General features: G+C 71.0%; 46 protein-coding genes (2 of these 46 cut by a window edge). 26 read left to right on the top strand and 20 right to left on the bottom strand.

Translation table 11 applies throughout. The features are described from left to right. Both LZ198_RS20120 and LZ198_RS20115 read right to left on the bottom strand, forming a co-directional pair. Positions 1-858 carry the 5' portion of an alpha/beta fold hydrolase gene (locus LZ198_RS20120; protein WP_253973634.1) on the bottom strand. The gene continues 459 nt to the left of window position 1, outside the view, so 858 of the gene's 1,317 nt are visible here — the first part of the coding sequence; the start codon lies at positions 856-858; its stop codon lies beyond the left edge, outside the window. Positions 859-1,289: 431 nt separating this feature from the next. Continuing rightward, positions 1,290-1,946 (bottom strand): glutathione S-transferase family protein, encoded by a 657-nt coding sequence (locus LZ198_RS20115; protein ID WP_253973633.1) that lies wholly within the window; start codon positions 1,944-1,946, stop codon positions 1,290-1,292. A 516-nt stretch (positions 1,947-2,462) separates the two neighbouring features. On the opposite strand from LZ198_RS20115, the gene LZ198_RS20110 reads away from it, so the two are divergent. From LZ198_RS20110 to LZ198_RS20095, 4 genes are all read left to right on the top strand, one after another. Continuing rightward, positions 2,463-2,657, top strand: coding sequence for a hypothetical protein (locus LZ198_RS20110; RefSeq protein ID WP_253973632.1), 195 nt, complete (start codon positions 2,463-2,465; stop codon positions 2,655-2,657). A gap of 129 nt (positions 2,658-2,786) precedes the next feature. Continuing rightward, positions 2,787-3,644: a bifunctional transcriptional activator/DNA repair enzyme AdaA gene (locus tag LZ198_RS20105; protein WP_253973631.1), complete on the top strand. Its 858-nt coding sequence runs from the start codon at positions 2,787-2,789 to the stop codon at positions 3,642-3,644. 214 nt (positions 3,645-3,858) lie between these two features. Beyond that, a complete protein-coding gene (locus LZ198_RS20100) occupies positions 3,859-5,340 on the top strand; it encodes an FG-GAP repeat domain-containing protein (protein WP_253973630.1) in 1,482 nt (493 codons plus the stop codon). Positions 5,341-5,614: 274 nt separating this feature from the next. Beyond that, positions 5,615-5,794 carry a hypothetical protein gene (locus LZ198_RS20095; RefSeq protein WP_253973629.1) on the top strand — a complete coding sequence of 60 codons (180 nt, stop codon included), beginning with the start codon at positions 5,615-5,617 and terminating at the stop codon, positions 5,792-5,794. A 6-nt stretch (positions 5,795-5,800) separates the two neighbouring features. On the opposite strand, the gene LZ198_RS20090 is transcribed toward LZ198_RS20095, so the two are convergent. Genes LZ198_RS20090 through LZ198_RS20075 form a run of 4 tightly spaced genes read right to left on the bottom strand, consistent with a single transcriptional unit; the run spans position 5,801 to position 9,590 of the window. Continuing rightward, positions 5,801-6,547, bottom strand: a complete 747-nt coding sequence (locus LZ198_RS20090) for an SDR family oxidoreductase (RefSeq protein ID WP_253973628.1) — start codon at positions 6,545-6,547, stop codon at positions 5,801-5,803. A gap of 12 nt (positions 6,548-6,559) precedes the next feature. After that, the gene (locus LZ198_RS20085) at positions 6,560-7,252 is read right to left on the bottom strand and encodes a histidine phosphatase family protein (protein WP_253973627.1); all 693 of its coding nucleotides are present in this window, start codon (positions 7,250-7,252) and stop codon (positions 6,560-6,562) included. Then, positions 7,252-8,343: a phosphotransferase family protein gene (locus LZ198_RS20080; protein ID WP_253973626.1), complete on the bottom strand. Its 1,092-nt coding sequence runs from the start codon at positions 8,341-8,343 to the stop codon at positions 7,252-7,254. The genes LZ198_RS20085 and LZ198_RS20080 overlap by 1 nt, the downstream gene beginning before the upstream one ends. Before the next feature lie 11 nt (positions 8,344-8,354). Next, positions 8,355-9,590 carry an acyl-CoA dehydrogenase family protein gene (locus LZ198_RS20075; RefSeq protein WP_253973625.1) on the bottom strand — a complete coding sequence of 412 codons (1,236 nt, stop codon included), beginning with the start codon at positions 9,588-9,590 and terminating at the stop codon, positions 8,355-8,357. Between the two features lie 80 nt (positions 9,591-9,670). On the opposite strand from LZ198_RS20075, the gene LZ198_RS20070 reads away from it, so the two are divergent. Continuing rightward, complete coding sequence (locus LZ198_RS20070; RefSeq protein ID WP_253973624.1) at positions 9,671-10,588, top strand: LysR family transcriptional regulator; 918 nt, start codon at positions 9,671-9,673, stop codon at positions 10,586-10,588. 1,107 nt (positions 10,589-11,695) lie between these two features. On the opposite strand, the gene LZ198_RS20065 is transcribed toward LZ198_RS20070, so the two are convergent. Beyond that, positions 11,696-12,544 (bottom strand): aldose epimerase family protein, encoded by an 849-nt coding sequence (locus LZ198_RS20065; RefSeq protein WP_253973623.1) that lies wholly within the window; start codon positions 12,542-12,544, stop codon positions 11,696-11,698. A 6-nt stretch (positions 12,545-12,550) separates the two neighbouring features. After that, entirely contained in the window at positions 12,551-14,206 is a 1,656-nt protein-coding gene (gene pruA, locus LZ198_RS20060) for an L-glutamate gamma-semialdehyde dehydrogenase (protein WP_253973622.1), read from the bottom strand. 211 nt (positions 14,207-14,417) lie between these two features. On the opposite strand from pruA, the gene LZ198_RS20055 reads away from it, so the two are divergent. The 5 genes from LZ198_RS20055 to uraH are packed head-to-tail and all read left to right on the top strand — an operon-like array spanning position 14,418 to position 19,127. Beyond that, positions 14,418-15,866 (top strand): FAD/NAD(P)-binding protein, encoded by a 1,449-nt coding sequence (locus tag LZ198_RS20055; RefSeq protein WP_253973621.1) that lies wholly within the window; start codon positions 14,418-14,420, stop codon positions 15,864-15,866. After that, positions 15,863-17,230, top strand: a complete 1,368-nt coding sequence (allB, locus tag LZ198_RS20050) for an allantoinase AllB (protein WP_253973620.1) — start codon at positions 15,863-15,865, stop codon at positions 17,228-17,230. Before LZ198_RS20055 ends, allB begins: the two co-directional genes overlap by 4 nt. A 30-nt stretch (positions 17,231-17,260) precedes the next feature. Beyond that, positions 17,261-18,283 (top strand): allantoicase, encoded by a 1,023-nt coding sequence (alc, locus tag LZ198_RS20045; RefSeq protein ID WP_253973619.1) that lies wholly within the window; start codon positions 17,261-17,263, stop codon positions 18,281-18,283. Further along, positions 18,280-18,786 (top strand): 2-oxo-4-hydroxy-4-carboxy-5-ureidoimidazoline decarboxylase, encoded by a 507-nt coding sequence (uraD, locus tag LZ198_RS20040; protein WP_323382844.1) that lies wholly within the window; start codon positions 18,280-18,282, stop codon positions 18,784-18,786. Before alc ends, uraD begins: the two co-directional genes overlap by 4 nt. Further along, on the top strand, positions 18,783-19,127 hold the full coding sequence (gene uraH / locus LZ198_RS20035; RefSeq protein WP_253973618.1) for a hydroxyisourate hydrolase: 345 nt from the start codon (positions 18,783-18,785) through the stop codon (positions 19,125-19,127). The genes uraD and uraH overlap by 4 nt, the downstream gene beginning before the upstream one ends. A 46-nt stretch (positions 19,128-19,173) precedes the next feature. Here uraH and LZ198_RS20030 read toward each other — a convergent pair whose 3' ends face one another. Beyond that, positions 19,174-19,581 carry a response regulator gene (locus LZ198_RS20030; RefSeq protein WP_253973617.1) on the bottom strand — a complete coding sequence of 136 codons (408 nt, stop codon included), beginning with the start codon at positions 19,579-19,581 and terminating at the stop codon, positions 19,174-19,176. A gap of 503 nt (positions 19,582-20,084) precedes the next feature. Here LZ198_RS20030 and LZ198_RS20025 point away from each other — a divergent pair. The 7 genes from LZ198_RS20025 (at position 20,085) to LZ198_RS19995 (ending at position 28,341) form a co-directional block, all read left to right on the top strand. Next, the gene (locus LZ198_RS20025) at positions 20,085-23,660 is read left to right on the top strand and encodes a protein kinase domain-containing protein (RefSeq protein ID WP_253973673.1); all 3,576 of its coding nucleotides are present in this window, start codon (positions 20,085-20,087) and stop codon (positions 23,658-23,660) included. A gap of 507 nt (positions 23,661-24,167) precedes the next feature. After that, positions 24,168-24,824: a 2-hydroxychromene-2-carboxylate isomerase gene (locus tag LZ198_RS20020; protein ID WP_253973616.1), complete on the top strand. Its 657-nt coding sequence runs from the start codon at positions 24,168-24,170 to the stop codon at positions 24,822-24,824. A gap of 83 nt (positions 24,825-24,907) precedes the next feature. Next, positions 24,908-25,555, top strand: coding sequence for a hypothetical protein (locus LZ198_RS20015; RefSeq protein ID WP_253973615.1), 648 nt, complete (start codon positions 24,908-24,910; stop codon positions 25,553-25,555). Between the two features lie 78 nt (positions 25,556-25,633). Continuing rightward, on the top strand, positions 25,634-26,830 hold the full coding sequence (locus LZ198_RS20010; RefSeq protein WP_253973614.1) for an acetyl-CoA C-acetyltransferase: 1,197 nt from the start codon (positions 25,634-25,636) through the stop codon (positions 26,828-26,830). A gap of 32 nt (positions 26,831-26,862) precedes the next feature. Next, positions 26,863-27,078, top strand: a complete 216-nt coding sequence (locus LZ198_RS20005; protein ID WP_253973672.1) for a hypothetical protein — start codon at positions 26,863-26,865, stop codon at positions 27,076-27,078. Positions 27,079-27,278: 200 nt separating this feature from the next. Further along, positions 27,279-27,479 (top strand): hypothetical protein, encoded by a 201-nt coding sequence (locus LZ198_RS20000; protein WP_253973613.1) that lies wholly within the window; start codon positions 27,279-27,281, stop codon positions 27,477-27,479. Between the two features lie 142 nt (positions 27,480-27,621). Beyond that, positions 27,622-28,341 (top strand): rhomboid family intramembrane serine protease, encoded by a 720-nt coding sequence (locus LZ198_RS19995; protein WP_253973612.1) that lies wholly within the window; start codon positions 27,622-27,624, stop codon positions 28,339-28,341. 27 nt (positions 28,342-28,368) lie between these two features. Here LZ198_RS19995 and LZ198_RS19990 read toward each other — a convergent pair whose 3' ends face one another. Beyond that, on the bottom strand, positions 28,369-30,009 hold the full coding sequence (locus tag LZ198_RS19990) for a sigma 54-interacting transcriptional regulator (RefSeq protein ID WP_253973611.1): 1,641 nt from the start codon (positions 30,007-30,009) through the stop codon (positions 28,369-28,371). Between the two features lie 142 nt (positions 30,010-30,151). On the opposite strand from LZ198_RS19990, the gene LZ198_RS19985 reads away from it, so the two are divergent. Both LZ198_RS19985 and LZ198_RS19980 read left to right on the top strand, forming a co-directional pair. After that, a complete protein-coding gene (locus LZ198_RS19985) occupies positions 30,152-31,021 on the top strand; it encodes a dioxygenase family protein (protein ID WP_253973610.1) in 870 nt (289 codons plus the stop codon). A 33-nt stretch (positions 31,022-31,054) separates the two neighbouring features. After that, positions 31,055-31,672 (top strand): YceI family protein, encoded by a 618-nt coding sequence (locus tag LZ198_RS19980; protein WP_253973609.1) that lies wholly within the window; start codon positions 31,055-31,057, stop codon positions 31,670-31,672. 121 nt (positions 31,673-31,793) lie between these two features. Here LZ198_RS19980 and LZ198_RS19975 read toward each other — a convergent pair whose 3' ends face one another. The 4 genes from LZ198_RS19975 to LZ198_RS19960 all read right to left on the bottom strand — a co-directional run bounded on the left by LZ198_RS19975 (position 31,794) and on the right by LZ198_RS19960 (position 42,064). After that, positions 31,794-37,823 (bottom strand): DUF6982 domain-containing protein, encoded by a 6,030-nt coding sequence (locus LZ198_RS19975; protein WP_253973608.1) that lies wholly within the window; start codon positions 37,821-37,823, stop codon positions 31,794-31,796. Positions 37,824-37,963: 140 nt separating this feature from the next. Continuing rightward, entirely contained in the window at positions 37,964-39,442 is a 1,479-nt protein-coding gene (locus LZ198_RS19970) for a gluzincin family metallopeptidase (protein ID WP_253973607.1), read from the bottom strand. 45 nt (positions 39,443-39,487) lie between these two features. Then, the gene (locus tag LZ198_RS19965) at positions 39,488-40,705 is read right to left on the bottom strand and encodes a threonine ammonia-lyase (RefSeq protein ID WP_253973606.1); all 1,218 of its coding nucleotides are present in this window, start codon (positions 40,703-40,705) and stop codon (positions 39,488-39,490) included. A gap of 129 nt (positions 40,706-40,834) precedes the next feature. Further along, positions 40,835-42,064: a Glu/Leu/Phe/Val dehydrogenase dimerization domain-containing protein gene (locus tag LZ198_RS19960; protein WP_253973605.1), complete on the bottom strand. Its 1,230-nt coding sequence runs from the start codon at positions 42,062-42,064 to the stop codon at positions 40,835-40,837. Between the two features lie 99 nt (positions 42,065-42,163). Between LZ198_RS19960 and LZ198_RS19955 the strand changes: the two genes are divergently transcribed. Then, on the top strand, positions 42,164-42,664 hold the full coding sequence (locus LZ198_RS19955; RefSeq protein ID WP_253973604.1) for a helix-turn-helix domain-containing protein: 501 nt from the start codon (positions 42,164-42,166) through the stop codon (positions 42,662-42,664). A gap of 410 nt (positions 42,665-43,074) precedes the next feature. On the opposite strand, the gene LZ198_RS19950 is transcribed toward LZ198_RS19955, so the two are convergent. Further along, the gene (locus LZ198_RS19950) at positions 43,075-45,498 is read right to left on the bottom strand and encodes a DEAD/DEAH box helicase (RefSeq protein WP_253973603.1); all 2,424 of its coding nucleotides are present in this window, start codon (positions 45,496-45,498) and stop codon (positions 43,075-43,077) included. Positions 45,499-45,614: 116 nt separating this feature from the next. Between LZ198_RS19950 and LZ198_RS19945 the strand changes: the two genes are divergently transcribed. Next, the gene (locus LZ198_RS19945; RefSeq protein WP_407667447.1) at positions 45,615-46,676 is read left to right on the top strand and encodes a sigma-70 family RNA polymerase sigma factor; all 1,062 of its coding nucleotides are present in this window, start codon (positions 45,615-45,617) and stop codon (positions 46,674-46,676) included. Positions 46,677-46,727: 51 nt separating this feature from the next. Continuing rightward, positions 46,728-47,297, top strand: a complete 570-nt coding sequence (locus tag LZ198_RS19940) for a hypothetical protein (protein WP_253973601.1) — start codon at positions 46,728-46,730, stop codon at positions 47,295-47,297. 1 nt (position 47,298) lies between these two features. On the opposite strand, the gene LZ198_RS19935 is transcribed toward LZ198_RS19940, so the two are convergent. The 4 genes from LZ198_RS19935 to LZ198_RS19920 all read right to left on the bottom strand — a co-directional run bounded on the left by LZ198_RS19935 (position 47,299) and on the right by LZ198_RS19920 (position 51,442). Further along, complete coding sequence (locus LZ198_RS19935; protein WP_253973600.1) at positions 47,299-48,870, bottom strand: beta-ketoacyl synthase N-terminal-like domain-containing protein; 1,572 nt, start codon at positions 48,868-48,870, stop codon at positions 47,299-47,301. 20 nt (positions 48,871-48,890) lie between these two features. Next, entirely contained in the window at positions 48,891-50,333 is a 1,443-nt protein-coding gene (locus LZ198_RS19930; RefSeq protein ID WP_253973599.1) for a DUF6250 domain-containing protein, read from the bottom strand. A gap of 93 nt (positions 50,334-50,426) precedes the next feature. After that, positions 50,427-51,137 carry a hypothetical protein gene (locus LZ198_RS19925; protein WP_253973598.1) on the bottom strand — a complete coding sequence of 237 codons (711 nt, stop codon included), beginning with the start codon at positions 51,135-51,137 and terminating at the stop codon, positions 50,427-50,429. Between the two features lie 41 nt (positions 51,138-51,178). Beyond that, positions 51,179-51,442 (bottom strand): molecular chaperone DnaJ, encoded by a 264-nt coding sequence (locus LZ198_RS19920; protein ID WP_253973597.1) that lies wholly within the window; start codon positions 51,440-51,442, stop codon positions 51,179-51,181. A gap of 57 nt (positions 51,443-51,499) precedes the next feature. Here LZ198_RS19920 and LZ198_RS19915 point away from each other — a divergent pair, with 57 nt between their 5' ends. The 4 genes from LZ198_RS19915 (at position 51,500) to LZ198_RS19900 (ending at position 56,933) form a co-directional block, all read left to right on the top strand. Further along, complete coding sequence (locus LZ198_RS19915) at positions 51,500-52,258, top strand: DUF4159 domain-containing protein (RefSeq protein ID WP_253973596.1); 759 nt, start codon at positions 51,500-51,502, stop codon at positions 52,256-52,258. 9 nt (positions 52,259-52,267) lie between these two features. After that, positions 52,268-54,547: a glutamine amidotransferase gene (locus LZ198_RS19910; RefSeq protein ID WP_253973595.1), complete on the top strand. Its 2,280-nt coding sequence runs from the start codon at positions 52,268-52,270 to the stop codon at positions 54,545-54,547. Between the two features lie 96 nt (positions 54,548-54,643). Further along, complete coding sequence (locus LZ198_RS19905) at positions 54,644-56,236, top strand: serine hydrolase (protein WP_253973594.1); 1,593 nt, start codon at positions 54,644-54,646, stop codon at positions 56,234-56,236. A gap of 184 nt (positions 56,237-56,420) precedes the next feature. Continuing rightward, positions 56,421-56,933 (top strand): hypothetical protein, encoded by a 513-nt coding sequence (locus tag LZ198_RS19900; protein WP_253973593.1) that lies wholly within the window; start codon positions 56,421-56,423, stop codon positions 56,931-56,933. Positions 56,934-56,969: 36 nt separating this feature from the next. Here LZ198_RS19900 and LZ198_RS19895 read toward each other — a convergent pair whose 3' ends face one another. Further along, positions 56,970-57,286 carry the 3' portion of a superoxide dismutase family protein gene (locus LZ198_RS19895; protein ID WP_253973592.1) on the bottom strand. It continues 268 nt past the right edge of the window, so 317 of the gene's 585 nt are visible here — the last part of the coding sequence; its start codon lies off the right edge, out of view; the stop codon is at positions 56,970-56,972.

Raw genomic sequence — 57,286 nt, 5'->3', positions numbered from 1 at the left:
CCCGGGCTCCGCGCGGTAGGTGAGCATGGCGAGCTGGCGCGCCAGCTCCAACCCGCGCTCGGGTGCGTGGGGGAAGCCCGGGTCGAGCAGCAGCGCCTGACGGGCGACGTGGTTGAGCCCCACCACCCAGGCGGACGCGGCCTCCGCGGTGGCGATGGGGGCCATGCGCGCGAAGCGCTCCGGCGCGAGGGCCGCGAGGCACAGGACGACCATGCCTCCCAGCGAGCCCCCGGCGACGAGCGCGACGTCGTCCACGCCCAGCGCGTCCAGCGCCAGGAGGATGCTGCGCGCCTGGTCCCAGGGCGTGACGGTGGCGGGCAGGTGCCGCTCGTCCAGGCGCAGGTCCCCCTTCGCCAGGGTGGGGGCGGGGGCGAAGCGCGCGTCGTCGAGCCGGCACGGGAAGCCCTCGTCGGCGGGGCCCGTGGTGCCGTAGCAGGAGCCCAGGTTGTTGAAGCACAGGAGGCGCACGCGCGTGGGGTCCAGCGCGCGCCCCGGTCCGATGACGGGCTCCCACCAGCCGCCGGGGCCTCCCGCGCGCATGTCGCCGGTGAGCGCGTGGACGAGGAGCACGGTGGGGATTCGCGAGGAGGGCCGGAGGGTGCCGTGGCGGCGCGCCTCGTCGACGACCTGCCGCTGCTCGTCGCGCGTGCGGCGGACGACCTGGTAGGCGGCGGAGCGCGCCGCGTCCTCCGTCAGCACGCGCGCGCGGGCGTGCAGCCAGGGCAGGTCCTCGTCGGGGCCCCACCACCAGCCGCGCACGAGGTGGGGGGCGAGGCGGGCGCCCGCCTCCAGGGGCAGGTCCGGCGGGGAGACGTCGAAGAGTCGCGGTGAGGTGGCGCGGGTGGGCGCGGAGGCCATGGGGTGACTCCAGGCAAGACGGGGCCGTCGCGGGCGCGCGAGGCGCACCCGGCGGGAAGGGAAGGCGGGGAGGCGTGGCTCGGGAGAGGCGTGGGGGCGGGCTTCGCTGCGCTCCAGTCAGGGGTGGGCGAGGAAGCGGAAGGGGCCCTGGAACGACGAAGCCCACCGACCCTCGCGGGGTGGTGGGCTCCGGGATTCGCCAGGGTCGGCAGGACGGCGGTCGTCAGCCAACGCTGGCGGGCGGGAGCCCACCGCGCATCGACATTCGACGCATCATCATGGCGAAGAAGGACGTCATCGGCTGTTACGGATAGACGCTCGTCCCGCGCGAGTCAAGCCGACCTCCGTGGGCGCGCCGCGGTGTGAGGGCTTCGTGACACGGCGAGCGCGGCGAGGCGGCCGTGCATCCCGGGTTCGCCGTGAATCCCCTCTCACGACGCCGGAACCATGGCGTTGGCGGCGTAGGGCGCCAGCGGACCGATGTGGCCCGGGAGCGCCTTCACGCGCGCGAGCCACGCGACGACGTGGGGGAAGGGCTCGAGCGAAATCCCCGCGTCGGGCGCGACGTGCACATAGGCATAGAGGCCGATGTCCGCGACGGTGGGACGCTCGCCCACGAGGAACGTGTGGCGCTCGAGGTGGCGCTCCAACGTCGTCAGGGCGCGGCGGCCGGCTTCGACGCGCAGCGCGAACGCCTCGGGGTGCAGGCGCGCGCGGCCGGTCAGCTTCCAGAAGCGCGCGGTGCCCACGTTGGGCTCCACGGTGTTCTGTTCGAAGAAGAGCCACTGGTGCACCCGGGCGCGCTCGAAGGCGTCCTGGGGGAGCAGCGGCGTGCCCTCCGCGAGGAAGAGGAGGATGGCGTTGGACTCCGCGAGGAAGCGGCCCGGTTCGGGCTCCAGCACCGGGATGCGGCCATCGGGGTTCTTGTGTTGGAGGAAGTGCTCGGTGTGGCTCTCGCCCGCGAAGATGTCCACGGGCACGAGGGTGAAGGGCGTGCCCGACCACGACAGCAGGAGCCGGACCTTGTAGCCGTTGGCGGAGGGCGCATGGTCATACAAGCGGGGGAACGTCCCGGAGACGTCTGTCATGGGGCATACCGTAGAAGCCTCGCGTCGCCGGGGCGACCCGCTTCTTGCCGGAAGGTTCGCCGCGGCGCGGTATGTCTGTCCTTCACCCGCGTTGTGGTCTCACCCTCACGGAGCTGTCATCCTGGCCCCGCGCGGAGAGGCCGCGCCCGACAGGGAGATCGACCAGATGATGCGTTCGTTGCTCGTGGGTGTCGCGTTGGTGTTGGGACTCGGAGCCGGTTTCGCGGCGGGGGCACGCCCCGCCCCCACCGAGGCGGGGCCGACGGGCTTCTGCACTCGGAACTCGGACTGTGACCACTTCTGCGGTGAGGGCCTGGGGCACTGTTTCCACAGCATCTGCGCCTGCATGTAGTCCGGAGCCCGCGGCGCCTCGCGCAGTGCTGGCGGGGCGTTGGCGGGCCGCCCACCGTCTGTCATTGAGTCAACGACTGGCGGGGGACGCGGTGGCGTGGCGAGGTGAGCGGGCTGCCATCCTGTCGCCGCGCGGGTGGTCCGCGCCAGAGGGAGGTCCGTCACATGCTGCGTTCGATGCTGGTGGGTGTCGCGCTGGTGCTGGGACTCGGAGCGGGGTTCGTCGCGGGGGCACGACCCGCGCCCGTGTCGCCGGAGGACGTGGGGCCGAAGGGCTTCTGCACCATCAACGAGGATTGCGACGTCAAGTGTGGGGTCGGGCTGGGCCGGTGCGTGAGCGCCATCTGTCGTTGTCTCTAGTCCCGCGCGCGGCTCCCAGGCGCCTCGTCCCGAAAGGGCGGGGCGTTCGCCGCACCGCAAGAACCGGGTTGAAGGACGGGAGGCCGGGCGCCATACCAGGGGCAGACGCAACCCACGGAGCACCCGACCATGGCGACCAGTGACTACGCTCGAATCGAGCAGGCCATCCTCTACCTCGACGCCCATGCGCGCGAGCAGCCGTCCCTGGACGACGCGGCGGCCCACGTGGGCTTGAGCCCCTTCCACTTCCAGCGCCTCTTCACCCGCTGGGCGGGCATCAGCCCGAAGCGCTTCCTCCAGGTCCACACGCTCAGCTCGGCGCGCCGGCTGCTGGCCGAGCGGCGCAGCGTGCTCGACACCTCCTACGCGGTGGGCCTGTCCGGAGGCGGGCGCCTGCACGAGCTGTTCGTCACGTTGACGGCGATGACGCCGGGCGAGTTCAAGCTGGGAGGCGCGGGCCTGACGATTTCGCACGGCGTGCACCCCTCGCCCTTCGGGGACGTGCTCGTCGCCGTCTGCGAGCGGGGCATCTGCGGCCTGCACTTCCTCTCCACCGGCTCGACGCGGGAGGCGTTGGACTCACTCCAGGCCGAGTGGCCCCGCGCCACCTTCGTGGCGTCGCGGGAGGCCACGGCGCCGTGGGCGGCGCGCATCTTCCCGGAGGCCCCGGCCGAGCAGCCCGAATCCCTCTCCGTCCTGGTGAAGGGCACCCCCTTCCAGGTACAGGTGTGGCAGGCCCTGCTGCGCATCGCCCCGGGCGAGGTGGCGACGTACGAGGACATCGCGAAAGCGATTGGCCGGCCCAAGGCCGTGCGCGCGGTGGGCTCCGCGGTGGGTGACAATCCCGTGGCGCTGCTCATCCCCTGCCATCGCGTGCTGCGCAAGACGGGGGTCTTCGGTGACTACCGTTGGGGACCCGAGCGCAAGCAGGTGATGCTCGCGTGGGAGGCATTGCGCCACGGCGCGGAGGACGAGGCACGCGCGTGAGCACGCCGCCGCGGCGGCGTCTTGCGTCATCCGGGTGACGACGGATTGCCTGTAGCGGGCCTCGTCACAGGACGCACGGGCCGTGTAGCCCGGGAGGTGACAGGGGCGCGGGCGCGTGTCTGGGCTTTCGTGCGCGCGCCTCGTGGCACACGTGGTGCTTTGGGGCAGGAAACCCCCGCGCAACCTCGCGCGGGTCGTTCCCCCGAGGCTCTCCATGAAACGGTCTGCCCTGTCGATATTCCGGCTTCCCTCCCTCCTCCTGGCGCTCGCGCTCGCGTTGCCGGGGGTCTCCCTGGCCGCGGCCGTGACGTTCTGCGCGGGGACGCTGGTGGGCTCCGGCCAGAGCTTCGTGAACTACAGCGGGACGTACTCGGGCGCGCTCGCCAGCGGCAACTACCTGATGACGCTGTCGCAGTCCGGCCCGTTCACCATCCAGAACCTCCAGGCGTCCTGGAACGGCATCGCCATCGGCACGTACCAGGCCATCACCGGCTCGTCGCAGGTCACCCTGAGCGGCATCCTCCCCGGGGGCCTCTCGTCGGGGCAGACGGTCACGGTGACGTTCCGCATCTACAACATCCTGGGACAGCTCGTGGACGTGAGCACGACCACCGTCTCCGTCGGCGGGACGAGCCCGGGGTGGACGAAGGTCTGGACGGCGACGAGCCAGTCGGGCGTCGCGGGCTACGCGAAGCACTACATCGGTGACTTCGACGGCGACGGCGCCGAGGACATCCTCGCCGTCGACACCGGCGGCTGGATGACCATGTTCCACTACCGCAACAACGATTGGGAGTGGGGCTGGAGCAACTATGGCTCCACCTCCGCGGGTGGCGGCATCTACGACTACCGCAACAACCTCGTCATCGGGGACTTCGACGGGGACGGGAAGGACGAGGCCCTGGGGCTCGCCTCCTCCTGGGTGACGTTGTTCCACTTCGACAACGGCACGTGGAACTGGGGCTGGAGCAACTACGGCAGCACCTCCGACCAGCTCTACGCGCACTCCACCGCGGGCGGCTACCTCATCTCCGGCAACTTCGACCTGTCGGGCAACAGCGGCTCCTCGCCGTTCAACAAGGATGAGATCGTCGGCGTGAGCAACAGCGGGTGGATCACCCTCTTCCGCCTGAACGCGGCGGGCTCGGGCTGGGACTGGCTCGCGAGCACCAACGGCAGCACGGCGCACGGCATGTATCCCTACCGCTCCAACCTGCGCAACGGCGGCGACACCAACGGCGACGGTCAGGATGAACTGCTGGGCCTCGGCGGCTGGGCGACGACCTTCTACTACCAGGGGGGCAACTTCAACTGGGGCTGGAGCAACTACGGCTCCGGCAACATCGCCGGCGTGGGCTATCCGCAGGCCGCGGGCGACGTGATGCTGGTGGGCAACATCGACTCCGTGGATGCGAAGGACGAGTGGTTCTTCATCCAGAACGGGCCGTCCGCGGGCTGGGCCACCACGTCCGACTGGAACGGCAGCCAGTTCACCTGGAACTGGTCGAACCAGAACTACAGCCCCGCGGCGCTCGCCATCGGCGACTGGCCGCTCGCGAACAACGGCGGGAGCAACGCCAGCTACCAGTTGGTCCGCGCCGTCGCGGGTCAGCCCAAGCACCTGCTCGCGCGCCGCACGTTCTGCGCCAAGGACATGCGCATGTACCGCATCTCGAACACCGGCTCGAACTACTGAGCCAGCCAAGGAGGGACGGCCGGGCCGCTTCCTGGCTCCGGCCTCCCCTCGCCGTCGGCGGGCGGCGCGTGCCCCCCCGCCGCCGCCACGTGGCGCGGCGCGGAGGGGGGGCGCGACGTCATGCCGCCTGCCTGCCCGGGTCGCCTCCAGGGCCTTCTCCGCACTTCGACCGCATCCAGCGCTGGCCTCTTTCGTCCCGGGCTACTGGTTCATCGAGGACCTGTCGGGCGAGCACCAGGGGCTGCCCATCCGGACCACGCCCCACCCGGTGGCGGTGTTGACGCTCAACCTGGGCACGCCGTGTGGGAGCGAGTTCGCGGCCGGGGCTCCGCGCGCCTTCACCTTCGCGGGCTTGGACCGTCCGGAGGCGGGGCTCCAGTACCACCCCGCCGCGGCCCGGCGCTCCTGGGCCGCGATGCGCACCCTCGTCGAGGAGGTCTTCGCGCGGGCGTGAAGCCGCTCAGGACATCCGGGCGACGAGCTTCAGCGGCAGGTTGCGCAGGAGGAAGCCGACGACGCCCCATGGCCACCCGGGGACGTAGGCGGTCTTCGGCTCCTTCTCGATGGCCTTCGCCAGCGCGCGCGAGCCGGTGGCCGAGTCCACGGCGAACGGCAGGTTCTTCGCGCCCGCGTTCAGCTCCGTGTGGATGTAGCCGGGATAGAGGGTCGTGACCCGGATGGGCGTGCCGAGCAGCTCCGCGCGGATGCCCTCGGTCAGCGTGGCCAGCCCCGCCTTCGTCGCCGCGTAGACGGTGAGGTGGCGCGGCAGGCCCCGCATGGCGCTCATGGAGGAGATGGTCACCAGGTGGCCGTGGCCCTGCTTGCGGAGGATTCCCACGGCCGCCTCGCACTGCGCGACGGCGGCGACGAAGTTCGTCTGTGCCGTCTGCGCGTTGAGCGCGAAGTGCCCGGTGCCGATGCGTTTGCCCACGCCGACGCCCGCGTTGATGATGACGCGGTCCAGGCTCCCCAGCTCCTGGGCGAAGGCGTCGAACACCTGGAACACCTGCGCGTGGTCGTTCACGTCCAGGGCCCGGATGGAGACCTGGATGCCTGGGTGCTTCGAGAGCAGCTCGGCGCGCAGCGTCTCCAGCCGGTCGGTGCGGCGGGCGCACAGCGCGAGGTTGCGGCCCCGGGCGGCGAACTCGCGCGCCATGCCCTCGCCCAGGCCGGAGCTGGCGCCGGTGATGAGGATGTTCTTTCGCATGGGGCCGGTGCCTCAGCGGTAGGTGATGAGGTCGCGGTGCGCGCCCTCGAAGTGGCCGTGCTCGTTGAGCGAGGACAGGTAGCGCCCGCGCTCGCTGTAGATGACCTTGGTGATACCGCAGTTGGCCAGCGTCCAGTTGAGCCGGAAGGCGTACTCGCTGGGGATGTGCATGAGGTGCTGGCAGAGGGCGGTGATGGTGCCGCCGGAGGTGAAGACGAGCGCCGTCTTCGACGTGCCCAGCTCCCGGAGGAGCGCGTCGAGCGCGCCCACGCACCGCGCCTGGAACGTGGGCCAGGGCTCCACGTAGTCGGCGTCGTGTTCACCACCCACCCAGCGCGCCACCGCCGCGGTGAACAGCTCCTGGAACGTGCGCCGCGGGTCCGGCGTGGCGGCGAGGTCCTGCACCAGGGCCGCGTGGCTCGCGTAGCGGGGCATGTGCTTGACGACCAGCTCGTTGTGGTCGAACTCGTTGAAGCCCGCCATGCGCCGCGGGGGCAGGTCCAGGCCCAGGCCCGCCAGACAGGACTCCGCCGTCTGCTGGTGCCGGCGCATCGTCCCGGTCACCACCGCGTCCACCTTCGGCAGCCGGGCGCGCAGCGACTCGCCGAGCACGCGCGCCTGGACGAAGCCGCGCTCGGAGAGCTGGTCGTAGTCCTCCGCGCCGAAGGACGCCTGGCCGTGGCGGATGAAGTACAGCGCCCCCATCAGCGCTTCCCCTTGCGGATGATGCGCCGGCAGCGCCAGTCGAAGTACGTCACCAGCGACCAGAAGTTCTTGAACGCCGGGTTGCGCGTCTGCTTGTGGTGATAGCGGTAGTAGATCTGCTGGATGATGCCGGCGAGCCGGAAGATTCCGAAGACCTCGTAGAAGGTCCAGTCGTCGGGCTTCAGGCCGGAGCGCTGGAGGTAGTAGTCCACCACCTCCTGGCGGGTGAGCATGCCCGGCACGTGCGTGGGCTGGCGGCGCGTGGCGCGGAAGAAGAAGTCGTCGTCGGCCTGGACCCAGTAGGCCAGGGCGCTGCCCAGGTCCATGAGCGGGTCGCCGAGCGTGGCCATCTCCCAGTCCAGCACGCCGATGACCTGCGTGGGGTCCTCTGGATCCAACACCACGTTGTCGAAGCGCCAGTCGTTGTGGATGACACACGTGGCGATGTCCTGGGGGATGTGCTCCTGGAGCCAGTCGCGCACGTACCGGAAGCTGGGCACGTTCCACGTGCGCGCCTTCTCGTAGCGGTCCGACCAGCCCTCCACCTGGCGGCGCGGATAGCCCGGGCCCTTGCCCAGCGTGGTGAGCCCCACCTTCGCCGCGTCCACCGCGTGCAGCTCCAGCAGCTTGTCGACGACGTTGACGCACAGCTGGCGCGTGTGGGTGCGGTCCAGGTTCATCCCCTTGGGCATGTTGGCGCGGGGGATGAGGCCGTCGATGCGCTCCATGACGTAGAAGTCGCAGCCGATGACGGCCGGGTCCTGGCAGAGCGCCACCATCTCCGGCACGCGGGGATAGGCGGGCTTGAGCGCCTTCTGCACGCGGTACTCGCGCGCCATGTCGTGGGCGGACTTCGCCTTGGTGCCCGCGGGCGGGCGGCGGAGGATGAGGTCGCGCTTGGGGTACTTGAGGCGGTAGGTCCAGTTGGACGCGCCGCCCGAGTACTGTGTCACCGTGGGCAGTCCCTCCAGCGTGGACACCTGCTGCTTCAGCCAGCGGTCGACGGCGGCGGCGTCCAGCTCCTCGCCGGAGCGGACGGAGCCCGAGGCATCGTGGGCGGGGGACGGCGGCTTGGGGGCGTGGGTGGCCATGGTCGGGGATTTCACCTCTTGGAGAAGCCGCGCTTGCCCAGCTCGATGCGCGCGATGACGCCCTTGTGGACCTCGTCCGGGCCGTCCGCCAGGCGCAGCGTGCGCGCCTGACCGAAGAAGGCCGCCAGCGGGAAGTCGTTGGAGACGCCCGCACCGCCGTGCAACTGGATGGCGTCATCCACGATGCGCTGGAGGACGCTGGGGGCCACGACCTTGATGGCGGAGATCTCGGTCATCGCGCCCAGGGGGCCGACCTCGTCCATCTTCCACGCGGCGAAGAGGGTGAGCAGGCGCGCCTGGTCGATGGCGATGCGGGCCTCGGCCACGCGCTCGCGGTTGCCGCCCAGGTTCATGAGCGGCTTGCCGAAGGCGGTGCGGTTCATGCCGCGGTCGATCATCAGCTCCAGCGCGCGCTCCGACGCGCCGATGCAGCGCATGCAGTGGTGGATGCGGCCGGGGCCCAGGCGGCCCTGGGCGATCTCGAAGCCCATGCCCGGCCCGCCGATGATGTTGGACGTGGGCACGCGCACGTCGGTGAAGTGGACCTCGCCGTGGCCGTGGGGCGCGTCGTACTCGCCGAAGACGGGGAGCATGCGCTTGATGGAGACGCCCGGCGTGTCCAGGGGGACGAGCACCATGGAGTGCTGGTGGTGGCGGTCGGCGCCGGTGTCGGGCGTGCGCGCCATGAAGATGGCGATGCGGGCCTTGGGGTGGCCCAGGCCGGTGGTCCACCACTTGGAGCCGTTGAGCACGACCTCGTTGCCGTCGACGACGGCGGTGGCCTCCATGTTGGTGGCGTCGGAGGACGCGACGCCGGGCTCGGTCATGCAGAAGACGGAGCGGATGTCGCCGGCGAGCAGCGGCTCGAGCCAGCGCTTCTTCTGCGCCTCCGTGCCGTACTTCCAGAGCACCTCCATGTTGCCGGTGTCCGGGGCGTTGCAGTTGAAGACCTCGGGGGCCATGAGGCTGCGCCCCGTCTCCTCGGCGATGGGGGCGTACTCCAGCGTGGACAGGCCCGGGGCCAGCTTCTCGTCGGGGAGGAAGAGGTTCCACAGCCCCTGCGCGCGGGCCTTGGCCTTGAGCTCCTCCATCACGGAGGAGACCGGCCACGTCTTCCAGTCACCGGCGCGGGCGCTCTCGAACACCTCCTGGTGGTAGCGCGCCTCGTTGGGCTCGACGTGCTCGCGCATGAAGCGCTTCACGCGCTCCAGGTAGTCCTTGCTTCTGGCGCTCGGCTCGAAGTCCACGGCTTTTCCTCCTCGGCGTGAGGCCTCATCCTTGGCACCCGCCTGTTGATGAATCCACTGAATGTTGGTCATGTGTCGTCATGAAGCCAGTTCATGATTCGACGCCGAAGCCCGCGCCGGACCTCAACCTCTTCCGGGTGTTCGACGTCGTCTATCGGGAGCGCAACCTCACGCGCGCGGCGGAGGTGTTGTTCCTGAGCCAGTCGGCGGTGAGCCACGCGCTGGCGCGGCTGCGGGAGCAGCTGGGCTCGCCGCTGTTCGTGCGCCGGGGGAGGGGGGTGGCGCCCACGCCGTTGGCGGACCGGCTGGCGCCGGAGATTCGCGAGGCGCTGGCGCTCCTGCAACAGGCGCTGCACCACACGCGCGTCTTCGACCCTGGCAGGGACGTGGGCACCTTCACGGTGGCGATGAACGACGTGCTGGAGCCGTCCGTGTTGTCCCGGCTCGTGCTGCGCTTCCGGGAGACGAGCCCCCAGGCGCGCGTCAGCAGCGTCCGGTTGGACCGGCCGCGGCTGGAGCGGGACCTGGCGTCGGGCCGGCTGGACCTGGCCATCGACGTGGAGCAGCCCACGGGCGCGGCGCTGCGGCACGCGCCGCTCATCCAGGACGGGTTCTGCGTGGTGAGCCGGCGCCGGCGGAAGCTGGACGTGGCCGCGTACATGGCCGCGCGGCACGTCACCGTCTCCTCCCGCCGGACGGGGTTGGCGGTGGAGGACCTGGTGCTCAGCCGCCTGGGCTACCAGCGCGAGGTGGTGGTGCGCTGCCAGCACTATGAAGCCGCGTGCCGCATCGTCTCGGACTCGGACCTGCTGTTGACCATGCCCCGGCGGCGCGCGGAGGAGATCAACGCGGTCCTCGGCAACCACCTGTCCGCCATGCCCCTGGCGCTGCCGCCGCTGGAGCTGCACGTCTACTGGCACCGGGCCGTGGACGCCGAGCCGCGCAGCCAGTGGTTGAGGGCGGAGCTGAAGGCGTTGCTGGAGGCCGGCCAGAGATGAGGTTGTGGGTGGGTAGGAGGCTAGCGAACGGGACCTCAAACGGAAAACATGATCCGACGGTGCATGGAGCGTGCCGTCCTGTTGAGCATCGCGGCTCGAGGCCCACCTGAACAGGGGAAGCGTCGTTCTGGCTGGGGCATCTCCTGGGCATGGCAACAACGATCGGGGCTGTCTGTGCTCGGCTTCGATGCGGCTTGCGGTGACTGGAAGCGTTCTTTTCCGCTCGCGACGGCGTGTCAGGAAAGCAGGCGAGGTTCTGCCGGCTGGGACGATCGGATCCACTCTTTGGAGCCGCGGGGCGGAGCAACTGCTGTCGTTATGCCAGGGCTCGCACCTCAGTTATCTGCCGCTGCGGAAGCGTCAATCCGATTCTCTTGGTTTGCCAATCGATAAGGTTTGGGCGGGCGTGGAGACCTCAGGTCTGGGTGGCACGCAGAGTGAATGCTTGTCTTCGTGCACGGAGCCACGTCAGGCGGAAATGAGGAGAGGCGTCATCAAAAAGGCCCCGGTGATGGTGAAGACTTTAGCGCCTTGTCCTGGGCGGATTTGATGTGCGCGGATTAGTCGAGGTGTGTGGTTTTTTCATATTCTGCTTGGTGTGTTTTGTTTTGAGTGGTATTGAGTTGATGCCTCTTTGATGAGGCCAATGAGAGGAGTCTCGGTGAACAGCTTGAAGAGTGTGCTTGTGTGTATGGCTTTCTCGTTTGGTGTTGTTGCGTGCGGCCCCATGCCAGAGGAGCCGCGAGAGGCGGAGTTGGAGACGGGGGAGTCCACCCTGTGCTCCTACGGCACCCTCAAGTGCGTGTCCCTGAACTACACTTGGACCTATGAGTCGCCGGGATGCAGCGGCGTCTTTCCTCAGCGCGCGGATGCCATCGTCGAGTGTCGCGAGATTTGCCCCGAGACCTGCGTCGACTCTGGTTTCCCCTGATCTCTCGTCATTGAGTCAGGCTCGCTGAGCTTGGGGGATGGCACGACCGTAGGGCCGGGTAAGACACTTGGTCTGACGTGTCGTGCCGTCCTCAGTAGTTCATGCTGAGGAAAGGCGCTGGGCGCCCTGTGTGTCACACCGATACGAGGGCGGGTCCCTCTCCCTTGCCTCGTCGTTCACACCTCGATGTCGAACTCGAGCGACAGCCGCTCGTCGGGAGGCACGTGGAGCAACCCCTCGCCGGTGGCGAGCGCCCCGGCCGCGGCCGTCCACGGCTCCACGCAGACGAAGTCCTTCCCGCGCAGCGTCCACACCACCATCGTCCGGAACTCCGGGCTCCAGGACAGCTTGATGGGGCGCAGCCCCGGTCCGCGGGCCAGGAGCGTCCCCGGCCGCGAGTGGTCCCGCAGGTGCAGGTCCACCTCGGCCTCCGTCAGGTCCAGCCGGGTGACGGGCACCTCGTGCTTCGCCACGTTGTCCCAGGCGTGTGTCGCGTCCGTCTCCACCTTCGATTCGGCCTTCGCGGCGTCGGGGACGCGGAAGTACGGATGGAAGCCCAGGTGGACGGGCACGGGGCGGAAGCCGGGGTTCTGCAGGTCGAACGCGACCGTCAACCGCCGGCCCGCGAGCGAGAAGGTGAGCTGGGCGTCGAACTCGAACGGGAAGACCCGCAGCGTCTCCGGCCGGGACTTCAGCCCCAGCACCAGCAGCGAGTCCTCCGCCTGACGCACGGCCCACGCCATGCGCCGCGCGAAGCCGTGCTGCGGCAGCGTGTAGGACTCACGCTGCGCGACGTAGGTGTCCCCGGGCAGCGGCCCGGCGATGGGGAACAGCACGGGGATGCCCCCGCGCACGTTCTTCGCCGGGTCCGCCACGGTGGCCGCGTCCAGGTAGAGGAGGTCCTCGTCCCCCACCTGGAAGCTCGTGACGAGCGCGCCGCGTGAAGGAATCACCTCCACGCAGCAGTCGTCACCCTTCAGCGAGTACGTCTCCAACCCGGCGATGCCGGGGAATGCTCGGCTCATGCGAGCCTAGATACCCCCATCGTGGGGGTCGCTGTCCATGAACGGGTAGGGCACCTTCACGGGGGGAACGAAGTTCTCCTTGATGGTGCGCGGGCTCGTCCAGCGGATGATGTTGAACAGCGAACCGGCCTTGTCGTTGGTGCCGGACGCTCGCGACCCGCCGAAGGGCTGCTGGCCCACCACCGCGCCGGTGGGCTTGTCGTTGATGTAGATGTTGCCCGCCGCGTGCCGCAGCTCCGTCAGCGCCGTGTCGATGGCCTTGCGGTCGCGGGCGAACACCGCGCCGGTCAGCGCGTACGTCGCGCTCTGGTCCACCTCGCGCAGCGTCTCCACGTACTTCGCATCCGGGTACACGTACGCGCCCACCAGCGGCGCGAAGATCTCCTCGCGCAGGATGCGGTGGCGCGGGTTGGTCACCTGCACCACCGTGGGCTTCACGAACCAGCCCTTGCTGCGGTCCGTGTCGCCGCCGGCGACGATGCTCGCCTCGCCGCCCTGCTTCGCCAGGTCGATGTACGAGGAGACCTTCTTGAAGGACTTCTCGTCGATGACCGCGCCCATGAAGTTGCGGAAGTCCGCCACGTCGCCCATGCGGATGTCCGCGACGAGCGCCTGGACGCGCTCCTTGAGCCGGGGCCACATCGACTCGGGGATGTACACGCGGCTGGCCGCCGAGCACTTCTGGCCCTGGTACTCGAAGCTGCCCCGGACGATGGCCACCGCCAGCGCCTCCAGGTCCTCGGACGCGGAGGGGTGCGCGACGATGAAGTCCTTGCCGCCCGTCTCGCCCACCAGCCGCGGGTACTGCTTGTAGCGGCCGATGTTCTCACCCACCGTCTTCCACATGGTGTTGAAGGTGGGGGTGGAGCCGGTGAAGTGGATGCCGCCCAGGTCCGGGCTGGCCATGGCGGGGTTGCCCACCGTGGGCCCGTCGCCGTTGAGCATGTTGATGACGCCGTCCGGCAGGCCCGCCTCGCGCAGCACCTGCATGACGTACCACGCGCTCAGCGCCGCCGTGGACGACGGCTTGAACACCACCACGTTGCCCATGATGGCGGGCGCGGTGCACAGGTTCATCGCGATGGAGGTGAAGTTGAACGGCGCCACCGCGAGCACGAAGCCGTCCAGCGGGCGGTAGTCCAGCAGGTTCCACGTCTGCGCCGGGGACTCCGGCTGGATGGCGAGGATCTGCTCGGCGTAGTGGACGTTGTAGCGCAGGAAGTCGACGGCCTCGCACACCGCGTCGATCTCCGCCTGGTGGGCCGTCTTCGACTGACCCAGCATGGTGGCGGCGTTGATGATGGGGCGGTAGCGGGTGGCGAGCAGCTCCGCGGCGCGCAGGAAGATGGCCGCGCGCGACGCGAAGGACATGCGCGCCCACTCGTCCTTGACGGACAGGGCGGACTGGATGGCCTGCTCCACGTGGCTGGCGTCCGCCTCGTGCAGCGTGGCCAGCACGTGCGAGTGGTCGTGCGGCATGCGCACGGTGTCCGTCTTGCCCGTGCGCACGTACTTGCCGCCGATGATGAGCGGGATGTCGATCTGCTCGCCGCTCATGCGCTTGAGCGCGGCCTGCAGCTCGCGGCGCTCGGGGGTACCGGGTGCGTAGGAAAGGATGGGCTCGTTCTTCGGAGCCGGGACGCGGGCAGTGGCGTTGATCACGCGAATCACCTCGGGGCGGAGCGGAAAAGGGCGGGGCAGCATAGCCAACCGGCTCCACCGGGGAAGCGTGGAGGCAGGTCGTCGTCGGTCCCCCGACACCTCCTGTCAACCCCCGGCCCCCCTGGGTATTTCCCACCACGACGGCCGCCGACCCATACGACGAGCGGAACCCGGATTGACCGCATGACACAGCGCGCGGTTACGATGGGGCATGCGCATCCCGCCCCCGAGCCCCGTGATGCCGCCTGCTCCTGGCCTGTCCGCCCTGGAGGAGGTGCTCCGGAAGGACCTCGAGCGGTTGGAGTACCCACGCCGCTCCTGGGTGCTTCCCCGCCACACCCGTGCTGGCCAGTCCGTACTCGACGTGCTCGTCATCGGCGGAGGGCAGAGCGGGCTCGCCGCGGCCTTCGGGCTGATGCGCGAGCGCGTCACGAACCTGCTCGTGGTGGATGACTGCGCGCAGGACCTCGCCGGCCCCTGGAAGACGTTCGCGCGCATGCACACGCTGCGCACGCCCAAGTACCTGACGGGGCCGGACCAGAACCTGCCCAACCTGTGCTTCCAGACCTGGTACGAGGCCCAGCACGGCGAGGCCGCGTGGGCGGCGCTGGAGCGCGTGCCCAAGGAGCTGTGGGCGGACTACCTGGGCTGGTACCGGCGCACGCTCGGCATCCCCGTGCGCTGCCACACGCGCGCGGGCGCCCTGTCGTGGAGCGCGGAGGACGCGTGCTTCCTCGTCCCGCTCACCGACACGCGCCCGGGCGGCGGCACGGAGGTGGTCTTCACGCGCAAGGTCGTGCTGGCCACGGGCATCGACGGCTCGGGGCGCTGGGAGGTCCCGGCGGTGGTGGCGGACCTGCCGCGGGAGCTGTACGCCCAGACGCGCGAGGACATCGACTTCGAGGCCCTGCGCGGCAAGCGCCTCGGGGTGCTCGGGGCCGGCGCCTCGGCCTTCGACAACGCCTCCGTCGCGCTGGAGCACGGCGCGGGCGAGGTGCACCTGTTCTACCGCCGCAAGTCGCTGCCCACCGTCAACCCGTACCGCTGGGCGGAGTTCGTCGGCTTCCTCAAGCACCACGCCGACCTGTCGGACGCGGACCGCTGGCGCTTCATCCACCGCATCATCGAGATGGGGCAACTGCCGCCCGCCGACACGTTCCGCCGCGCCAGGGCCCACCCCCAGTTCCACCTGCACGCGGAGAGCCCGTGGCTGGGCGCCGAGGCGGTGGGCGGCCAGGCGCGCGTCACCACGCCGCACGGCACGTTCACCTTCGACAAGCTCATCGTCGGCAGCGGCACGGTGACGGACCTGTCGCTGCGGCCGGAGCTCGCGAACGTGTTCGGGGACATCGCGCTGTGGAGGGACCGCTTCACGCCGCCCGCGGGGCAGTCCCACGCGGACCTCCTGCGCCACCCGTACCTGGGGCCGGGCTTCGAGCTTCAGGAGAAGCAGCCCGGCCGGGCACCCCATGTGTCCTCCATCTTCAACTACACCTTCGGCTGCCTGCTCTCGCTGGGGTTCGGCGGGGCGAGCATCTCCGGGATGAAGTACAGCCTGCCCAAGCTGGTGGCCGGGGTGACGAAGCAGCTCTACCTGGATGACCGGGAGGCGTACTTCGACTCCCTGCTGCGCTACGACGAGAAGGAATTCGAGCCATGAGTGGTGGTGAGTTCGGGCTGCGCAGCCGTCGCGTCCTCGCGGCGGACGGCACGCGCGAGGCGGTGGTGGTGGTGCGCGGCGAGAAGGTGGCCGCCGTGGTGGCGCCGGGCGACGTGCCCGCGGGGCTCGCCGTGACGGACGTGGGCGACCGCGTGGTGATGCCCGGCGTGGTGGACTGCCACGCGCACATCAACGAACCCGGGCGCACGGAGTGGGAGGGCTTCGAGACGGCCACCCGCGCCGCGGCGGCCGGTGGCATCACCACCGTGGTGGACATGCCGCTCAACTCGCTGCCGCCCACCACCACGCTCGCCGCGCTGGAGGTCAAGGCCCGCGCCGCCAGCACCGCGTGCATGGTGGACCATGGCTTCTGGGGTGGCGTCATCCCGGGCAACGCGGCCGAACTGGAGCGGCTCATCGACGCGGGCGTCGCGGGCTTCAAGTGCTTCCTGTGTCCGTCCGGCGTGGACGAGTTCCCTCCAGCCGACCGCGCGGTGCTCGACGTGGCCATGCCCATCCTCGCCCGGCGCGGCGTGCCGCTCATCGTCCACGCGGAGCTGGAGTCGCCGCTGACGGCGGCGAGCGCGGAGGGGCCGCGCACGTACCGGGGCTACCTGGCGTCCCGGCCCCGGAGCTGGGAGCAGGACGCCATCCAGATGATGGTGGAGCTGGCGCGCAAGCACCGCTGCCGCGTGCACATCGTCCACCTGTCCTCCGCGGACGCCCTCCCGCTGCTGGCCGAGGCGCGCCGCGACGGCGTGGACATCTCCGTGGAGACGTGTCCGCACTACCTCTGCTTCACCGCGGAGGAGATCGAGGACGGCGCCACCCACTTCAAGTGCGCGCCCCCCATCCGCGAGGCGGAGAACCGCGAGCGGCTGTGGGCGGGGCTCGGGCGGGGCGACATCCAGCTCGTGGTGTCCGACCACTCTCCCTGCACCCCGGCGCTCAAGCACCTGGAGCGGGGCGACTTCGGCACGGCGTGGGGCGGCATCGCGTCACTCCAGCTCAGCCTGTCCGCGGTCTGGACGGAGGCGCGCCGGCGCGGTCATGGCCTGGAGTCGCTGGTGCGCTGGATGTGCGAGTCCCCCGCGAGGCTCGTGGGCCTGCACGGCACCAAGGGCACGCTTGCGCCCGGCGCGGACGCGGACCTGGTGGTGTTCGACCCCGAGGCCACCTTCACGGTGGAGCCCGCGCGGTTGCAGCACCGCCACCCGCTGACGCCGTACGCGGGCCGCACGCTCGCGGGCGTGGTGGAGCGCACGATTCTGAGAGGCCGGACGGTGTATGAGCGCGGGCAGCCTTTTCCGCGACCGGATGGACACTGGGTCCGACGACCCGCCGCGGCGCGCATCGCCGCCTGAGACGAAGACACGACAGGAGACGTACACACCATGCATGCACCCGAAGAGGGCAAGCTGCGCATTGCCTTCACCGAGCTCATCGACCTGGCCGCCGAGAAGGTGGGCGGCCGCGCGCTGCTCGCCTCCGACGAGTTCTTCGCCGGCAAGGAGAACCTGCTCAAGCCGGGCCGGGGCGTCTTCATCCCGGACAAGTACACCGAGCAGGGCAAGTGGATGGATGGCTGGGAGTCGCGCCGCAAGCGCGTGCCCGGCAACGACTGGTGCATCCTCCAGTTGGGCCTGCCGGGGGTGATTCGCGGCGTGGACATCGACACCCACCACTTCCTCGGCAACTTCCCCGAGTACGCCTCCGTGGACGCGCTGGCGGTGGAGGGCTCGCCCGCGCCGGAGACGCTGGTGGACGCGGCGTGGACGCGCATCCTCCCGCAGCTCAAGCTGCACGGCGGCACGCGCAACCTGTTCCCCATCCTCGACGAGCGCCGGTGGACGCACCTGCGCCTCAACATCTACCCGGACGGCGGCGTGGCGCGCTTCCGGGTGCACGGCGAGGTGAAGCCGGACCTGGAGGGGCTGACGAAGGGCGGGGCGCTGGTGGACCTGGCGGCGGCGGAGAACGGCGGCGCGGTGATGCAGTGCAACGACGCCTTCTTCGGCCCCAAGGACAACCTCATCCTCCCGGGCCGCGCGGCCCACATGGGCGAGGGCTGGGAGACGCGGCGCAAGCGCCTGTTGCCGGGCTCGGATTGGATCGTCGTCAAGCTGGCGGTGCCGGGCACCGTGGAGCGCGTGGAGGTGGACACCGCGCACTACAAGGGCAACTTCCCGGAGAGCGCCTCGCTCGAGGGCTGCTACCTGCGCGAGCCGCTGGTGGACTTCGCCAACGCGCACCACCTGTCGTGGACGGAGCTGTTGCCGCGCACGAAGCTGCAGGCGGACTTCCGGCACTTCTTCGAGGCGGAGCTGCGCGCGAAGGGGCCCTTCACCCACGTGCGCCTCAACATCTTCCCGGACGGCGGCGTCAGCCGGCTGCGCGTCCACGGGCGGCCGGCGTGAGCGCGCTGGAGCGGCTCAACCGCATGTTCCCGAACGAGGCCAAGGCGGAGCTGATGCGCTGCTGCGGCTCGTCGCGCTGGGCGGACGGCATGACGCGCGCGCGGCCCTTCCGAGACGCGGCGCACCTGCTCGCGGAGTCGGAGTGGCTGTGGAAGCAGACGGGGCCCGAGGACTGGCGCGAGGCGATGACGCACCATCCACGCATCGGTGAGTCCGCGCTGCGCGCGAAGTTCGCAGCCACCGCGTCCTGGTCGTCGCAGGAGCAGGGCGGGGTGCGGGGCGCGTCCGAGGATGTCATCCGGGGCCTCGCGGAGGGCAACCAGGCCTACGAGGCGCGCTTCGGCTTCATCTTCCTCGTCTGCGCCACGGGCAAGGGCGCGGAGGAGATGCTGGCCCTCCTCCGCGAGCGCATGGACAACGCGCCGGACGAGGAGCTGCGCGTCGCGGCCGGCGAGCAGGCGAAGATCACCCGCATCCGACTGGAGAAGCTGCTGGCGTCATGAGCACCCTGTCCACCCATGTCCTCGACACGCACCGGGGCCGGCCGGCCTCCGGTGTCCCCATCACGCTGGAGGTCCAGGGCGCCGGGAGCGACTGGAAGGTCCTCGCTTCTGGCGTCACCAACGACGACGGGCGCGTGCGCGACTTCCTGCCGGCCGGCGCGCGCGTGGAGCCCGGCACCTACCGGATGACCTTCGACACGGGCGCGTACTTCCGCGCGCTCGGCGTCCGGGGCTTCTATCCCTCCGTGACGGTGGTGTTCGAACTGGCCGCGCCCGACGAGCACTACCACGTGCCGTTGCTGCTCAGTCCCTTCGGCTACTCGACGTACCGGGGGAGCTGACGCCGCCCGGGGGCCCGGCCCGTGTCCCCGGTGGGCGCGGCGGGCCTCAGCCCTTGGTGTGGGCCTGGGCGACGGACGCCACGGGGGCCTGGCCCTGGCGGAGCAGGGCGTGGATCTCCGCGATGAGCACCGCGGGCTTCACCGGCTTGACGAGGTAGGCGTCCGGCAAGGGCAGGCTGGGGTCGGCGTCCGAGCGGGGCGCGAAGCCACTCACGAAGATGACCGGCAGGTGCCGCAGCGTCGGCTCCAGGCGGCAGCGGCGCAGGAGCTCGTAGCCGTCCATGCCGTCCATGTTCACGTCGGACAGGAGCAGGTCCGGCGGTTGTCCCAGGGCCTGGGCGAGGCCCGCCTCTCCGTCCGCGGCCACGGAGCAGTCGAAGTCCCCGGACAGGAGCAGACGGAGCGTCTCGCGCATCGTCCAGGAGTTTTCGACGATGAGGACCTTGGGCTTCACGGGTCTCCGATGCTCGGCGGAAGGGACACCCCGGGTGATGGGGGCTGAGCGTCCGGGAGCATCTCCGCACGGCCCCTGTAGGGGCAAGGGGGCCACCACCACCCGCGGTCATGGCGCGTCCGCCATGACGCGAGCGTCTACGAGTCATCCCCTAGGTCTCGCGCCTCGGGGCGTCCTCCTGTCATGCGGTCCACCCGGGGTCGACCTGGAGGGCAGGATCCACGTCGCCGGCCTGGACGCGGCGTGACATGTCTCGGCCTCGCGGAGGTCGTCGGTGGCACCTCGGGCAACCCCAACAGTGCGTGTCCGATACATGGAAACGTGATATTCCTACGTCTTCAGGATTCTGACGACCTCCCGGTCCCGCCTTCGTGAGCGACGAAGAGAAGACAACCGTCCTGGACGAGCGTGCTCGTCCTCCGAGCTCCTGGGGAGACCGCATCCGCACGCCTGTCACCCTGCCCGGGGACGCCACCGGAGCGCGCCGCTCGCTCGAGGTGGGGATGGTGGTGACCGGGCGCTACCGGGTGGAGGGCCTGCTGGGCGAGGGCGGCATGGGCCGCATCTGGCTGGCGGAGGACCTGCACGAGCGGCGGCGGGTGGCGCTGAAGGAGATGCAGGTGCCCGCGGGGCTGACGGCGGGCAAGACGGAGGAGCTGGTGCTGATGTTCCGGCACGAGTTCTTCGCGATGAAGAAGCTGCAGCACCCCGGCACGCTGAAGGTGTTCGACTGGGGGATGACGGAGGCCGGCAACCGCTTCATCACGATGGAGGTGGTGGACGGTCAGGACTTGAGCTCGCTGGCGCGCGAGGCGCCGCTGGACACGCGCACGCTGTACAAGGTGCTCATCCAGATGGCGCAGGTGCTGGCGTTCATCCACTCGCGCCTGTACGTCCACTGCGACATCAAGGCGAGCAACGTGCGCATCACCAGCTCCGGCGCGGTGAAGCTGATGGACTTCGGGGTGATGCACCAGTTGGGTACCCCCAGCCCCGGCAAGCTCAAGGGCACGCTGGAGTACCTGGCCCCGGAGTGGCAGCGCGGCGCGAGCATCGACGGGCGCGCGGACCTGTACTCGCTGGGGGTGATGGCCTACTACCTGGCCACCCGGCGGCTGCCGTTCAAGCGCAACACGCCCGCGGCGCTGCTGGCGGACCACCTGACGCGTCCGCCGCCGAAGCCCTCCACGCTGTGTCCGGTGGACCCGGCGCTGGAGGAGATCATCCTGCTCCTGCTGGCGAAGGACCCGCGCGAGCGCTTCCAGGACGCCGGCGAGCTGATGGAGGCGTTGTGCCACGCCAGCGGTGAGCCGCTGCCGGAGGAGCCCCTGTCGGCGCGCGCCAGCTACCTGCACGTGCCGGAGGTGGTGGGGCGCGGGGCGGAGCTGGAGTCGCTGATGAACGGGCTGGCCGAGGCGGACTGGGGCCAGTCGCGCGCGGTGCTCATCGGCGCCCCGGCGGGCGTGGGCAAGACGCGGCTGCTCCAGGAGTTCGAGCTCCAGGCGAAGCTGGCGGAGCTGCCCTTCGGCCGGGGGCAGTGCCGCGCGGAGGGCCAGGCGCCGCTCGCGCCCATCGCCCAGGCGCTGCGCGCCCTGGTGCCGCACACGCCCACGGAGGTGATGGAGCGGCTGTCTCCCAGGCTGGGGCGGCTGTTGCCCGCGCTCTCGCCCCAGCCGGTGGGCGTGGTGCAGGTGTCCGGCGAGGAGAAGCTGGCGCTGTTCGGGGCGCTGGCCGAGTGGGTGCGCTCGCTCGGCAAGCGGATGACGTTCGTGCTGTGCTTCGAGGACCTGCACTGGGCGGACAGCGCGTCGCTGGAGGTCATCAACGTGCTCATCCGCGCGCTGCACGGCACGCGCGGCATGGTGGTGTGCTCGTTCCGCTCCGGGGAGCTGAGCCGGCTGAGCCTCGCCTTCCAGACGGTGGACGAGAAGCTGACGTGGCGGCTGGACCTGGAGCCGCTGACGGTGGATCACATGGGCTCGCTGGTGGCGCTGGCGCTGCCGGGGCTCGAGATTCCGGACGGCTTCGTCGAGCGGCTGCACGCCACCACGGACGGCAACGCCTTCTTCGCCATCGAGTGTCTGCGCGCGCTGGTCGAGGAGGGCGCGCTGACGCGGGTGGGCGGGCGCTGGGAGGCGGACGCGGGGCTGGGTTCGCGCACGTTGCCGGCGAGCATCCACGAGGCGGTGCTCGCGCGCCTGGGGACGGCGCCCGCGGAGCAGGTGTCGCTCCTGCGGCGGCTGGCCCCTGCGGGCCGGACGCTGGAGCTGCCCATGATGCGGGCGCTGGCGGAGCTGCCGGAGTCGGAGCTGTTCGCGGTGCTGGACGGCATCGTCGAGCGGCAGTTCCTCCAGGAGGAGGAGGGCCGCTACGTCTTCACGCACGACACCGTGCATCAGGCCGTCTACGACAGCACGGCGGAGGACGAGCGGCGGGTGGCGCACGGCCGGGTGGCCCTGGCGCTGCAGACGCTCTACTTCCAGCGGCCGGACCAGACTCGCACGGTGGGCTGGCACTACCTGCGCTCGTCGGAGCCGGAGCTGGCCATCGGCCCGCTGCTGGACGCCGGACGCGCGGCGATGGCCTCCCAGGCGCTGCTGGAGGCGACGCTGCTCTTGAAGGAGGCCTCCACGCTCCTGGAGTCCGCGCCGGACTTCCCCGGGAGGGACCGGCTGCTGCTGCGCATCTGGGTGACGCTGGTGGAGGTGGGCTACGCGAGCGACCCGCCCAGCTCGCTCGTCTTCGCGGAGAAGCTGTTCGCGCACTGGGCGGCCACGGTGGACCTGGAGGAGGGGCGCCGGAGCGCGCTGGCGCAGCTCGACGCGGCGTGCGCGGCCCCGGAGGCGGAGCGGCCCGCGCGGCTGCGGGAGCTGTTGCGTGAGCGCGAGGCGGACGCCCAGTCCGCTCCGGCCGACATCTTCTGGAAGCAGGCGGAGCTCCAAATCCTCCAGGGCATGGCGCTGGCCATCGTCGGGCGCACCGGGGACCTGGACACGCTCCTGGAGCGCGTGCGCCGGGAGCAGCCGGACATCTCCCCGTATCGGGCGGGCACGCTGTTGTCGCAGGCGGTGCTCAGCGCGTACACGGGGCGCTCGGCGGGGGTGCTGGAGGCCCAGGCCGAGCAACTGGCGCGGCTGCGTGGCCTGCGGGACGTCATGGGCTGGCTGCCGAGGCGGCTGGCGTGGTCGCTGGGCATGGGCGGCTACATGATGAACCTGAACCTCGCGCTGCGCGGCGAGCCGCTGGACGCGCAGGCCACGCGGGACGGGTGCGCGGTGGCGGAGGAGCACGGCTTCACGGACGTGAGCGCCTTCCACCTGTTCTCCGAGGTCACGCGCGCGGCGCTCACGGGGGACGGGGCCTCCTTCGTGCCCGCCTTCACGGAGAAGACGGACCTGGTGCGCCGGCTGGGCAACCCCCGGCTGATGGAGCGCAACCTCGCCATCTTCACGCCGCCCTACTACCTGGAGCGCGGCGAGCACGAGCACGTCGCGGCGGTGGTGGCCCGCGCCGAGAACCTGGCGCGCGTGCTGCCCGAGGACCGCTGGTTGCAATGCCACGTGCAGGTGTACCAGGCCTGCCGGGACGTGCTCTTCGAGGACACGGCGGCCGCGCGCGAGTCGCTGCCCCGGGCGCTCGCGGCCGCGCGCGAGGCGGGCCTGCGCATGGAGACGCTCCTGCGCGTGTACCAGTCGCGCTTCGAGCGGGAGCAGGGGCATCTGGACGCGGCGCGCGAGGCGGCGGACGCGGCGCTGGCGCGCGCGGTGGACCCGTTGCTGGCCAACCCCTGGGACGAAATCCTGGCGCGCCGCGCGCTGGCGGCGTTGCTGCCGGGACCGGAGGGGCTCGCCCACCTCGAGCGCGCGCTCGCGCTGGCCGAGCAGACGGGCAACGTGCTCCAGGTCGGCCTCCTCCACCTGGCGAGGGCCGAGCGCGAGACCTCCACCGACGCGGTGGTCGCCGAGTTGATGGGGGCGGAGACCGCCTTCACCGAGGCCCGCGCGCCGAGCCTGCTCGCTCAGGCCAGCTCGCTGCGCGGTGCGCTCGAGCGAGGCGCGGACGCCCGCCGCAGCGCGTGAGCGTGCCTGTGGGGCGTGGACGTCTTGGAGCGCCTGGGCGAACACGGAAGGCTCGGGGAGGTCGCGTCGCCGTGGCGCGTGCGCCCGCAGGCGGGGGCGTGGACGTGTCGGCGCGCGCCTGGGTGAACACGGAGCCCGAGGAGAGGCCGGGTTGCCACCGCAGCGCGTGAGCCCGCCAGCGGAGGCGTGGACATGTCGGCGCGCACATGGGGGAACACGGAGCCCGAGGAGAGGCGGGATTGCCTCCGCAGCGCGTGAGCCCGCCAGGGGGCGTGGACATGTCGGCGTGCACCTGGGCGAACACGGAACCCGAGGAGAGGCAGGGGGCCACCGCAGCGCGTGAGCCCGCCGGCGGGGGCGTGGACGTGTCGGCGCGCGCCTGGGTGAACGCGGAGCCCGACGAGAGGCGGGGTTGCCACCGCCGCGCGTGAGCGTACCTGTGGGGGCGTGGACGTCTCGGCACGCGCCTGGGCGAACCCGGAACGCGGGGGGAGGTAGAGTCGCCACATGGCCGCCTCCCCCCTGCGCTTCTGTCTGGACTACCTGTCCCCGTACGCCTACCTCGCCTGGACGCGGATGCCCGCGCTGGCCGCGCGCCACGGTCGCGTGCTCGAGCCCGTCCCGGTGCTCCTGGCCGCCCTGCTCAACGGCACCGGCAACATCGGTCCGGCGGAGGTGCCGGCCAAGCGCGTCTACATCTTCAAGCACACCTTCCGGCTGGCCCACGAACTGGGCGTCCCGTTCGCCCCGCCGCCCGCGCACCCGTTCGTCCCGCTCCTGCCCCTGCGCGTGACGGCGGCCGTGGAGGACCTGGAGGCGCGCACGCGGCTGGTGTCGGCCCTGTACGCGGCGGCCTGGGGTGGGGGCGGGGGCGTGGAGACCCCCGAGCAGGTGGCGGTCGCCATCCGGGCCGCCGGCCTGGACGCGGCCTCGCTGCTGGCCGCCGCCCAGCGCCAGGAGGTCAAGGACCGGGTGCGCCAGAACACCGAGGAGGCGTTGGCGGCGGGGGCCTTCGGGGTGCCCACGGTGTTCGCGGACGGCGAGCTGTTCTTCGGCCTGGACTCGCTCGGCCACCTGGAGCGCTTCCTCCGGGGCGAGGACCCCCTTCGCTCGGTGGACCTGGAGCGCTGGCGCGCCCTGCCGGCCACCGCGTCCCGGCGCTGAACGGGGGTTCTTCGCGGGCGGGATTCCGCTAGGGTGGCCCGGTGGCCGGGTTGGGGTGGGCCACGTCTCCGGGTGCTCCGCGCATGAACGTCCTCGCCCAACTGGGCATCGTCGTCACTGGCCTGGTGATCGCCATCGTCCTGCTGGCGCTCAACTTCTGGCGCGCCCTCCTGTTCCTCTTCCCCCACAGCGTGCGCGTGGAGCCGGAGGCCCCCGCGGACCAGATGGACCTGCCCCTGGAGCTGGCGGAGGTGGCCACGCAGCTGTCGGGCCTGGGCTTCGTGCCGCTGGGCAGCCACGAGGAGCGGCCCCGGCTGCAGCGCGCCACGCGCTCCTACGACTGGGCCCACCCGGGCGAGCGCGTCTTCGCCACCGCCTACCAGGCGGCCGACGGCTCGCCCCGCCTGTACCTCCTCACCCCTCTTGTGTCCGAGGGCTTCGTCATCACCGCGGGCTACCGCCGCCCCGCGCTGGACCTGCCCGGCGTCTACCGGAGTGGTTCACTGGAAGACGCTTCCCCGGAGCGGCTGTTGCGAGCCCACCTGCGCCGCATGGAGGGCGTCACGCCCGCGGGTGATTTCTCCTGGGAAGGTCGTGTGGAGGCCGGGCGTTCCTGGTATCGGGGCCTCGGCCGGAAGGAGATCCGCCGACAGAACCTGCAAGGGTTGTTGTGGACGGTGATGGCGCTTGCCATCGTCGCCAGCGCCTTCCTGGGGGGGCGCGCGACCTGATGCCCCCCAAAGGCCCCCTTTTTCTTCCCGCGTGCGCGCGTGCACCGCGCGCCCCTTGAGAGTAGGTAGACGAGCACCATGAAGAGCGTGTCCAAGTCCGAGGAGATCTTCTTTCTTTCTGGCAAGCGCACCGCGTTCGGGACCTACGGCGGCAGCCTGAAGGACCTCAGCGCCACCGACCTCGCCGTGGAGTCCGCGCGGGCCGCCCTCGCCCAGGCGAAGGTGTCGCCGGAGCAGGTCCAGCACGTCGTCTACGGCAACGTCGTGCAGACGAGCGCGGACGCCATCTACCTGCCGCGCCACGTGGGCCTGCGCACCGGCGTCCCGATCCCCGTCCCCGCCCTGGGCGTCAACCGCCTGTGTGGCTCCGGCTTCCAGGCCTTCGTCACGGCCGCGGAGATGATGCTCACCGAGCAGGCCGACTGCGTGCTCGCCGGCGGCACCGAGTCCATGAGCCAGGCGCCCCACCTCATCCGCGGCGCGCGCTGGGGCCTGCCGCTGGGCAAGGGCAACCTGGAGGACATGCTCTGGACGGCGCTGACGGACAGCTACACCGGCAACGCGATGGCGCTCACCGCCGAGCAGCTCGCGGTGGACTACGCGCTCACGCAGGACGTGGTGGACGAGTACGCGCTCCTGACGCAGAAGCGCTTCGCCGCCGCGCAGGAGGCGGGCCGCTTCCAGGACGAAATCGCCCCCGTCACCCTCAAGGGGAAGAAGGGGGAGACGGTGTTCGCCAAGGACGAGCACAACCGCCCGGAGACGACGCTGGAGGGCCTGCGCAAGCTGCCCAAGGTGTTCAAGAAGGACGGCGTGGTGCACGCGGGCGCGGCCAGCGGCATCTGCGACGGCGCGGGCAGCATGGTGATGGCCACCCGGAGCTTCGTGGAGAAGCACGGCCAGAAGCCCATCGCGCGGCTGGTGAACTGGGGCATCGCCGGGTGCGACCCCAAGGTGATGGGCATCGGTCCGGCGCCCGCCATCCGCAACCTGCTGGAGCGCGCGCAGTGCAAGCTGTCCGACGTGGACCTCTTCGAGGTGAACGAGGCCTTCGCGCCGCAGTACCTGGCGGTGGAGAAGGAGCTGGGCCTGCCGCGTGAGCGGACCAACGTCAACGGCGGCGCCATCGCCGTGGGCCACCCGCTGGGCGCCTCCGGCGCGCGCATCACCACCACGCTCGTCTACGAGCTCAAGCGCCGTGGCGCCCGTTATGGTATCGGCTCCGCCTGCATCGGCGGTGGCCAGGGTATCGCGGTGCTGGTCGAGGCGCTCTGATGCCCGCACACGACTTCCAACCGGGACGCGAGATGACCAACGAGGTGGACGCGAAGACGGCCCGTGAGCGGGCCAAGGCCATCGCCGAGCAGCGCCGCGCGGAGCGTCGCAACCGCAAGCGCAAGTGCGTGGTGTGTGGCGTGGAGGAGAGCGACAAGACGCCGCTCACCGCGCACCCGGAGGGAATCGGTCCCGCCTGCAAGGACGAGGTCACCTGCCAGGTGCGCCGCGCCTCCGCAGGACGGTGAGTCAGGCAGGGTGGGGGCCTCGCGCCGGTCGCGAGCGCCCCCGCACCCCCGCCGTCCGTCGCCCAGGCGACTGTGGGAGATGTGCCCCCCTTGCGGTGTGGGCCCTCCAAGTCCGGTAAATCGGGCCCGTTTCTTGATGGCGGAATCGTCTCGGGGTAAACGTCGAGAATCTCAGCTTGAGATTCGAGACGAGGGTCGGAATGGGCGTTACCAGCTTCACGGGAGTCAAGGTGTTCTCCACCACGCTCGCGCGTGATCGCGAGAACATGGGTGAGAACATCACCAAGTGGCTCAAGGAGAACTCGAACAACATCGATGTGGTGGACAAGGTGGTGACCCAGTCCTCGGACAAGGAGTTCCACTGCTTGACCATCACGATTTTCTACCGCGCGAAGGCCTGAGTTCCGGCTGACGACGCGTCGCGACGATGTACGAGGGCGCTCTCTCCCGGGACCGGGTGGGGCGCCCTTCGTCGTTTGGGGTTGCGAAGCGGCCCGGGTTCCACCACCTTTGGCCGACTCGAAACCCGTCGTGGAGGAATGAATGCGACCGATGCGCAGCTTCGGCGGCCGGGGCGGTGGGGGACTGCCGGGCCTGGAGACCATGGCGGCGAAGCTGACGGTGGCGCTGGTCGCGGGCTCGTTGCTGTACCTGGCGACCGCGAAGGGGCAGGGCGGCCTGCTGCTGCTGTGGCCCGGCTCCGTGTTCGGCCAGCTCTTCCTGTGGCAGCCCATCTCCTACGTCTTCGTCGAATCCCAGCCCTTCAGCATCCTCTTCGCCGGCCTGCTGCTGTGGTCCGTGGGTGGGTGGCTCGAGGGCGCCTGGGGGCCCAAGCGGCTCCTCCTGGTGGCGCTGGGGGTGCCGGCGCTGGCGGGCTACATCCTCGGCGTGGCGGGCCTGTTCCTGCCCTTGCCGGGCGGCTACCAGGGCGGCTGGGTGATGGGCTCGGTGTTGTGGGTGGCGTACGGGCTCACCATCGGCCAGGGCCAGACGAACTTCTGGGGCATCCCCCTGTCGGGCAACGCCTTCGCGGCGATTGGCGGCCTCTTCGTCCTGATGCGGGTGCTGAGCGGCGGGTTGATCAGCCAGCTGCCCGACGTGCTGTCGCTCCTGCTGGTGGTCCTCTACCTCAAGGGCGGCAGCCCCCGGCGGCTGCTGCTGCACTTCCAGCACTGGCGCCTGCAGCGCCAGTTGCGGGAGCGCTCCAAGCACCTGCACGTGGTGCCCAAGGACCGGCCGGACCGCGACCAGTTCCTCAACTGACGTCCCCGGGCACCGCGGCGGCCCGCGTCAGTGGGCCGCCTCCGGGTGCCCGTACTGCTTGAGCTTGCGGTAGAGCGTGGCCACGCCGATGTCGAGCTGCTCGGCGGTGCGCGCCCGGTTGCCCGCGTTCTGCGCGAGCACCGCGAGGATGTACTCCTTCTCCATGTCCTCCAGGCGGCGCGGGTTGCCGGTGGGCACGAGGCTGGGGGGCGCGGCGCGCACCTCCTCCGGCAGGTCCTCCCGCTCCACGCGCGAGCCCTCGCACAGGGCCACGGCGCGCTCCAGCGCGTTGCCCAGCTCGCGCACGTTGCCCGGCCACCCGTAGCGCAGCAACTGGTCCGCCGCGTCCGGGGACAGCCCCGTCACCTTGCGCCCCAGCCGCTCCGAGGCCTCCGCGAGCAGCAGCCGCGCCAGGGGGAGGATGTCGTCGCGCCGCTCGCGCAGCGGGGGGATTCGCAGCTCGATGACGCGCAGGCGGTAGAAGAGGTCCTGCCGGAAGCGTCCCAGGCGCACCTCCTCGCCCAGCTCGCGGTTGGTGGCCGCCACCACGCGCACGTCCACCTTGCGGGTGATGTTCTCGCCCACGCGCCGCACCTCCTTCTCCTGGAGCGCGCGCAGGAGCTTGGCCTGCATGGACGGCGGCACCTCGCCCACCTCGTCGAGGAACAGCGTGCCCCCGTGCGCGGCCTCGAAGAGGCCCGGCCGGTCGTGCGTGGCGCCGGTGAAGGCGCCGCGGACGTGGCCGAACAGCTCGCTCTCCAGCAGGCTCTCCGTCACCGCCGCGCAGTTGACCGCGATGAAGGCCTTGTGCGCGCGCGAGGACTCGTCGTGGATGAGCCGGGCGATGCGCTCCTTGCCCACGCCGCTCTCACCGGTGACGAGCACCGTGGAGTCCACCTTGGCCGCGCGGCGCGCCAGGTTGATGACCTTCTGCATGGACTCCGAGCGCGCCACCATGCCCGCCGGGTCCTCCGTCACGCCCGCGCGCGCGAGCGACTGGCGCTTGGCGCGCAGCTTGCGCTCCGCCTGCTTCAGCGCGTCCGTCACCTGCGCGAGCACGCCCTCCATGCACTGCGTCTCGTAGAAGCGCAGCACCTCCTTGCACTCGGTGCTCCACTCCTCGGACGGGCGCCCGACGATGCGGCACGCCGCGTCCCCCATGCCCACGCACTTCACCTCCGTGCAGTAGATTTCGCGGCCGTTGACGTAGCTCATGTAGCCGGACGCGAACCCGGTGAGGCTCCAGCACACCGGGTGGTCCGCGCGGCCCAGGTGCAGCAGGTGCTGCTCGGCCTCGTACGAGTCGCGCCACTGCGCCTCCGCGAAGGGCTCCGGCCCCTCCTCGGGCTTGCGCTCCACCCGCTCCACGCGCACCTGCCCCTGCAGCGTGTGCAGCCGCCCGCCCGCCCGGCGCCACAGCGACTCGTCCTTCCAGGGCACCGCCGTCTTCATCGCCTCCGCAGTGCGCCAGCCATGGGCGTACCCCAGCCGGGTGAAGATGCCGCGCGCGGCCGTCACCCCCATCAGCCCCACCAGCTCCTTGCGCAGGAGCCCCAGCGCCACCGGGTCCATCAACAGCACCCGCTGCCCCGCGAACTGGATGGGCCCGCCCCCCGGCTCGAACGACAGCAGCTCGCCCAGGTCCAGCAGCTCGAATTGCCCCGCCACGCTGTACGACTCCCTTCCAGAGTGAGCTGTCTCTCTATCGTTTTGAGAGCATCCACGCACGGGAAGTTGACGGGTTCGAGCAATTCCGGTGGGTTGGCTCGTCGGGCGCGCTGGTCTCCGTGTTGCAGTGGGCCCCTCCATCATGGGAGGCGGCTTGGACAGACGCGAGGTGCTTCAGGCGGCGGCGGCGGCCGGGGTGGCGGGCGTGCTGGGGGCCGGCTCGAAGGGCGGGCGGGCGCCGGCCCTGTTCGTGTCCCATGGCTCCCCCATGGTGGCGCTGGATTCGGACGCGTATCCGCAGGCCCTGCGGGGCTTCGGCGAGGGCGCGGGGCCGGTGAAGGCGCTGGTGGTGGTGTCCGCGCACTGGGAGACGCCGGGCGAGGTGCGCGTCACCGCGAGCGCCCAGCCTCCGCTCGTCTACGACTTCTACGGCTTCCCGGAGCCGCTCTACCGGCTGCGCTACCCGGCGGCGGGGGCCCCTGGACTGGCGCAGGACGTGGTGGCCCGGCTGTCCTCCGCGGGGCTGCGCGCCGTCGCGGACACCGAGCGCGGCCTGGACCACGGCACGTGGGTACCGCTGCTTCACACGTTTCCACAAGCACCGTTCCCGGTGGTGCAGGTGTCGATGCCGCTGGGCGCGAGCGCGGCGGACATCGCCCGGATGGGGGAGGTGCTGAGGCCGCTTCGTGGCGAAGGTGTGCTCCTGATGGGCAGTGGGGGCATCGTCCACAACCTGCGCCGGGTGAATTTCCACCAGAAGGACGCGTCCGCGGAGCCGTGGGCACGGGACTTCGACGACTGGATTGCCAAGAAGCTCGAGGCGCGCGATTTCGTGGGCCTTCAATCATGGTTGGATGCACCGCACGCCACGCTCGCGCATCCAAGCGCCGAACATTTGTTGCCGCTGTACTTCGTTCTCGGAGCAGCCCTCCCCGAGGATCGCCTCACGCAGGTATTCGAGGGCTTCCATCACGGAACCTTGTCGATGCGCAGCTTCGCGCTGCGCGCTTGAACCCGTAGTTCCAATCACAGGAGCACACACCCCATGAAGACCACCCTGAAGAGCGCGATTGCCCTGCTGGTAGCCCTGCCGTCCCTGGCCTTCGGCGCCACGTGGGACATCGACCCGGCCCACTCCTCCGCGGAGTTCGCGGTCAAGCACATGATGGTGTCGAACGTGAAGGGCTCGTTCACCATCAAGAGCGGCGCCATCAACCTGGACGACAAGGACATCACCAAGTCCACCGTCGATGCCACGCTCGACGCGGCGACGGTGAACACGGGCAACGCCAAGCGTGACGAGCACCTGCGCGCGCCGGACTTCTTCGACACCGCGAAGTTCCCGACCATCACCTTCAAGTCGACCAAGGTGGAGAAGGCGGGCGAGGGCAAGCTGAAGGTCACCGGCAACCTGACCATGCACGGCGTCACCAAGCCGGTGGTCCTGGACGTGACGGGCCCCTCCAAGGAGTCGAAGGACCCCTGGGGCAACACCCGCACGGGCGTGGAGGCCACCACGAAGCTGAACCGCAAGGACTTCGGCCTCACCTACAACGCGGCCCTGGAGACGGGCGGCGTGGCGGTGAGCGAGGAGGTCAACGTGACCCTCGACCTGTCCCTGACGAAGAAGGCGGACGCGACCGCCACGCCGGCCAAGAAGTAGTCGGCGCGTCGAGGACCGTTGAATGAACGAGGGGCTCCCACGGTGGTGGGAGCCCCTTTTTCTTGGCCCGACTTCCGCCGGCGGGAGGACGCCCCGTGGGGAGCGTCCGCGCGAGCGGGGCTCAGCCCTCGGCGACGGCCTGCACGCTGGAGCGGTAGATGAAGATGCGGGCGGTGTTGGTGCGCTGGTCCGCGGGGATGACGAAGAAGCCCGGCGTCGAGCCCCTGAAGTCCTGGGAGAAGCCCGCCACCTGTCGGCCGTCGTTGAAGGTGACGCGAATCTTCTGGCCCTCCGCGAGGGGCTGACGCGCGCCCGCCGGCAGCATGAAGAAGATGGCCTTCACGCGCTTGCCGGGGATCTGCTCCGGGGCGTAGCCGCTCTGCTGCTCGAGGGAGATGACCTCGTCGAGCAGGTCCGCGTCGCGGATGGTGCCGCGCTTCACCTGTCCCTCGACGGTGTGGATGATGACGCGGTGCTCACCTTCGATGAACGAGGTGATGGGCTCGGCGCCCATCGAGGCGGGGGCGGCGAAGAGCGGCTCGCGCGCGGGCGGGGCCACGTCGACGGCGCGGGGCGGAGGCGGCGAGCCGGTGGGCTTGAGCGCCGCGCTCATCACCGCCGCGGAGACGGCGGTCGCGGCGGGCGGGGGCGGAGGAGGCGGCGAGAAGGTGGGGGGCTCGACGGCCTCCTCCACGAGTTCGATTTCCGCCAGCTCCTGCTCGGGCTCGAGCTCGACTTCCTCCTCGGAGGGGGCCGCCGGGGGGGCTCCGAAGGAGGAGGTGTCGCGTGCCTGCATCGCGAAGGCGCTGCGGTCCGGTGCCTGGGGCGTCTCCTCCTCCCAGGTGACCTCTTCGGCCTGCGCGGTGATGATGGGCGCGGCCTCCTCGACCATCGGCTCGACGTCGATGGAGGTGTCGCTCCACTCCGCCTGCGGGACCTCGACCTCGCTGGACTCCGCCGACCAGGTCTGCGTCTGGGCGGGGGTGTTCCACTCGGCTTGGGGGACGGGTGCGGGCGTCGCGGACCACTCGGGTGTGGCCTCGGCCTCGGGAGTCACCCACTCAGGTTGGAGCTCCTGGGGGGCGGCGGGCTCCTCGGTGGCCCATTCCGGCTGGAGCTCGACGGGGGCGGCTTCGGCCGCCTGGGGCGTGGCCCACTCCTCCTGGACGGCGTCGGCGGGCAGCTCCTCGATGGGGGCTTCCCAGGCAGGCTGGCTGGCCGAGGGCGCCGCGTCGGTGGTGCTCCACTCGGGCTGGACCTCCTCGACGGGTGAGGACCACTCGTGCTGGCCCGCGTCGGTCGTGTGTCCCTCGGAGGTGGTGGACCACTCGGGCTGCGCGGGGGCGGCGATCTGCTCGCCCGGGGTTGCCCACTCGGGCTGGGCGGCGGTTTCGGGAGTCAGCTCGCCCGACGTGGACCACTCGGGTTGAGCGTCAGCGGTAGGCGTGGCGCTCCACTCCGAATGCGAGGCCGTGGCGGCCGTCGCGTCGTGCGGCGCGGCGCTCCATTCGGTCTGGGTGTCGGTGGTCGCGAGTTCCGCGCTCCACTCGGGCTGAGCATCGATGGTCGCGGGCGTGGCGCTCCACTCGGGCTGAGCATCCGGTGTGGATTCAGCGCTCCACTCGGGCTGAGCGTCGGTGGTGGCGGGCGTGGCGCTCCACTCGGGCTGAGCGTCCGGCGTGGATTCCGCGCTCCACTCGGGCTGGGCGTCGGTGGTCGCGGGCGTGGCGCTCCACTCAGTCTGAACGGCTGCGGTCGGTGCGCCCCACTCGGATTGGGTTTCAGCTGAGGGCGTGGCGCTCCACTCAGGTTGTGCTTCGGTCGTCGCGGGCTCGGCGCTCCACTCGGGCTGGGCCTCGAGGGTGGGCGTGGCGCTCCATTCGGGCTGGGCCTCGGCTGCCGGCGCGCTCCATTCGGGCTGAGCCTCGATGGTGGGCGTCGCACTCCGCTCGGACTGAGCCTCGGCCGTCGCGGGCTCGGCACTCCACTCGGGCTGTGCTTCCGCCGTGGGTTCGCTCCATTCGGGCTGAGCCTCGATGGTGGGCGTCGCACTCCACTCGGACTGGGCCTCGGCCGTTGCAGGCGTGGCGCTCCACTCGGGCTGAGCGTTGGTGGTCGCGGGCGCGGCGCTCCATTCGGGCTGCGCCTCAGCCGCCGGTGCGCTCCACTCGGGCTGGGCCTCGATGGTGGGCGTGGCACTCCACTCGGACTGGGGCTCGGCCGTCGCAGGCTCGGCGCCCCACTCGGGTTGTGCTTCCGCCGTGGGTTCGCTCCATTCGGGCTGAGCCTCGATGGTGGGCGTCGCGCTCCACTCGGACTGGGCCTCGGCCGTCGCGGGCGTGGTGCTCCACTCGGGCTGGGCTTCGGCTGCTGGTGCGTTCCACTCGGGCTGGGCCTCGGTGGTGGGCGTGGCGCTCCACTCGGATCGGGGCTCCCCCGTCACGGGCTCGGCGCTCCACTCGGGCTGTGCCTCCGCCGTCGGTGCGCTCCACTCAGGTTGAGCCGTGGTTGCGGGTTCAGCAGTCCATTCTGACTGGGTGCTAGCCGTAGGCGTCGCACTCCACTCAGGCTGTGCATCGGCGGTCGCGGGCGTGGCGCTCCACTCGGGCTGAGCCTCGGCAGTCGGTGCGCTCCACTCGGGCTGGGCCTCGGCAGTCGGTGCGCTCCACTCGGGCTGAGCCTCGGCAGTCGGTGCGCTCCACTCGGGCTGAGCCTCGGCCGTCGCGGGCTCCGCGCTCCACTCAGGCTGAGCCTCGAGCGTGGGCGTGGCACTCCACTCGGGCTGGGGCGCTACGGTCTCGGGTGCTGCGCTCCACTCAGGCTGAGCTTCGGCCGTCGCGGGCTCGGCGCTCCACTCGGGTTGAGCCTCGAGCGTGGGCGTGGCACTCCACTCGGGCTGCGTCTCCGCCGTCGCGGGCGTGGCACTCCACTCCGGTTGTGCCTCGGCCGTCGCGGTGGCGCCCGTCCACTCGGGCTGCGCGCTCTCGGCGGACAGGTCGCTGGACGGATTGCCCCATTCGGGCTGCGCGGTGTCCGTGGTCGGCGTGGCGCTCCACTCCGTTCGAGCGGCCTCCGGCGCCAGGTCACCCGAAGCGGAACCCCACTCCGACGGCGTTGCGGTCGCCACGGGCTGCTCCGCGTCCGACGTGGCCCACTCCGGCTGGGCGTCGATCGTCTCGGTCCCGGCGTGTGCTTCGGAGGACACCCACTCGGGCTGGAGCTCGATGGGGGCGGCCTCGTTGGTCGTGGGAGCCCACTCGGACGGAGCCGGCGTCGTGCCCCAGTCCGTGCCGCTGGGCTGCATCCCCGAGATGAAGTCCGCGTTGGTCGCGAGAGGGACCGCGTCCCCGGCATCGCCTCCCCATTCACTGCCGGACTCCGCCGAGAGGCTCAGTCCCCGCTCGTTCGATGCGGAGAACGAGCCGTACTCGAGGAACTCGCCCGCGGAAGCGAGCGGAACGGCCTCGTCCGGATTGCCGTCGAGACGCGAGGTCTCGCGTGCGAGCGCCGCCGCCGGCTCGAGGGCGTCACCCTCGGAATCGACTTCGACGGTGTCTGCCTGGAGGTCTGGCCCGACTTGGACCGAGCGCAGCTCCAGCGAGGGCACCGCCGACTCGGAGAAGAGCGAGTCCGCGGCGACAGGTGCCTCCTCGGCCTCCACGCCGATGTCCGCGACATCGAAGGTCGGCGCCTCGGTCGCGTCCGCCGCGTCCAGCTCCAGCGTGGGGACCGCTTCCTCGCTCGGTGCGGAGGCGGCATCGGCGGTCATGTCCGATGCGTCGAGGGCAATCTCCTCGGGGGCAGGGGACTCCGCTGCGACATCGGAGGTCTCGAGGGAAATCTCCGCCTGCGCGGGCTCGGCACCCACGCCTTCAGGCGAAACCAGGGCCGCTTCGGCTGACGCACTCCAGTCACCCGCGTTGGTGCTCTCGGGTGCGGACTCCCAGTGGCTCGCCTCATCCGCGCTGGAGAGCGCGAGCTCACTGGATACAGCACCCGCGGGCTCCGCGGTTCCCTCGTGGGTCCCCACTTCATCGGCGGCCGACAGCGAAATCTCGGAGGACACAGCCTCCGGCTGCCAGTCACTCGCGTTCGTATCCCCGCCCGCCTCATCCGAGGCCGACAGGGTGATCTCCGCGGAAGCGGCGCTGGTCTCGTTGTCGTAGGTGGCGCCGTCCGCCGCGTCACCCGTGAGCGCCGAGGACTCCCAGGCGGCCTGCTCGGTGCCTGTCTCCGGGGCGGTGGTGGTCAGGAGCGACTCTTCGGACGTCGTCGCGGGCGGAGCGTCAACGGCGCTCGTGCCTGTCTCGTCCGTGGAAGAGAGCGCGAGCTCGGTGGCCACGCCGGAGTCCCAGGTCTCCGTCGCGTCGGTGGTCGCGGGCGCCCACGTCTCGGAAGAGGGCGTGGCAGCATCCCACGTCCCATCCGTCACCGCGGCCGTCTGCGCGTCCTCGCTCGTGGTCTGGGTCCAATCACCGTGCGTCGCCGACGCATCCCAGCCTTGATCCGAGCCACTCACCTCGGATGCGGCGAGTGTGCTCTCCGGGGCGCCGGTTGCTTCCGTCTCCCATCCGCTCGTCGCCGCCGTCACGTCGGTGGCGGCCAGCTCGCCCTGCGTCCCCTGGGCATCCCAGGTCTCCGCCTCGACGGCGATTCCACCGTCCGTGGCGTCGAGGGCCATCTCCGGGGTGGCGGGCTCGGTCGTCGCGAAGGACTCGGTCGCGGGCGCTTCGCCGAGGTCCCAGCTCCCCACCTCCGCGGTCTCCTCGGAGGTGGTCGGCGCGGACAGCGTGCCCGTGTCCGCCGCGACGAAGCCCAGGTCCGCCTCTTCTTCCGTGCGGACCTCGGTGCTCGTCTCGAACTCCACGGCAGCCAACTCCGTGCCGCTCACCGGCTCGACGGAGTCCATCGCGGCGACGTCGATGATGTCGCTCGTATCGGCGATCTCCTCGACCGCCGACTCCATCGGATCCACCGCGAGCGGTGCCGCTGCCCAGGCCTCGTCCATGGGCGCGGGCGAACGCTCCTCCGCGAGCACCGGCTCGGCCTCGACGGAGGCGTCCACCAGCTCGATTTCAGAGGAGGGGACCTCGATCTCCGAGGAGGACGGCTCCGGCTCGTCGATGGACTGGACGTCCGTGATCTCCTGCGCCGACTCGACCTCCAGCGACAGGTCCGCGAAGGAGGTCTCGAGCGAGGCCTCGGGCTGGCTCGCGGCCACCGGGGTCTCCGGCTCCGGCTCGACGGCCTCGACCGCGCTGAAGTCCTCTTCGGCGGAGAGGGGCGCGGCGTCGGCGGCCAGGGCTGCCTGGTCGCGGAGATCATCCCCCAGGTCCGCGAACGACGCGGAGACGTCCTCCGCGGACACCTCCAGCGGCTCCTCTGCGGGGGCCGGGGCCTCTTCGTGGACCTCGCCGGTCGGGACCGGCGTGGGGGCGGGCGCCATCCACGGCGCAGGCTCGCTCAGGGCCGGGATGTCGATGTCGTCCGCGCTGAGCGCCAGGTTCTCCGGCTCCGGGGCGGGGGGCGACGTGTAGCCCTGGGCGTAGGCCTGCGGATCGGCCCCGGGGGCCTGCGCGGCGTTCGGGTCGGCCTGCCAGCCCTGCTGTGCGTTCGGGTCGTAGGCGCCGGGCTGTGCGTAGCCGGCATAGGCCTGGTTCGGGTCGGTCTGCCAGGTCTGCTGCGCGTTCGGGTCGTAGCCCTGTTGCGCGTTCGGGTCGTAGGGCTGGTTCGGATCGTAACCCTGCTGCGGCCACTCCTGGGCGGGGTAGGCGTACCACTGACCGTCGGCGCCGTAGTAGCCCTGGGGCTGCTGGGCGTAGTCGGCGGGGTAGGCGTACCACTGGCCGTCGGCGCCGTAGTAGCCCTGGGGTTGCTGGGCGTAGTCGGCGGGGTAGGCGTACCACTGGCCGTCGGCGCCGTAGTAGCCCTGGGGCTGCTGGGCGTAGTCGGCGGGGTAGGCGTACCACTGGCCATCGGCGCCGTAGTAGCCCTGGGGCGCCGCCGCTTCCTGTTGCGGCCAGGCCGAGGCCTCGGGCGCGGGTGCGTCCTGGATGCCGAGCAGTCCGCGCAGCTCACCCCAGCGCGCCTCCTCCACGGGAGACAGGCTTCCCAGCTTCCGCTTCTCGTCGAGGAAGCGAAATTCTCTCATTGCTGCGCGCGTGTCCGACATCCGTCACCTTGCTGCGGCCAGTGGACTGCCCGGTTACCGTCGCAGCGCAAATGGGGGGGCCACGAGTGTAGGGGACTCCCGGGGAGGGGTAAACCAAATGGACCAAGCCTGCCCGGCAGCTACCCCGGCTCCCCGATTTGTTTGGCGAGCTCCTTGTCCAGCTCGTCCATGGTCAACCCGTAGTGGGTCCTCAGCGCCTTCTCGAAGTACTTCCCCCGGTTCATGCCGGTGCCCCGGTTCTCGCAGAGATCCTCGATCAGCCTGAGGATTCGGCGGTAACCCTCCCTGCGAACCAGCTCCCGGACGGCGAGAGCGGACACGCCGTAGCCCACCATGGGGTTGCTGCTGGTGATGGGGGCATTGTTCACCAGGAAATGCAGGGAGGGTACATCCTGCTCCACCTGGGCCTGCCTCATGTGCGCCCAGAGGTTGCGGGTCGGGCCTTCCTGCTTCAGGTACTTCCACTCCAGGTATTCGGCCAGGCCCTCGTTCAGCCAGAGCGGGATGGTGTCGTTGTCCCGGTTGCCCCCTCCGCAGAAGTCGTCGACGACGGCGTGGATGTACTCGTGGACGAGGGTCGCCTTGGCCTCCTTCGTCAGCTCGACGGCGTTGTTGATGCGGATGGCGTTCGCGCTGTAGAGCCCCGCGGCCATGGCCGCGGCTCCCGCGCCGAGTTCGTCGCGGAACTCGTCCGCGGAGTAGAGCACGACCTCGACGGGGTTCTCCCGGGCCTGACCGAGGGTGTCACGAGCGAAGTAGTACGCCTCTTCGAGCACCTCGACGACGCGCCCTTCGTAGTTGGCCCGCTGACGGAAGTCCCGGCTGTTGTTGTTGTACTTGATGACGAACCGGCGGTTCGCGCGCACGCGCTTCCCCGCTGAGTCCACCGACGATTCGAACCCGACGGTGGGTGCCTTCACCATCTTCCCGCCCGCGTTCCGGTTGCCCACGGTCAGCTCCGTGACCGGCTCCTGCTCGTACCGCGGGGTCGAACCTGAGAGCGGCACGGGAGGAGGCGCCTCGGTGGGCAGGCGGGTGGCGCCCCCCAACTGCCGCTCGATGCGAGCGGCCTCGCTGCGGGCATCGGACTCCTGCTGCTTCGACTGACGGGCCTGCTGGAGCAGCTTCTTCGCCTCGGCGCCCTCCTTCGAGCGCGGAGGGACCTGCTCCAGGGCCGCCACCGCGCCCACGGAGTCCTGCTCCTCCAAGAGCAGCTTGCCCAGCTCCAGGGGGAACGAGCCGTCCTTGGGGAAGCGCTGCAGCCCCTTGCGCAGCGCGGCCTCCGCCGCCGCGCGCTGGTCCGTCCTTCGCGCGGCGGTCGCCACGCAGTGCAGGGCCGGCGCGGTCTCCTCGAAGACCACGGCGCGCTCGCCCAGGGCGGAGGCCATCACCATGTCCTCCGCCAGCAGGGCCTCGCACCCCGTGGCCAGCGCGCCGGAGACGGCGGCGCGCTGTTCCTTGGGCACGGTGTTCGCGTCACCGGACGAGAACGCCAGGTACAGCTCGTCCCAGGCCTTCTTGCTGGAGAGCTCCTTGGCTTTCTGGGCGGGCGTCGGGGCCGATGCGGCGAGGACGAGGGCGAGGACGAAGGCACGCATTGCCGGCAGTATGGCCGACTCCCGGCGCTCCCGCGAAGGCCCCCGCTACTTGCGAGCCACCTGCCAGCCCAGCTCGCGCAGGGCCTGCTCCAGCTCCTGGATGTGGGCGGGGCCCGTCGTCTCCAGCGTCACCTCCACCATGGCCTCGTCCAGGCCCGCCTGGGAGAAGGCGCGCTCGTGGTGCAGGTCCACCACGTTGGCGCGCTGGTCCGCGATGCGCGAGGTGAGCCGCGCGAGCATCCCCGGCCGGTCCGGCAGCCGCACCTCCAACTGCACCAGGCGCCCGGCCTTCACCAGGCCGCGCTCGATGATGCGGCTGATGACGTTCATGTCGATGTTGCCGCCGCTGAGGATGATGGCGGTGCGCTTGCCCTTGGTCTGGGGGACGCGGCCGTTGAGCAGCGCCGCCAGGCCCACCGCGCCCGCGCCCTCCACCACACTCTTCTCCTGCTCCAGCAGCGTGAGGATGGCGGCGGCGATCTCCTCCTCGTCCACCGCCACCACCGTGTCCACGTACTTGCGCACCATCGCGAACGTCAGGTCACCCACGCGCTTGACGGCGATGCCGTCCGCGATGGTCGAGCCCGCCGCCGTCAGCTCCGTCAGCGCCCCCGCCTCCAGCGACGCCTTCATGCTGGCGATGGTCGCCGTCTGCACGCCCACCACCTGGATGCCGGGCTTGAGCTCCTTCAGCGCGCACGCCATGCCGGAGATGAGCCCGCCACCGCCGATGGGCACCAGCACCACGTCCAGGTCCGGGCACTGCTCCAGCAGCTCCAGCGCGATGGTGCCCTGTCCGGCGATGACGTGCGGGTCGTTGAAGGGATGGACGAAGACCAGCCCCTCCTCCTGCTGGATGCGCAGCGCCTCCGCGTAGGCCTCGTCGAAGTTGGCGCCCTTGAGCACCACGCGCGCGCCGTAGTCATCCCGCGTGCGCGACACCTTGATGAGCGGGGTGCGCTCCGGCATGACGATGGTGGCCCGCACGCCCAGCCGGCGCGCGTGGTACGCCACGCCCTGCGCGTGGTTTCCGGCCGACGCGGCGATGACGCCCTGGCGCCGCTCCTCCGGCGTCAGCGACAGGAGCTTGTTGAGCGCGCCGCGCTCCTTGAAGGCGCCCGTGCGTTGGAGGTTCTCCAGCTTGAAGAAGACCGCCGCGCACTCCGTCCGCTCCGTGAAGTGGTCCGACTGCGGGCACGGCGTGGGGCGGATGGCGTCGCGCAGACGCTCCCGCGCGGCGAGGATGTCCTGGAGGGTGACCATGGGCGCGGCGTCTAGCGGAAGCGCGAGCCGGGCGGAAGGGACACGCGGCGTCGAGCGTCCACCCTCGCGGGGTTTGCGCGCCGCGGTACGCCCGTCCGGCAGGGGAGGGGCCGGGCGTGCCGGGATGCGTCAGATGCCGCGCAGCACCGTGGCCTTGCCCACCCGGCCGATGGCGAGGATGTAGGCCGCCGTCCGCATGGAGACCTTGCGGGAGCGGGCAATCTGCGCCACGCGCTCGTAGGCCTCCTTCATCGTCTTCTCCAGCTCCGCGTTGACGCGGTCCTCCTCCCACGACAGGTGCTGGAGGTTCTGCACCCACTCGAAGTAGCTCACCGTGACGCCACCGGCGCTGGCGAGCACATCCGGCACCACGAAGATGCCGCGCTTCTCGAAGATTTCGTCCGCCTCCGGCTGGGTGGGGCCGTTGGCGCCCTCGATGATGAGGCGCGCGCGCACCTGGTTCGCGTTGTCCCGGGTGAGCACGTGGCCGAGCGCCGCGGGGATGAGCACCTCGCAGTCGGCCGCGAGCACGTCGTCGTTGCTGCACGCCGTGCCGCCGCCGAAGCCCGTCACGGTGCCGGTGCGCTTGACGTGCTCGAAGAGCGACGGGATGTCCAGGCCCTGCGGGTTGCGCACGCCGCCCAGCACGTCCGCCACGGCGACGACCACGCCCCCGTCCTCCCAGAGCAACTGCGCGGTGTGGCTGCCCACGTTGCCGAAGCCCTGGATCGCGAAGCGCGTGCCCTTCACCTGCAGCCCCAGGTCCCGGAGGATTTCACGGCACACGTACGAGAGGCCCCGGCCCGTGGCGGCCTCGCGGCCCTTGGAGCCGTACAGCTCCAGGGGCTTGCCCGTCACCACCGCCGGCGAGTGGCCGTGGTAGCGCGAGTACTGGTCCATGATCCACGCCATCACCTGGGGGTTGGTGTTGACGTCGGGCGCGGGGATGTCGCGGGTGGGGCCGATGACGTCCTGCACCTGGTCCACGAACTTGCGCGTCAGCCGCTCCAGCTCCTTGAGGCTCAGTTGGGACGGGTCGCACGCGATGCCGCCCTTGGCGCCGCCGTAGGGCACGTTCACCACCGCCGTCTTCCACGTCATCAGCGACGCGAGCGACGCGGCCTCGTCCTGGTCCAGCCGGGGGTGGTAGCGCAGGCCGCCCTTCATGGGGCCGCGGCTGTTGTCGTGCTGGATGCGGTAGCCGAGGAAGGTGCGGATCTCCCCGGAGTCCATTTCGATGGAGACCTGCACCTTCACCTCGCGCAGCGGCGTGGCGAGCAGCGTCTCGATGGGGGTGCCCACGTCCATGATCCGCGCGGCCTTGCGGAAGAAGTAGTTGGTACCCTCGACGGCGCTCATGGTTCGCAGTGCTCCTGGTGGCGGTGGGCCCCGGATCAGGACGGCCCGCACCGCGCGCGAGACCTTAACAGAAGGGGTGCGATACCATAGGAAACAGCCATGTCCCCTGGCCCGTCCGACGCTTCCACCACGAGTGGACACCTGCACGGCCTGGCCCGCCGCATCCGCGCGCTGCGGGAGCGCCGGGGGCTGACCCAGGAGGACTTCGCCGTCCGCTGCGGCATCTCCGTCTCCTTCGCCTCGCTGCTGGAGCGCGGCGAGCGCAGCCCCAGCTACGAGACGCTCCTCCAGGTGGCCGCCGCGCTGGCGCTGCCCCTGTGGGAGCTGCTGCGGTTGGAGGACGTGGACGACGCGGGCGTCCACCGGCTGGAGGACTTCGCCCGCGCGCGCAGGTTGTCGCGCAAGGACGTGGACCGTCTGCTGGAGGTGGCCCAGGTGATGTTCGCCGCGGGTGCGCCGCCGAGCGTGGAGGCCCCCGCGCCCGAGCCCGCGCGCTGTGGTGAACCGGACTGCCAGCGCCCCGTGCTCGCGCGTGGGCTGTGCACCGCCCACTACCACCGCGCCCGCAGGCGCAAGGTGGCGGAGTCCGGACGCGGCTAGCGCCTCCACCCGGGCTCCGCGCGCGAGCCGGGTGCCAGCGCTCGAATACGGTGGGGGAGGGGGAGACACGTCGCTCCGGCACGGGGCACGTCCGCACGCGAGAGCGCGTCGGACCGGAGCGCGAGGAGTCTCCTCCCGACACGTGCTGCCCGCCGGGATGCGGCCCCCGAAGACACCTCGTGCCGGCGCGCGTCGCGTCCGCGCGAAGGCACGTCGGACCGGCGGGCGAGGATGCCTCGCATGGCACCCCCTTCCCGTCAGGGGGCAACCCCGAAGACACCTCGTGCCGGCGCGCGTCGCGTCCACGCGAAGGCACGTCGGACCGGCGGGCGAGGATGCCTCGCATGGCACCCCCTTCCCGCCGGGAGGCGACCCCGGGACGGCGCGGAGCCTCCCGGGGCGCTCGCGCGCTACTTCTTGCGGGCGCGCTCGACCTTGAGCGTCTTGTCACCCTCGCCGCCGCGCGGCTTGCCGTGGAGGGCCTCGAAGGCGGCCGCGTCCTCGTCGGCGACGAAGACGTAGGCGTACGTCGGGCGCAGCTCCATGCGCACCACCTTGCCCGCCGGAGCGCCCGCGGCCTCCAGCGTGCTGGTGACGGCGGCCTCGTCCAGGCCGTCCTGCCTGCCCAGGCCCACCCACAGGCGCGTCTGGCCCGGCAGGTCCGGCGCGGCCTCGGGGCGGGGACGCCGCTCCTCGCGGGCGCCGCGCGGACGGTGCCGCTCCACCTTCAACGCCTTCTCGCCGTGCAGCTTGCCGTTGAGGGCCTCGAAGGCCGGCGCGTCCGCCTCCGCCACGTAGGCGTAGCCGTAGGTGGGGCGCAGCACCGTCTTGAGCACCTTGCCGGCCGGAGCCCCGGCGGCCTCCAGCGCGGCGGGGAACTTCACCTCGTCCACGCCGTCATCCATGCCCAGGTTGGTCCACAGCTTCACCTCGCCCGGACCCGCGTCGGGGGACGGGGGCGGACGGGCACCCGGCTCGCGCTCGGAGCGCGGCTTGCTCTTCTCCACCCGCAGCGTCTTGGTGCCGTGCTGCTTGCCGTTGAGCGTCTCGTAGGCCGCGGCGTCCTCCTCCGCGACGAAGACGTACGCGAAGGTGGGGCGCAGCTCCGCGCGCACCACCTTGCCCAGGGGCGCGCCCGCGTCCTCGAGCGCCGTGGCGATGCTGCCCGGCCCCAGGCCATCCGCGGTCCCCAGGTTGACCCACAGCTTCGCCTCGCCCGGGCCCGCCTCCAGCGACGCGCCACCACGGCCACCGTCGCGCTCGCGGCGGGCCTCGTCGCGCCGGGGACGGCGCTCACGCTCCGGGTGCTCCGCGCGGGCGGGACGCTCGCGCTCGCGGCGGTCCTCGCGCTCGCGGCGCTCGCCCCGCTCCCGCTTCTCGCCCCGGTCGCGGCTCCGGCCCTCGCTCTTGCGCTCGGGGGCGGCCGGCTCGCGGCGCTCGGCCTCCTGGGCCGCCTGCGCCTTCTCCATGCGCAGGTGGCTGAAGAAGTACTTCAGCAGGAAGGCGACCAGGTCATCCGCGTTGGGCCGCGTCTTGAGCTGCGTGGCCAGCGGCAGGAAGCCCTCGAACACGGAGGCGCTGGCGGCGTCCTGGATCTCCCGCACGTGGCGGTCGGTCCACAGCTTCATCGCCTCCTCGGGCGCCGGCATCTCGCGCTTCTCGAACTTGATGCCGTACTTCTTCTCCAGCGCGGTGTACGTGGCCAGCTCGCGCCCGGAGAAGAGGTTGATGGCGGTGCCCTTGTTGCCGATGCGGCCGGTGCGGCCCACGCGGTGCAGGTACACCGCCGGGTCCTCGGGCAGCGAGTAGTTGATGACGTACTCGAGGCCGGAGATGTCGATGCCGCGCGCCGCGATGTCCGTGGCGACCATGAAGGCCACCTCGCCGCGCTTCACCTTGCCCATCACCCGCTCGCGCTCCTTCTGCGGCAGGTCGCCGTTGAGCAGCTCCGCGTCGAAGCCGTTGCGGTTGAGCACCGCCGTCACCAGCGCCGTGTCGTCGCGCGTGTTGCAGAAGATGATGGCGTTCTGCGGCTCCTCCTTCTCCAGCACGTAGATGAGGTTGCGCGGCTTGGGGAAGGCGTCCGACACGTCGTAGCGGATGTGGTGGATGTGCTCCACCGTGAAGACGTCGCCGGACAGCAGCAGCGTCTCCGCGTTCGTCGTGTAGCGCGCGATGAGGTTCTGGATGTCCGTGGGGACGGTGGCGCTGAACAGCAGCACCTGGCGCGACTTGGGGAGGCGGTCGAGGATGCGGGTGACCTCCTCGTAGAAGCCCTGGTTGAGCATCTCGTCGGCTTCGTCGAGCACCGCGTGGTCGCACCCGTCCAGCTTCAGGTTGCCGCGGTTGATGTGGTCGAACACGCGGCCGGGCGTGCCCACGATGATGGGCGTGCCCTCCTCGAGCGCGTCCTCCTGCTGCTTCATGGAGGCGCCGCCGTAGATGGCCGCCACCTTCACGCCCTTGTGCTTGGCGAGCGTCGTCAGCTCGTCCGCCACCTGGAGCGCCAGCTCCCGCGTGGGGCACAGGATGAGGGCGCGCACGCGCTTCTCGTCCGCGGGAATCTTCTCCAGCAGGGGCAGGCCGAATGCGGCCGTCTTGCCCGTGCCCGTCTTGCTGCGAACGATGAGGTCCTTTCCCTCCATGGCGGGCCGGAAGGCGCGGGCCTGGACGGGGGTGGGGTGGCTGTAGCCGCGCTCCGCCAGCGCGCGGCGGATGGGCTCGGACAGGTTCATGTCGTCGAAGCCGATGTCCGCGATGTATTCGGCTGGACGGGTCGGGGCTTCGTCAGGCGCCGGGCTGCCCGGCGCGGTGGGCTCTTGGATGTCGCTCATCAAGCAGGGGCATAGCCCCTGCATTACCCTCTGGCAACAATCGCGGCACTTTGGAGTATGGAGCGCCCATGGCGAGTGGGAGGAAAAGAACCAAAGGGGCGGAGCCCCGGCCCCGTGTGAAGCGGGCGGCGAAGCCGGCCCCCGCGGAGGTGGAGGTCGTCGACGCCACGGGGGCGGACCCGTCCGCCGAGTCGTCCACGGACCCGGATTCCGTGGAACCGGACGAGGCCGAGCTGGCGGCGGCGGAGCCGGAGGGCGACCTGGCCGCCCCCCTGCCCTCCCGCGCCCTGGCCCGGGTGGAGGAGGTGGGGCTCACCACCCGGGACCCCCTCCAGGCCTACATGGCGGAGGTGCAGCGCCATCCCCTCCTGTCGCGCGAGGAGGAGCTGGCGCTGGCGCGGCGCTACCGCGACACCCAGGACGTGGGCACCGCGTACCGGCTGGTGGCCTCCAACCTGAGACTGGTGGTGAAGCTGGCCCACGAGTACCACCGCAACCCCCTGTCCCTGCTGGACCTGGTGCAGGAGGGGAACATCGGGCTGATGCAGGCGGTGAAGAAGTACGACCCCGAGCGCGGCGTGAAGCTGAGCAGCTACGCGGCGTGGTGGATTCGCGCGTACATCCTCCGCTACATCATGGACAACTGGAAGATGGTGAAGCTGGGGACGACGGAGGCCCAGCGGAAGCTCTTCTTCAAGCTGCGCCAGGAGCAGGAGAAGCTCATCTCCCAGGGCTTCGAGCCCAACCCCAAGCTGCTGGCGGAGCGGCTCAACGTCTCCGAGCAGGACGTGGTGGAGATGGACCAGCGCCTGGGGCACGACGAGGTGTCCATCGACGCGCCGCTGGGCGGGGACGACGACTCCCGGGCCACGCGCGCGGACCGCTACCTGCCGTCCGGCGCGGTGCCCGCGGACGAGCGGCTGGGCGCCGAGCAGCTCAAGGCCCTGTTCCGCGAGAAGCTGGCGGAGTTCTCCCGGACGCTGGAGGGCAAGGAGCGCTTCATCTTCGACAGCCGCCTCATCTCCGACGAGCCGCTGACGCTGCAGGACATCGGCGACAAGTACGGCGTCAGCCGGGAGCGGGCGCGGCAAATCGAGGCGGCGCTCATCAACCGGATGCGCGAGTTCATGCGCGAACACATCCCGGACTTCGACCTGGTGGCCACGCCCAAGGGGTGAGGCCGCCTGGCGCTATCATGGCCCCCCGGGAGAGCGCACTCCGGGGGTCCCATGACTGGCTTCATCCGCGCCGCGGGCGTCTGTCTGGCCGTCTCCACGTGGTTGGCCCTGTCGGGCTGCGCGGGTTCGCTGCGCCAGAACTACCTGCGCGACAAGGCGGCCACCCACGTCTACCGCCAGCCGCTGGCGGAGCTCTGGCCCCAGGTGAAGGCGCTGCTGAAGGAGCGGGGCTACTCGTGGAAGGAGGCCCCGGGCAGCTACGTGCTGGAGACGGAGTGGCGCGACTCCGGGGGCGGCACCCTGGGCGCCTCCGCCGCCTCGCGCTACCTGGTGGAGGGGGTCTCCAGGGCCCAGGGCGGCGTCGTCCTGCGGGTGATGCGCGGCGACCGCGTCACCCAGCCCACCGGCGTGGGCTACGTGCAGGGCAGCGTGGGCGACGCCAGCACGCTCAAGGGCCGCGAGGAGCGCTCGGTGGCCGTGAACAACGCGAGCACCTCCGGCGTGCTGCCCACCCGGCAGAACTACGCGCGGGACCTGGAGCTGGAGCTGCTGCTGCTCCAGCGCATCGACCCGGGGTCCGCCGCGCGGCTGGAGGCGGAGGCGCGCTCCGCCCACCCCTGAGCTACTCCTTCTCGTAGGGACGGGAGATGACGCAGGCGTTGATGCCGCCCACGCCCATGGACAGCTTGCCGGCGCAGCCCGCGGGCGTGGCCACCGCCTCGTCGAAGACGTAGCGGCCGTGCACCTGGGAGATCTGCTGGTTCAGCTCCGAGCGCTTCAGCGGCGTGGGGAAGATGCTGCCGCGCTGGTAGCCCAGGTACTGCGCCGTCAGCTCCCAGCCGCCGCCGGCGGCCATGCCGTGGCCGAACGTGCCCTTGCGCGCGGTGATGAGCACCGACTCCGGCATCACGTCCCGCAGGTTCTGCACCTCCAGGTAGTCCCCCGGCGTGGCGGTGGCGTGCAGGTCCCAGCTCCCCAGGTCCGAGGGCGTGCACTGCGCGGCGGCCAGCGCCTCGCGGATGGCCAGCGTGGGGCCCTCCTTGGACGGGGTGATGATGTGGTCGGCGTCCGCGGTGACGCCCACGGCGACGGGCTCCATGCCCAGCGGCTTGAAGCCCTTGGACGTGAAGTACTCCCAGTCTCCCAGCACCCAGACCACGGCGCCGCCGGCGATGTGCGTGCCCCGGAGCGCGGTGAGCGGCTTGGAGATGGCCGCGTCCGCGGAGATGACGCGCGCGTTGTAGAAGCCGCCCACCACCAGCGGGTTGGGCGCCGCGTCCGTCATGCCCATCACCACCGCCTTGGCCTCACCCAACTGGATGGCGTTCATCGCCAGCTTCAGGCCGTAGCCGAAGGACGAGCACGCCGCCACGGGGGCGAACGTCATGCCGGTGATGTGGCCCAGCATCGAAATCTGCGAGGCGGGCGTGTTGTGGATGTTCCACAGCACGTTGGAGGAGACGGCGTTCCACGGCGGCTCCGGCGCGTTCCACTTCTTCTGCAGCCGGGCGTTGCGGGTGCGCTTCTCCTTGATGACGGCCAGCTTGGCGGACTCCACGTCCGCGCCCTCCGGCACGCCGATGGCCTCGATGTCCCGCAGCTCCGCCAGGTAGTCGCGCAGCTCCGTGGAGCGGCCCGTCCAGTAGTGCCACCAGGCCTCCTCGGCCTCGTCGCGCGCCAGCTCGTCCACGCTGGCGGGCTCCGGGGGCAGGCCCGGCAGCGCCTCGCGCGTCTCCAGCCACTGGCGCAGGCTGGCGTTGCGCTCCGGGGACGCCCAGAAGCGGTCCCACCGGCGCTGGGCGCGGTGCAGGTCCAGGGAGATGGCCTGGATGGTGGGCAGGTCGCCCAGGCCCGTGCCCACGTACACGTGCGCGCGGGGGCCGAGCGCCTGCAGCTCCTGCTCGATGCCCGGGTTCTGCGAGAGCGACTGGATGAACGCGCCGATGGCGAACTGCGTCGGCTGGCCCATCTTCCGCTCCAGCATGGAGAAGCGGTTGGCCGGGAAGCGCTCGTCGATCCACGGCTTGTACTCGGCCAGGTCGAACTCCGGCATGCCGACCAGGAAGTTGTCCGGCCCGAAGCCATTGAAGGGAGACAGCCAGCTCTCGGACGACGAGAGGTTCTTCTCGAACGCCTCGATGTTCCTGGACCGGGGGGCGACGACGCCCCATCCGAAGATGCCTACTCTGCGCACGGTGTGACTTTCCTTGTCCGCTAGGGGGCCAGCGGCTCGATCTTCAGATTGTCGAAGTGGACCCGGGTCTTCCATCCCGAGAAGGCGAAGTACTGGTTGCGCGCTCCCTCCAGGGGGACGGGGTCCTTGAGGGTGAGGAAGGGCTGCCCATCCAGCTCCCACGCGAGCGTGTCGCCCCGGCGGGTCAGCTTGAAGTGGTGGCGCTTGCCCGGCACCACGGCGGCGCCGTCGCGAACCGAGCGGTCGGCGGTGTGCTCGTTCTGGCGGGCGATGACGGACTGGGTGTTGCGCCAGCCGCCGAAGATGAAGACGTAGCCGGTGGCCGTGTACTGCAGCCGCAGGTCGCCGTTGTAGAACGACCGGCCGTCACCCCAGGCTTCGACCTTGATGTCGCCCTCGGGGCTGTCCGTCCAGGCGTCGAACTCGATGGTGGCGTCGCGCGGCAGGGGGCGCTTGAGCCACACGGGGCGGTTGTGGAGCAGCTCCACCACGAGCGCCCCGTCCACCAGCTTCACCGCGTCCGGGTTGGTGACGTTCCAGTCGTCGCCCAGCGTGTCGCGGTTGAAGTCGTCCGCGAAGGGGCCGGCGGGAACCTGGGGCGCGGCGGGACGGGCCCGGGCCGGCAGCCGCTCCGGCGAGTCCACGCGGAGGTTGTCGAAGTAGATCTGCGACTCGAAGCCGGACAGGCCCAGCCGGTCGTGGCCGGGGCCCCCGAGCGGGCGCGGATCATCCAGCTCCAGGAACGGCTCCCCGTCGATGGACCAGCGCAGCAGCGTGCCCCGGCGCTCGATGCGCCAGTGGTACGTGCGGCCCGCCTGCACGGGCGTGTTGCGCGCCTCCACCCGCACGCGGGTGTCGTCGCTGAAGACGCTGGCGAGGCTCGCGTCGCCGCCGCCCTCGGCCTTGCGCGCCGCGCGGCGCTTGAGCACGTCGAGCGACTGCGCGTTGATGTCCAGGCGCGCCAGCACGGAGGTGGAGTTGTTCCACCCGCCCTGGACCAGCGTGTAGCCGGAGGCGGGGTCCATGCCGTTGCCGAACACCTCCACCCGGATGTCGCCCTCCGGCATCTCCGACCGGACGTCGAACTCGATGGCCACGTCGTCCGGCAGCGGCGCCTGGAGCCACAGCGGGTTGTTCTTCACGCCGGGCGCCAGCAGCTCGCCCCGCATCACCCGCCAGTAGCCGCCCACGGAGGAGAAGTCGCGCTTCACCACCGCCGGGTCGTCGAAGTCCTGGCTGTAGGGGACCTGCGCCGTCACCTCCGCGTCCCCGCGCAGGAACACGTAGTGGATGAGCGGGAACTGGATGAACAGGATGACGCCGGCGAGCACGGCCCAGCCGCGACGCGTCAGCCCCTGCGGCTTCTGCCATGCCGCCTTCGGGGTGACCGACTCCTGCCCGGGCGTGGGCTCGGGAGGGGACTCCGGCTGCTTTTCCTTCTCCTTGCGCCTGGCCTGACCCATTGCTCCTTCGGGGGATTTCCGGGGGGAAAGGGGGCGGAATGTACGCGCCACGCCGGTGGAGGTAAAGCGCGGCCAGCGACCCCGGGGGGTTGGCTACTTGACCCCCCAACGTTTCTCGAGCGCCCGCTGTTCCGCCTGGCGCAGCTTCTGCCGTTCCTTCTCGGCGCGCAGCTTGTCGGACTCTTCCGGGGAAGGCCGCATGGCCAACTGGTACACGGCGCCGGCGATGGCGAACAGGCCCGCGGCGACGATGACGCCCCAGGGGCGGCTCGCCACGGCGGCCACCAGCCCGCCGAACTGGTGCAGGGCCGCCAGCGCGCCAATCACCAGCACCCAGCCGCCCGCCGCGGCCGCCACCAGCGCGCTGAACACGCGGTGCAGCAGCGCGCCCACCAGCCCGCCGATGATGAACCCCGGCGCGAAGCCGAGCAGGAAGTCCTGGGGCCCGGCGATCTGCCCGGCCACCAGCCCCAGCGGGATGCCCAGGCCGATGAAGGTGACGGCGGGGGGGAAGGCGAACCCCAGCACCAGCAGCACCGCGGCCACGATGGAGGGCATGCGCGGATCCACCTCCGGCAGGCCCAGCTTGGCGAGCACCACGCCCGTCCACAGCAGGCCCAGCAGCGCGCCGATGGGCCCCGCGAGCACCCGGAACATGCGCGGTCCGCCGCCGACGAGCAGCAGTGTCAGCCCCAGCACGCAGGCGATGATGCCCGCCCACATGGGCAGCAGGCGGTAGATGCCGACCCAGCCCGAGGGGTTGAACTCCTGATACGACTTGAGGGCCTGGAGGAGGCCTTCCATGGGCTCCATCTCCTTGCGACGAGGACGCGCGTCTTCCGAGTCTAAGCGTACCGGGTGAGCGCCAACAGCAGCAGCAGGACGAAGACGGCGGCGCCCACGAGCGCGAAGGCGTAGAGGCCGCGGGGCGTGGCGGTGCGGCGCAGCAGCTCCTCGGCCTCGGCCCGGTCCTCGGGGGAGGGAGTGCCCGACAGGAGACGCTCGGCGTCGCGCCGCGCCCCGGCGACGTCGCCGGCCTCCTTCCGGGCCCAGGCCGCGCGGAGCTCCGGGGAGCCGGGGGCCGGGGGCGTCTGTCCGCCTTTTGCCATGGGGGCGCTCTATACCGGGGAATGCGAGGACCCGTCGACGGTATATAGATGCGTCTTATGTCCGCGCGGCGCCTGACCCGTCGAAACCTCCTGCTCGGCTCCGCCGCGCTCGTCCCGCTGCTGGCGGGGCGTGCGCACGCCTTCGGCGAGAAGAGCCGCTTCATCCCCGCCGTCGCGAAGCACGGGGGACGCTGGGACGGGCGGCTGTCGGGCCTGCGGCGCATCGCCTGGGAGCTGCAGCGGCGCACGTCCGTGGAGGTCGTCCCCGACGCGCGCCCCTTCCCGCTGAGCAGCCCGGACCTCTTCGAGTATCCGTTCCTCTACTTCGGCGGCGACGGCGCCTTCCCCGCGCTGGGCGACGCGGAGGTGACCAACCTGCGCCGCTACCTCACGTACGGCGGCTTCATGCTGGCGGACGCCAACGACGCCAGCGACGGCGCCGGCTTCGACGCCAGCTTCCGGCGGGAGATGGCGCGCGTGCTGCCCCAGAACCGGCTCGCGGAGGTCCCCTCCAACCACGTGGTGTACAAGTCCTTCTTCCTGCTGGACTCGGCCCCGGGGCGGCTGCTCAACAAGCCCCAGATGCTGGCGGCCACCCTGGGCAAGCGCGCCGCGGTGCTGTACTCGCAGAACGACCTGGCCGGGGCGTGGAGCCGCAACGAGTCCGGGGACTACGAGTTCGACGTGAGCCCCGGCGGCGAGCCCCAGCGCGAGCTGGCCGTGCGCCTGGGCATCAACGTGTGCATGTACGCCCTCTGCCTGGACTACAAGGACGACGCCGTCCACCTGCCGCTCATCCTCAACAAGCGGCGCTGAAGAGCCTGGATGAACTCCCCCACCTTCAACGCCTGGAAGCTCGTCAGCCTCTCCCCGCTGCCCTCGTGGGCGCTCGTCGCGCTCGCGCTCGGGTTGGTGCTGGGCGTGGGCCTGGCGGCCTGGGGCGTGCGTCGTGAGCCCTCGCGCGGGCGCCGCGTCCTGCTGTGGACCCTGCGGCTGGCCGCGGGCGTGGCCGCGCTCTTCTTCCTGCTGGAGCCGGGCATCCGTCACCTGCAGGTCGCGCGGATGAAGAACCGCGTGGCGGTGCTGGTGGACCGCTCGGCGTCCATGGGCTTCCCGTCCGAACCCAACGGCCCCACGCGCAGCGCGCAGGTGGCCGCCTTCCTGGAGAAGGCCGCGCCGTCGCTGGCGGCGCTCCAGGACCGCTTCACGGTGGAGATGTACGGCTTCGACCCGGAGCTGGCCCCGGTGACGCCCGCGTCGCTGGCCAAGGACCCGGCGCGCGCGGGCACCACGGACCTGCTGGCGGCGCTGCGCTCGTCGGCGGGGGCGGGGCAGGGCTCGCGCAAGCTGTCCGGCGTGCTCCTGTTCAGCGACGGCGCGGACAACACGGAGCTGAAGGCGGGCGTGGTGGGGCGCGCCCGCGCGGCGCTGGCGGACCTGGGCGTGCCCGTCTCCACCTTCACCGTGGGGCAGGAGGCCTTGAAGGACCTGGCCATCGAGGGCCTCAAGGTCGACGACTTCGCCTTCGTGCGCAACTCGCTCACCGTGGAGGCGGAGGTGCATGGCCGCGGCTTCCGGGGGCAGGAGGTGCCCGTCGTGCTCGGCCAGGAGGGCAAGACGGTGGCGAGCAAGACGGTGCGCTTCGAGACGAACGACGACGTGAAGCAGGTGTCCTTCACCTTCACGCCGGACCAGACCGGGCGCTTCGTCTACACGGTGTCGGTGCCCACCTTCCCGGACGAGGCGGTGGCGGACAACAACAGCCGCTCCTTCACGCTGAAGGTCATCCGCGACCGCGTGCGTGTGCTGCTGGTGGTGGGCCGGCCGTCGTGGGACGAGCGCTACCTGCGCGGCCTGCTGCGCCAGGACGCGAACGTGGACCTCATCAGCTTCTACATCCTGCGCACGCTGTCGGACGACCCGGGCGTGTCGAGCGAGCGCGAGCTGTCGCTCATCCCGTTCCCCATGGAGGAGATCTTCGACACGAAGCTGGACACCTTCGACGTCGTCGTCTTCCAGAACTTCGGGCACGCGGACCCGTCGCTGTCCATCGCCGAGTACGAGCGCAACCTGGAGCGCTACATCCACAACGGCGGCGCCTTCGTGATGATCGGCGGCGACAGCGTGCTGGGCGAGGGCCGCGCGACGATGCCCACGCTGATGGAGGCCCTGCCCGTGGCCGCGGCGGGCCCCGCCAACCCGGAGCCCTTCACCGCGCGCCTGACGCCGGAGGGGCTGCGCCACCCGGTGACGGCCATCGGCACGGGCGCGTCGAGCACCGAGGCCGCGTGGGCGGAGCTGCCGCCCATCCCCGGCATCAACCTCACGCAGGCCCGCCCGGGCGCCACGGTGCTGCTGGAGCATCCGCACCAGACGGTCAACGGGAAGAACGCGCCGCTCGTGGCGGTGTGGGACTACGGCCGGGGCCGCGCGCTCGTCATGGCGACGGACGCGTCCTGGTACTGGGCCTTCGCCGCGCACCGCGACGGCTCGCCCAACCGCGCGTATGACCGCTTCTGGGGCAACGCGCTGCGGTGGCTGGTGCGCGACCCGGACCTGACGACGCTGAAGGTGACGGCGGACCCGCCGTCGGTGGAGCCGGGGCGGCCGGTGGGCGTGGTGGTGCAGGCGCGCAGCGCGGACTACCAGCCCGCGCAGGACGCGCAGGTGCGCGTGGAGCTGTTCTCCGTGGCCACGCAGAAGCCGGTGGCGGTGCAGACCGGCGCCACGGGCGTGGACGGCGTGGTGCGGTTGGAGTTCGCGCCGCCGGCGCCGGGGCCGTACAAGTTGTTGGCCTCCGCGAAGAAGGGCGAGACGGACCTGGGGCAGGGCGAGGACGCGGTGGCGGTGCGCGCGGTGGGGCCGGAGCTGTCGGACGCCTCCGTGCGGCCGGAGCTGATGGAGCAGGTCGCGAAGGTGACGGGCGGCAAGGCGTACAAGCTGCCGCAGGACGGCCTGCCGGACGTGCCGCTGCTGGACCCGCCGGTGGTGGAGGTGGGCCGCGCGAAGGACCAGCCGCTGTGGGACCGCTGGTACTACCTGGTGGCGCTCGTCGGCTTGCTGGGCGCGGAGTGGTTCGCGCGCCGCCGCTTCGGCTACGTGTAACGCGGTGTGACGGCGCCTGGCGCAACGCCGGGCGCTGTAGCGTGGGCGACGGGTGCGCTAGACAGGGGAGAACGCCCTCTTCCTGGAGTCCTCCGCGTGCGCCATGTCCTCGCGCTGCTCGTCGTCTTCCTGCCGCTGACCCCGTCGCTCGCGCAGTCGTTGCCGCCGGACCTGGACGCGACGATGGAGCGCACGCTGAAGACGTTCGACGTGCCCGGCGTGGCGCTGGCGGTGGTGAAGGACGGCAAGGTCGTCCTGGCCAAGGGCTACGGCGTGCGCAAGCTGGGCGACGCGGCGCCGGTGACGGCGGACACGCTGTTCGCCATCGCCTCCAACAGCAAGGCCTTCACGGCGGCCGCCGTGGCGATGCTCGTCGACGAGGGGAAGCTCAGCTGGGACGACCGCGTGGTGGACCACGTGCCGTCCTTCCAGATGTTCGACCCGTACGTCACGCGCGAGATGACGGTGCGCGACCTGTTCGTCCACCGCAGCGGCTTGGGGTTGGGCGCGGGGGACCTGCTGTACTTCCCGCAGTCCACCTTCACCGAGGACGAAATCGTCGCGAAGCTGCGCCACATCGCGCCCGCGACGAGCTTCCGCAGCCGCTACGCGTACGACAACATCCTCTACCTGGTCGCGGGCAAGGTCATCGAGAAGGTGAGCGGCCGGCACTGGCGCGACTTCGTGCGCGAGCGCATCTTCCTGCCGCTGGCCATGAAGGACAGCAGCACGCTGTCCAAGGCGCTGCGCGTGAGCGCCAACGTGGCGACGCCGCACGCCAAGGCGGACGGCGTGCTCAAGCCCATCTCCCCCATGGGCTTCGACAACAACGCGCCCGCGGCGGCCATCAACTCCACGGTGAACGACCTGGCGAAGTGGATGTTGACGCAGTTGGGCCGGGGCGTGGTTCCGGGCACGGAGGGGAAGAAGCGCCTGTTCAGCGAGGCGCAGTCGAAGGAGATGTGGGCGGCGCAGACGGTGATGTCCGTCCCCGAGCCGTCGAAGGCGCTGACGGGGCTGCGCGCGAACTTCGCGGCCTATGCCCTGGGCTGGTCGCTGCGGGACTACCGGGGCTACAAGCTGGTGGGGCACAGCGGCGCGCTGCCGGGCTACTACTCGCGTGTGCTGCTGGTGCCGGAGCTGAACCTGGGCATCGCCGTGCTGACGAACCAGGAGGAGCGCGGCGGCTTCGAGGTGCCCCTGTGGACGGTGCTCGACGCGTACCTGGGCGCGCCCGCGACGGACTGGGTGGCCGCGTTCAAGGCGGACGACGACGCGAAGCGGGCCAAGGCGGAGGGACAGCTCGCGGGCCTCCAGGGTGGGCGCAACACGCAGTCCAAGCCGTCGCTGCCGCTCGAGGCGTACGCCGGGAAGTTCCGCGACCCGTGGTACGGCGACGTGACGCTGGTGCGCGAGGGCGAAAAGCTGGTGCTGCGCTTCGGCCGCACGCCGGGACTCGTGGGCGACCTGGAGCACTGGCAATACGACACGTTCGTCGCGCGCTGGAGGGACCGCTCGCTCAACGCGGACGCGTTCGTGTCCTTCACGCTCAAGCCGGATGGTTCGCTGGGGGAGATGCGGATGCAGCCCGTGTCGCCGCTCACCGACTTCAGCTTCGACTTCCAGGACCTGCGCTTCGCGCCCGTGCAGGAGCCGGCGGGCGCCGCCGTCGCCCGACCCGTCCACTGAGCCGGGGGGCTTCCGCTCCGCGCGTCGCGGGGCCAGGGGCCGGAGTGGCGTCCACCGGTGGTGACGTCGCGCCGTGTCGCTCATCCGAGCGCGCCGCGGCCCGCGCCGAGGGGTCGTCGTTGGATGTGAGGGGTTCCGAGGGCGGTGATGGGGTCGTGCTACCGTCGCCGGCTCGATGAGCGCCTTGTCGCGACGTGTCTCCGTCCCTGTCGTCTGGATGCTGGCCTGTGGCCTGTCGGGCTGCCTCGCCCGTCGCCCCTCGAACTACCTTCCGTCGGAGCAACTCGCGCTGAGCCAATGCCTGGCGGAAGAGGGGCTGCCTCCAGGCCCGAGCGCCGGTAGGCCCGAGTGCAACCCTCCCGCGATGCGGTTCCTGTTGGAGTTGGAGTCTCGTGCCACGTGCCGAGAGGACCGGGATTGCGACGATGTCCTCATCTGGACGACCCTGGGGATTGCCGAGCCTGCCTTCGTCGCGGTGAATCGTGCGTGGTGGGAGGCGAAGGGGAAGGCCAAGGCCGAGCAGCTGAAGTGCGCCATCATCTGCGGCGTCATCAATTCCAGGCCGAGCGGCGCCGTGTGCCGGCGCAATCGCTGCGAACTGGTGCAGGGGTCCTATCTCCTCACCTTCCATAAACCCCAGGAGTCCGTCTGCGCGAGGCGCTTCGCGTGGCGCCGTGAGCTTCCCGCCTGGCCGTGAGGCACTCGGCGGGAAGCCACGAACACGACCGACGGGTTACTGCTTCTCCACCACGCCGCAGGCGATGCGGCCACCGGCGTCGCCGGTCGGGTCGGAGTAGTAGTCATCCTGCTTGGCGTGGACGACGATGGCGGAGCCGTCCTTGTCGAACAGCGACTTCACGGTGAGGCCGCCGGTGGCGAACGTGTCGAACTGCACCTTGCCCTCCGGGTCCACGTAGAGGTTGGGCAGGTCGCCGTGGTGCTTGCCCTTGGTGGCCATGATGCCGTGGGCCTTCTTCGTCGGGTTGAAGTGGCCACCCGCCGTCTTGAAGTCCGGGGCCTCGCACTTGCCCACCTCGTGGATGTGGATGG

Source organism: Myxococcus dinghuensis, assembly GCF_024198235.1.
GTDB lineage: Bacteria > Myxococcota > Myxococcia > Myxococcales > Myxococcaceae > Myxococcus > Myxococcus dinghuensis.
The sequence above is the reverse complement of the archived record's forward strand: the minus strand, read 5'-3'. Positions and strand labels throughout refer to the sequence as shown.

Bases quoted from the DNA above. Each gene is read 5' to 3' on its own strand.
- LZ198_RS20115 (WP_253973633.1), bottom strand. From the start codon at position 1,946: ATGACAGACGTCTCCGGGACGTTCCCCCGCTTGTATGACCATGCGCCC.
- LZ198_RS20110 (WP_253973632.1), top strand. From the start codon at position 2,463: ATGCTGCGTTCGATGCTGGTGGGTGTCGCGCTGGTGCTGGGACTCGGA.
- LZ198_RS20105 (WP_253973631.1), top strand. From the start codon at position 2,787: ATGGCGACCAGTGACTACGCTCGAATCGAGCAGGCCATCCTCTACCTC.
- LZ198_RS20100 (WP_253973630.1), top strand. From the start codon at position 3,859: ATGAAACGGTCTGCCCTGTCGATATTCCGGCTTCCCTCCCTCCTCCTG.
- LZ198_RS20090 (WP_253973628.1), bottom strand. From the start codon at position 6,547: ATGCGAAAGAACATCCTCATCACCGGCGCCAGCTCCGGCCTGGGCGAG.
- LZ198_RS20085 (WP_253973627.1), bottom strand. From the start codon at position 7,252: ATGGGGGCGCTGTACTTCATCCGCCACGGCCAGGCGTCCTTCGGCGCG.
- LZ198_RS20080 (WP_253973626.1), bottom strand. From the start codon at position 8,343: ATGGCCACCCACGCCCCCAAGCCGCCGTCCCCCGCCCACGATGCCTCG.
- LZ198_RS20070 (WP_253973624.1), top strand. From the start codon at position 9,671: ATGAAGCCAGTTCATGATTCGACGCCGAAGCCCGCGCCGGACCTCAAC.
- LZ198_RS20065 (WP_253973623.1), bottom strand. From the start codon at position 12,544: ATGAGCCGAGCATTCCCCGGCATCGCCGGGTTGGAGACGTACTCGCTG.
- LZ198_RS20055 (WP_253973621.1), top strand. From the start codon at position 14,418: ATGCGCATCCCGCCCCCGAGCCCCGTGATGCCGCCTGCTCCTGGCCTG.
- allB (WP_253973620.1), top strand. From the start codon at position 15,863: ATGAGTGGTGGTGAGTTCGGGCTGCGCAGCCGTCGCGTCCTCGCGGCG.
- alc (WP_253973619.1), top strand. From the start codon at position 17,261: ATGCATGCACCCGAAGAGGGCAAGCTGCGCATTGCCTTCACCGAGCTC.
- uraH (WP_253973618.1), top strand. From the start codon at position 18,783: ATGAGCACCCTGTCCACCCATGTCCTCGACACGCACCGGGGCCGGCCG.
- LZ198_RS20025 (WP_253973673.1), top strand. From the start codon at position 20,085: ATGGTGGTGACCGGGCGCTACCGGGTGGAGGGCCTGCTGGGCGAGGGC.
- LZ198_RS20020 (WP_253973616.1), top strand. From the start codon at position 24,168: ATGGCCGCCTCCCCCCTGCGCTTCTGTCTGGACTACCTGTCCCCGTAC.
- LZ198_RS20015 (WP_253973615.1), top strand. From the start codon at position 24,908: ATGAACGTCCTCGCCCAACTGGGCATCGTCGTCACTGGCCTGGTGATC.
- LZ198_RS20010 (WP_253973614.1), top strand. From the start codon at position 25,634: ATGAAGAGCGTGTCCAAGTCCGAGGAGATCTTCTTTCTTTCTGGCAAG.
- LZ198_RS20005 (WP_253973672.1), top strand. From the start codon at position 26,863: ATGACCAACGAGGTGGACGCGAAGACGGCCCGTGAGCGGGCCAAGGCC.
- LZ198_RS20000 (WP_253973613.1), top strand. From the start codon at position 27,279: ATGGGCGTTACCAGCTTCACGGGAGTCAAGGTGTTCTCCACCACGCTC.
- LZ198_RS19995 (WP_253973612.1), top strand. From the start codon at position 27,622: ATGCGACCGATGCGCAGCTTCGGCGGCCGGGGCGGTGGGGGACTGCCG.
- LZ198_RS19985 (WP_253973610.1), top strand. From the start codon at position 30,152: ATGGGAGGCGGCTTGGACAGACGCGAGGTGCTTCAGGCGGCGGCGGCG.
- LZ198_RS19980 (WP_253973609.1), top strand. From the start codon at position 31,055: ATGAAGACCACCCTGAAGAGCGCGATTGCCCTGCTGGTAGCCCTGCCG.
- LZ198_RS19975 (WP_253973608.1), bottom strand. From the start codon at position 37,823: ATGAGAGAATTTCGCTTCCTCGACGAGAAGCGGAAGCTGGGAAGCCTG.
- LZ198_RS19970 (WP_253973607.1), bottom strand. From the start codon at position 39,442: ATGCGTGCCTTCGTCCTCGCCCTCGTCCTCGCCGCATCGGCCCCGACG.
- LZ198_RS19965 (WP_253973606.1), bottom strand. From the start codon at position 40,705: ATGGTCACCCTCCAGGACATCCTCGCCGCGCGGGAGCGTCTGCGCGAC.
- LZ198_RS19960 (WP_253973605.1), bottom strand. From the start codon at position 42,064: ATGAGCGCCGTCGAGGGTACCAACTACTTCTTCCGCAAGGCCGCGCGG.
- LZ198_RS19955 (WP_253973604.1), top strand. From the start codon at position 42,164: ATGTCCCCTGGCCCGTCCGACGCTTCCACCACGAGTGGACACCTGCAC.
- LZ198_RS19950 (WP_253973603.1), bottom strand. From the start codon at position 45,498: ATGAGCGACATCCAAGAGCCCACCGCGCCGGGCAGCCCGGCGCCTGAC.
- LZ198_RS19940 (WP_253973601.1), top strand. From the start codon at position 46,728: ATGACTGGCTTCATCCGCGCCGCGGGCGTCTGTCTGGCCGTCTCCACG.
- LZ198_RS19930 (WP_253973599.1), bottom strand. From the start codon at position 50,333: ATGGGTCAGGCCAGGCGCAAGGAGAAGGAAAAGCAGCCGGAGTCCCCT.
- LZ198_RS19925 (WP_253973598.1), bottom strand. From the start codon at position 51,137: ATGGAAGGCCTCCTCCAGGCCCTCAAGTCGTATCAGGAGTTCAACCCC.
- LZ198_RS19920 (WP_253973597.1), bottom strand. From the start codon at position 51,442: ATGGCAAAAGGCGGACAGACGCCCCCGGCCCCCGGCTCCCCGGAGCTC.
- LZ198_RS19915 (WP_253973596.1), top strand. From the start codon at position 51,500: ATGTCCGCGCGGCGCCTGACCCGTCGAAACCTCCTGCTCGGCTCCGCC.
- LZ198_RS19910 (WP_253973595.1), top strand. From the start codon at position 52,268: ATGAACTCCCCCACCTTCAACGCCTGGAAGCTCGTCAGCCTCTCCCCG.